General features: G+C 73.9%; 44 protein-coding genes (1 of these 44 running past the window's edge). 24 read left to right on the top strand and 20 right to left on the bottom strand.

Annotation, left to right across the window (positions count from 1 at the left end):
- Window positions 1–105 precede the first annotated feature (105 nt).
- Window positions 106–930: a spermidine synthase gene (locus KBY47_RS06435; RefSeq protein WP_210919967.1), complete on the top strand. Its 825-nt coding sequence runs from the start codon at window positions 106–108 to the stop codon at window positions 928–930.
- A 293-nt stretch (window positions 931–1,223) separates the two neighbouring features.
- Here the strand turns inward: KBY47_RS06435 and KBY47_RS06430 are convergent, their stop codons facing one another.
- A complete protein-coding gene (locus KBY47_RS06430; RefSeq protein WP_308405063.1) occupies window positions 1,224–2,522 on the bottom strand; it encodes an MFS transporter in 1,299 nt (432 codons plus the stop codon).
- Window positions 2,523–2,600: 78 nt separating this feature from the next.
- Window positions 2,601–3,620 carry a hypothetical protein gene (locus KBY47_RS06425; protein WP_210919942.1) on the bottom strand — a complete coding sequence of 340 codons (1,020 nt, stop codon included), beginning with the start codon at window positions 3,618–3,620 and terminating at the stop codon, window positions 2,601–2,603.
- A 176-nt stretch (window positions 3,621–3,796) separates the two neighbouring features.
- Here KBY47_RS06425 and KBY47_RS06420 point away from each other — a divergent pair, with 176 nt between their 5' ends.
- The 3 genes from KBY47_RS06420 (at window position 3,797) to KBY47_RS06410 (ending at window position 7,642) form a co-directional block, all read left to right on the top strand.
- Window positions 3,797–4,234 (top strand): DUF4442 domain-containing protein, encoded by a 438-nt coding sequence (locus KBY47_RS06420; protein ID WP_210919966.1) that lies wholly within the window; start codon window positions 3,797–3,799, stop codon window positions 4,232–4,234.
- A gap of 211 nt (window positions 4,235–4,445) precedes the next feature.
- Window positions 4,446–6,920, top strand: a complete 2,475-nt coding sequence (locus KBY47_RS06415; protein ID WP_210919941.1) for a beta-glucosidase — start codon at window positions 4,446–4,448, stop codon at window positions 6,918–6,920.
- A 77-nt stretch (window positions 6,921–6,997) separates the two neighbouring features.
- Window positions 6,998–7,642: a DedA family protein gene (locus tag KBY47_RS06410; RefSeq protein ID WP_210919940.1), complete on the top strand. Its 645-nt coding sequence runs from the start codon at window positions 6,998–7,000 to the stop codon at window positions 7,640–7,642.
- Window positions 7,643–7,706: 64 nt separating this feature from the next.
- Here the strand turns inward: KBY47_RS06410 and KBY47_RS06405 are convergent, their stop codons facing one another.
- Window positions 7,707–8,222, bottom strand: a complete 516-nt coding sequence (locus KBY47_RS06405) for a gamma carbonic anhydrase family protein (protein ID WP_210919939.1) — start codon at window positions 8,220–8,222, stop codon at window positions 7,707–7,709.
- A gap of 107 nt (window positions 8,223–8,329) precedes the next feature.
- Here KBY47_RS06405 and KBY47_RS36970 point away from each other — a divergent pair, with 107 nt between their 5' ends.
- Window positions 8,330–9,100, top strand: a complete 771-nt coding sequence (locus KBY47_RS36970; protein ID WP_210919938.1) for an acyltransferase — start codon at window positions 8,330–8,332, stop codon at window positions 9,098–9,100.
- 1 nt (window position 9,101) lies between these two features.
- Here the strand turns inward: KBY47_RS36970 and KBY47_RS06395 are convergent, their stop codons facing one another.
- Window positions 9,102–9,959, bottom strand: coding sequence for an EamA family transporter (locus KBY47_RS06395; RefSeq protein WP_210919937.1), 858 nt, complete (start codon window positions 9,957–9,959; stop codon window positions 9,102–9,104).
- Between the two features lie 93 nt (window positions 9,960–10,052).
- On the opposite strand from KBY47_RS06395, the gene KBY47_RS06390 reads away from it, so the two are divergent.
- Together KBY47_RS06390 and KBY47_RS06385 are read left to right on the top strand one after the other, a co-directional pair.
- Window positions 10,053–10,625, top strand: a complete 573-nt coding sequence (locus KBY47_RS06390) for a helix-turn-helix domain-containing protein (protein WP_210919936.1) — start codon at window positions 10,053–10,055, stop codon at window positions 10,623–10,625.
- Between the two features lie 43 nt (window positions 10,626–10,668).
- Window positions 10,669–11,226 carry a YbaK/EbsC family protein gene (locus tag KBY47_RS06385; RefSeq protein ID WP_210919935.1) on the top strand — a complete coding sequence of 186 codons (558 nt, stop codon included), beginning with the start codon at window positions 10,669–10,671 and terminating at the stop codon, window positions 11,224–11,226.
- A gap of 10 nt (window positions 11,227–11,236) precedes the next feature.
- On the opposite strand, the gene KBY47_RS06380 is transcribed toward KBY47_RS06385, so the two are convergent.
- Window positions 11,237–12,343, bottom strand: coding sequence for a cation diffusion facilitator family transporter (locus tag KBY47_RS06380; RefSeq protein WP_210919934.1), 1,107 nt, complete (start codon window positions 12,341–12,343; stop codon window positions 11,237–11,239).
- A gap of 26 nt (window positions 12,344–12,369) precedes the next feature.
- Between KBY47_RS06380 and KBY47_RS06375 the strand changes: the two genes are divergently transcribed.
- A complete protein-coding gene (locus KBY47_RS06375) occupies window positions 12,370–12,729 on the top strand; it encodes a metalloregulator ArsR/SmtB family transcription factor (RefSeq protein WP_210919933.1) in 360 nt (119 codons plus the stop codon).
- A gap of 24 nt (window positions 12,730–12,753) precedes the next feature.
- Here KBY47_RS06375 and KBY47_RS06370 read toward each other — a convergent pair whose 3' ends face one another.
- Window positions 12,754–13,962 (bottom strand): 4-hydroxybenzoate 3-monooxygenase, encoded by a 1,209-nt coding sequence (locus tag KBY47_RS06370; protein ID WP_210919932.1) that lies wholly within the window; start codon window positions 13,960–13,962, stop codon window positions 12,754–12,756.
- A gap of 48 nt (window positions 13,963–14,010) precedes the next feature.
- Entirely contained in the window at window positions 14,011–14,418 is a 408-nt protein-coding gene (locus KBY47_RS06365) for a CoA-binding protein (RefSeq protein WP_210919931.1), read from the bottom strand.
- Between the two features lie 221 nt (window positions 14,419–14,639).
- Between KBY47_RS06365 and KBY47_RS06360 the strand changes: the two genes are divergently transcribed.
- The 5 genes from KBY47_RS06360 to KBY47_RS06340 all read left to right on the top strand — a co-directional run bounded on the left by KBY47_RS06360 (window position 14,640) and on the right by KBY47_RS06340 (window position 20,873).
- Window positions 14,640–15,371: a hypothetical protein gene (locus tag KBY47_RS06360; RefSeq protein ID WP_210919930.1), complete on the top strand. Its 732-nt coding sequence runs from the start codon at window positions 14,640–14,642 to the stop codon at window positions 15,369–15,371.
- On the top strand, window positions 15,368–15,937 hold the full coding sequence (locus KBY47_RS06355) for a histidine phosphatase family protein (protein WP_210919929.1): 570 nt from the start codon (window positions 15,368–15,370) through the stop codon (window positions 15,935–15,937). Before KBY47_RS06360 ends, KBY47_RS06355 begins: the two co-directional genes overlap by 4 nt.
- A 29-nt stretch (window positions 15,938–15,966) precedes the next feature.
- Window positions 15,967–16,593, top strand: a complete 627-nt coding sequence (locus KBY47_RS06350) for a YigZ family protein (RefSeq protein WP_210919928.1) — start codon at window positions 15,967–15,969, stop codon at window positions 16,591–16,593.
- Between the two features lie 126 nt (window positions 16,594–16,719).
- Window positions 16,720–17,883: an exonuclease SbcCD subunit D gene (locus KBY47_RS06345; RefSeq protein WP_210919927.1), complete on the top strand. Its 1,164-nt coding sequence runs from the start codon at window positions 16,720–16,722 to the stop codon at window positions 17,881–17,883.
- Window positions 17,880–20,873 (top strand): AAA family ATPase, encoded by a 2,994-nt coding sequence (locus KBY47_RS06340; RefSeq protein WP_210919926.1) that lies wholly within the window; start codon window positions 17,880–17,882, stop codon window positions 20,871–20,873. Before KBY47_RS06345 ends, KBY47_RS06340 begins: the two co-directional genes overlap by 4 nt.
- Before the next feature lie 3 nt (window positions 20,874–20,876).
- Here the strand turns inward: KBY47_RS06340 and KBY47_RS06335 are convergent, their stop codons facing one another.
- Window positions 20,877–21,323: an Lrp/AsnC family transcriptional regulator gene (locus tag KBY47_RS06335; RefSeq protein ID WP_210919925.1), complete on the bottom strand. Its 447-nt coding sequence runs from the start codon at window positions 21,321–21,323 to the stop codon at window positions 20,877–20,879.
- 93 nt (window positions 21,324–21,416) lie between these two features.
- Here KBY47_RS06335 and KBY47_RS06330 point away from each other — a divergent pair, with 93 nt between their 5' ends.
- On the top strand, window positions 21,417–21,893 hold the full coding sequence (locus KBY47_RS06330; protein ID WP_210919924.1) for a rhodanese-like domain-containing protein: 477 nt from the start codon (window positions 21,417–21,419) through the stop codon (window positions 21,891–21,893).
- A gap of 47 nt (window positions 21,894–21,940) precedes the next feature.
- Here KBY47_RS06330 and KBY47_RS06325 read toward each other — a convergent pair whose 3' ends face one another.
- Together KBY47_RS06325 and KBY47_RS06320 are read right to left on the bottom strand one after the other, a co-directional pair.
- Window positions 21,941–23,668, bottom strand: coding sequence for a DUF885 domain-containing protein (locus KBY47_RS06325; protein ID WP_210919965.1), 1,728 nt, complete (start codon window positions 23,666–23,668; stop codon window positions 21,941–21,943).
- A gap of 48 nt (window positions 23,669–23,716) precedes the next feature.
- Window positions 23,717–24,208, bottom strand: coding sequence for an Lrp/AsnC family transcriptional regulator (locus KBY47_RS06320; protein ID WP_210919923.1), 492 nt, complete (start codon window positions 24,206–24,208; stop codon window positions 23,717–23,719).
- A 60-nt stretch (window positions 24,209–24,268) separates the two neighbouring features.
- Here KBY47_RS06320 and KBY47_RS06315 point away from each other — a divergent pair, with 60 nt between their 5' ends.
- Complete coding sequence (locus tag KBY47_RS06315) at window positions 24,269–25,468, top strand: PLP-dependent aspartate aminotransferase family protein (RefSeq protein WP_210919922.1); 1,200 nt, start codon at window positions 24,269–24,271, stop codon at window positions 25,466–25,468.
- Window positions 25,469–25,567: 99 nt separating this feature from the next.
- Here KBY47_RS06315 and KBY47_RS06310 read toward each other — a convergent pair whose 3' ends face one another.
- The 5 genes from KBY47_RS06310 to KBY47_RS06290 all read right to left on the bottom strand — a co-directional run bounded on the left by KBY47_RS06310 (window position 25,568) and on the right by KBY47_RS06290 (window position 34,456).
- Window positions 25,568–26,986: a GNAT family N-acetyltransferase gene (locus KBY47_RS06310; protein ID WP_210919921.1), complete on the bottom strand. Its 1,419-nt coding sequence runs from the start codon at window positions 26,984–26,986 to the stop codon at window positions 25,568–25,570.
- Between the two features lie 133 nt (window positions 26,987–27,119).
- Window positions 27,120–29,792 carry a DUF6493 family protein gene (locus KBY47_RS06305; protein WP_210919920.1) on the bottom strand — a complete coding sequence of 891 codons (2,673 nt, stop codon included), beginning with the start codon at window positions 29,790–29,792 and terminating at the stop codon, window positions 27,120–27,122.
- Window positions 29,789–31,192 carry an SWIM zinc finger family protein gene (locus KBY47_RS06300; protein ID WP_210919919.1) on the bottom strand — a complete coding sequence of 468 codons (1,404 nt, stop codon included), beginning with the start codon at window positions 31,190–31,192 and terminating at the stop codon, window positions 29,789–29,791. Before KBY47_RS06300 ends, KBY47_RS06305 begins: the two co-directional genes overlap by 4 nt.
- A gap of 146 nt (window positions 31,193–31,338) precedes the next feature.
- Window positions 31,339–32,913, bottom strand: coding sequence for an alkaline phosphatase (locus KBY47_RS06295; RefSeq protein ID WP_210919918.1), 1,575 nt, complete (start codon window positions 32,911–32,913; stop codon window positions 31,339–31,341).
- Between the two features lie 121 nt (window positions 32,914–33,034).
- Window positions 33,035–34,456, bottom strand: a complete 1,422-nt coding sequence (locus tag KBY47_RS06290) for a PLP-dependent aminotransferase family protein (RefSeq protein ID WP_210919917.1) — start codon at window positions 34,454–34,456, stop codon at window positions 33,035–33,037.
- 151 nt (window positions 34,457–34,607) lie between these two features.
- On the opposite strand from KBY47_RS06290, the gene KBY47_RS06285 reads away from it, so the two are divergent.
- From KBY47_RS06285 to KBY47_RS06245, 9 genes are all read left to right on the top strand, one after another.
- Entirely contained in the window at window positions 34,608–35,093 is a 486-nt protein-coding gene (locus tag KBY47_RS06285; RefSeq protein WP_210919916.1) for a hypothetical protein, read from the top strand.
- Window positions 35,077–36,039, top strand: a complete 963-nt coding sequence (locus tag KBY47_RS06280; protein WP_210919915.1) for a bifunctional lysylphosphatidylglycerol flippase/synthetase MprF — start codon at window positions 35,077–35,079, stop codon at window positions 36,037–36,039. Before KBY47_RS06285 ends, KBY47_RS06280 begins: the two co-directional genes overlap by 17 nt.
- 40 nt (window positions 36,040–36,079) lie before the next feature.
- Window positions 36,080–37,213: an acyl-CoA dehydrogenase family protein gene (locus tag KBY47_RS06275; protein WP_210919914.1), complete on the top strand. Its 1,134-nt coding sequence runs from the start codon at window positions 36,080–36,082 to the stop codon at window positions 37,211–37,213.
- A 379-nt stretch (window positions 37,214–37,592) separates the two neighbouring features.
- On the top strand, window positions 37,593–38,732 hold the full coding sequence (locus tag KBY47_RS06270) for an SDR family oxidoreductase (RefSeq protein ID WP_210919913.1): 1,140 nt from the start codon (window positions 37,593–37,595) through the stop codon (window positions 38,730–38,732).
- A complete protein-coding gene (locus tag KBY47_RS06265) occupies window positions 38,729–40,015 on the top strand; it encodes an aspartate aminotransferase family protein (RefSeq protein ID WP_210919912.1) in 1,287 nt (428 codons plus the stop codon). Before KBY47_RS06270 ends, KBY47_RS06265 begins: the two co-directional genes overlap by 4 nt.
- Window positions 40,016–40,057: 42 nt before the next feature.
- Window positions 40,058–40,522, top strand: a complete 465-nt coding sequence (locus KBY47_RS06260; RefSeq protein ID WP_210919911.1) for a type II toxin-antitoxin system RatA family toxin — start codon at window positions 40,058–40,060, stop codon at window positions 40,520–40,522.
- Window positions 40,494–41,069: a flavin reductase family protein gene (locus tag KBY47_RS06255; RefSeq protein WP_210919910.1), complete on the top strand. Its 576-nt coding sequence runs from the start codon at window positions 40,494–40,496 to the stop codon at window positions 41,067–41,069. Before KBY47_RS06260 ends, KBY47_RS06255 begins: the two co-directional genes overlap by 29 nt.
- Window positions 41,066–42,388: an FAD-binding oxidoreductase gene (locus KBY47_RS06250; protein WP_210919909.1), complete on the top strand. Its 1,323-nt coding sequence runs from the start codon at window positions 41,066–41,068 to the stop codon at window positions 42,386–42,388. The genes KBY47_RS06255 and KBY47_RS06250 overlap by 4 nt, the downstream gene beginning before the upstream one ends.
- A 36-nt stretch (window positions 42,389–42,424) precedes the next feature.
- Complete coding sequence (locus KBY47_RS06245; protein ID WP_210919908.1) at window positions 42,425–43,678, top strand: wax ester/triacylglycerol synthase domain-containing protein; 1,254 nt, start codon at window positions 42,425–42,427, stop codon at window positions 43,676–43,678.
- A 64-nt stretch (window positions 43,679–43,742) separates the two neighbouring features.
- Here the strand turns inward: KBY47_RS06245 and KBY47_RS06240 are convergent, their stop codons facing one another.
- From KBY47_RS06240 to KBY47_RS06220, 5 genes are all read right to left on the bottom strand, one after another.
- Window positions 43,743–44,600 carry an SAM-dependent methyltransferase gene (locus KBY47_RS06240; RefSeq protein WP_210919907.1) on the bottom strand — a complete coding sequence of 286 codons (858 nt, stop codon included), beginning with the start codon at window positions 44,598–44,600 and terminating at the stop codon, window positions 43,743–43,745.
- 43 nt (window positions 44,601–44,643) lie between these two features.
- The gene (locus KBY47_RS06235) at window positions 44,644–46,197 is read right to left on the bottom strand and encodes an AarF/ABC1/UbiB kinase family protein (RefSeq protein WP_210919906.1); all 1,554 of its coding nucleotides are present in this window, start codon (window positions 46,195–46,197) and stop codon (window positions 44,644–44,646) included.
- Window positions 46,198–46,305: 108 nt separating this feature from the next.
- A complete protein-coding gene (locus tag KBY47_RS06230) occupies window positions 46,306–47,037 on the bottom strand; it encodes a hypothetical protein (protein WP_210919905.1) in 732 nt (243 codons plus the stop codon).
- A gap of 66 nt (window positions 47,038–47,103) precedes the next feature.
- On the bottom strand, window positions 47,104–47,553 hold the full coding sequence (locus KBY47_RS06225) for an RNA polymerase sigma factor (protein WP_247694271.1): 450 nt from the start codon (window positions 47,551–47,553) through the stop codon (window positions 47,104–47,106).
- A gap of 283 nt (window positions 47,554–47,836) precedes the next feature.
- Window positions 47,837–48,440, bottom strand: the 3' portion of a protein-coding gene (locus tag KBY47_RS06220) for an NAD(P)/FAD-dependent oxidoreductase (protein WP_210919903.1). It continues 1,160 nt past the right edge of the window; only the last 604 of its 1,764 coding nucleotides appear in the window; the start codon falls outside the window, past its right edge — the gene reads right to left on this strand; the stop codon is at window positions 47,837–47,839.

Here is a 48,440-nt window from a genome sequence, read left to right as displayed (position 1 = left end):
TCGGCGAGTCCTCGGGGTCCCCACTTACCGACGCAGTGACTTCGAGGTACAGCCATGTCCAAGACGGCTTACGTCCGCACCAAACCGCATCTCAACATCGGCACGATGGGCCATGTCGACCACGGCACCGCCAAGCTGATGCCGGACGTCGACCGCGGGCGGGCCTGGCTGCTGACGGTCGACGGGGCGCCGCAGTCGTACGTGGACCTGGACGAGCCGACGCACCTGGAGTTCGAGTACGCGCGACGGCTCGGGCACGTCCTGGACACCGTCGCGGAGCCGGGCCGGGCCCTGGACGTGCTGCACCTCGGCGGCGGGGCGCTCACCCTGCCCCGCTATGTGGCGGCGACCCGGCCCGGCTCACGGCAGGACGTCGTGGAGGCCGACCGGGGGCTGCTGGCGCTGGTCGCCGAGGAGCTGCCCGTGCCGGACGGCAGCGGCATCGCCCTGCACGCGGCGGACGCCAGGAGCTGGCTGGAGGAGGCCCGCCCGGACCTGGCCGACGTCCTCGTCGCGGACGTCTTCGGCGGCTCCCGGGTGCCCGCGCACCTGACGTCGGCCGGCTACGCCCGCGAGGCCGAGCGGGTGCTGCGGCCGGCCGGCGTCTATGTGGCCAACCTCGCCGACGGCGCGCCGTTCGCCTTCCTGCGCTCCCAACTCGCCACCTTCGGGGAGGCCTTCGAGGAGCTGGCGCTGATCGCGGAGCCGGGTGTGCTGCGCGGGCGGCGGTTCGGCAACGCGGTCCTGGTGGCCGCGCACCGGCCGCTGGACACGGCCGCGCTGTCCCGCCGCACCGCCGCGGACGCCTTCCCGGCGCGGGTCGAACACGGCACCGCGCTGCGGGACTTCGTCGGCGACGCCCGCCCGGTCCGCGACGAGGACGCGGTGCCGTCCCCGGAGCCGCCTGAGGGGGCGTTCGGGGTGGGGTGAGCCGGGGCCGGGAGCCTGCCCCCCCCCGCGGTGGTGGGCTGGGGTCGGGGCTGTTCGCTCACGGCGCTGGGCTGGGGTCGGGGTTGCCCGTCGGCGGTGGTGGGCGTGGCCGGGGGCCGTCAGCCTGCGGTGGTGGGCTGGGGTGGGGGCTGTTCGCCCGCGGAGGTGGGCTGGGGTCGGAGGGGCGTCCGCCCGCGGTGGTGGGCCGGGGCCGGGGCCGATGGGCCCGCGGCGGGCAGACCGGGGCCGGAGGGCCGTCCGCCCGCCGCGGTGAAGACGGGGGCCGCGGGCCGTCAGCCCACTGTGCGCTCCGCGCCCGCGGGTTCGTCGGCCGGGGTCGCCGAGGTGATCGGCCTGCTGCCCCGGCGGCGCAGGTTCCGTACGTCGGGGACGGTCAGCACCAGCGCCGTGACCAGGACGATCAGCGCCGAGCAGCCCCACAGGGCGGAGGGGCGGCCGAACGCCGTCTCGGCGGGGCCCGCCAGCGCGGTCGCCAGCGGCATCAGGGCGACGGAGCCGAACCAGTCGTACGCCGAGACGCGCGAGAGCTTGTTCTCCGGGATCTCCTGGTGCAGGGCGGTCATCCAGGAGACCCCGAACACCTCGAGCGTCACCCCGGTGAGGAACATCACCGCGCACAGCACCTCGACCGTCACCGGCACCGCGAGCGCGGCGGACGGCAGGGCCAGCGGGAAGACGCACAGCGTGCCCACGAACAGCAGCCTGCGCGGTTTCCAGCGGGTCATCAGCAGCGCGCCCGCCACCGTGCCCGCCCCGAAGAAGCCGAGGGCCAGCCCCCAGGGCCCCGCCCCGCCGAGATGGTCGCGGGCGACGAGGGGGCCGTAGACCGCGTCGGCGGCGCCGACGACCGCGTTGGCGATGGAGAACTGCACGACGACGCCCCACAGCCAGGGCCTCCCGGTGAACTCCCGCCAGCCCTCCCGCAGGTCGGACCAGAGCCCGCCCCCCGGTTCGCGCGGCGCGATGTGGCTGACGTCGAGGAAGGAGCGCAGCGCCCCGGCCACCGCGAAGGCCACCGCGTCGGCGACCAACACCCAGCCGGGACCCACGGCCGCGACCATCGCACCGCCCAGCGCGGCACCCCCGACGGCCGCGCCCTGCATCGCCATGCGGAACATGGCGAAGGCGCGGCCCGCCTGCTCGCCCTGCACGGAGGAGAGCAGCATGCCCTCGGCCGCCGGGCTGAAGAACGCCTGGCCGGTGCCGCCGAGGGCGGTGAGCAGCATCATCTGCCACAGTTGGGGCTCCCCGGCCAGCACCAGCACACCGAACAGGCCCTGGGAGACGCAGTTGAGGGCGTTGGCCGCGACCATCACCCGGTGCCGCGGCAGCCGGTCCGCGACCGCGCCGCCGATCAGCAGGAACACCACCAGCGGCAGGGTGCGGGCGGCGGCCACCAGACCCACGTCGCCGCCGTCGCCGCCCGCCTCCAGCACCGCGAAGGCGGCGGCGATCAGTGCGCCGTGGCTGCCGAGGCTGGTGATGAACGCGGCGCCGGTCAGCAGGCTGTAGTTGCGGCCCGCCCACTCGGGTCGGCGCAGTCGGCGGGGGGAGGCGGTCTCGGTGCTCACCGGCTGACTATCGCCGCCCCGCCCCCGACTTGCCAAACCCTTTCACCACCGTCGACGACGGGATCGGGCCAGCCAGACTCAGCCGCCCGTGGGCTCCCCGTGCAGCCGTACCGTGGAGAGGATCTTCATGATCGTCTCCTTGGGGACCTCGTCCTTGACGCCCTTGGCGCCGTAGAAGTTCCACGACACGAAGTCACCGGCGGAGTTCTTGAAGCCGAACGTGACCGCCTTGCCGTCGCTGGCGCACTTGCCCTTCTGGGGCGTGTCCTTCGACTCGGCCCAGGCGATGCTGCCCTCGACACCCGCCTCGGTGGTGTACGGGGTGGCCTTCTCGTCGAAGGTGAGGCTCTTCTTGTCGGGCTGGGTGTAGCCGCCGTAGACCCACCAGGCGACCGTGTTCACGGCGACCTCGTCGGTGCTCTTGGCGCCGCTGGCGCCCTTGGTGCCCGTCGCGGCGAGGTGGGTGTCGTCGGTGCGGCCGTCCTTGTCGTCGTCCTCGGTGCACCACTTCGACTTGTAGATGGCGGGCGCCGTCATCACGATGATGGGCTTGGCGTCGTCCGACTCGGGGTCCTCGAAGCCGATGGTCAGGCCCGGGGACTGCACCTCCCAGTCGGCCGGTACGTCGAAGGCCGTGCCCCACTTCGGGTTGACGACGACCTTCCAACCGTCGACGGTCGGCTTCAGCGTCTCGGTGCCGCGCGGGTTCTCCTCGGAACCGGACGCCGACTCGCTGGGCCCGGCGGACTGGCTCGGCGACTGACTCGCCTTCTTGTCGTCCTTGCCGCCGTCGGCCTTGTCGTCCTTGTCACCGCCCAGGACCAGGAAGCCGGTGACACCGGCGGCCACCACGACCGCCGTGGCCGCCACGATCGCGACCAGCTTCGTCCGGTTTCCGCCGCCACCGCTGCCGCCGGGCTGCGCCTGCGGGGTCCCGGCGGTCTGCGGAGTGCCCCACTGGGGCTGCTGCCCATACGGGTTGGGCTGCTGGTATCCGGGCTGCTGGTACGGATTCGGCTGCTGGTACCCCGGCTGCTGATAGGGATTGTTCTGTTGCGGGTTCTGCTCGCCCCCGGGCGGCTGCTGTCCTGGCCACATGTGCGGTAACCCTAGTGCCGTCCAGGACACGATTCGGTCACCGGGCCTTGTCAGGGACGTAGCAAATGCGATGAACGGCGATGCCGAGCCCTCGTGAAGGTGACGTACGCGTCCCGGCCGGCGTCTGGTCAGCGGAGGCTACTCGTGGGTAACCTGCGGCCATGAGCGCAGATCAGATGTCGATCGGCGAGTTGCTCGCCGCCACGGTCCCGATGGTTCGCACGCTGAACCTGGAGTACCTGGAGACCACCCCGGAGAAGGCCGTGCTGGCCCTGCCGGACCAGAGCGAGTACCGCAACCACGTCGGCGGACCGCACGCGGGCGCCATGTTCACCCTGGGTGAGTCGGCGAGCGGGGCGATCGTCCTGGCAGCTTTCGGCGACCAGCTGTCCCGCGCCACCCCGCTGCCGGTGCACGCCGAGATCGCGTTCAAGAAGATCGCCCTCGGCCCCGTCACCGCGACCGCCGTCCTGGGCCGCCCGGCCGCCGAGGTGGTCGCCGAACTCGACGCGGGTAAGCGCCCCGAGTTCCCGGTCACCGTCGCCGTCCAGCGCGCGGACGGTGCCGTGACCAGCGAGATGACCGTCGTCTGGACACTGCGTCCCAACGGCTGAACGACACGTTCCGCCCGTTCCGCGAAGGCCCGTACGGTCACCGCCGTACGGGCCTTCGTGCTGGGCGGGTTGAGCGGCGCCCGCCCAACGGGCGGCCCGTACGGTGGGCGCCGCGCCGACCGTGCCCGCCTGATGGTGTGTCAGGACACCCCGGCGCATAGTGCCCGGGAAGGCACTCGCGGCTGCCCGCACACCCAAGGAGTGACGGCCCATGACCGACCCCGTCCCCCGGCGATCCGCACTCTGGCTGCTCGGCGGCGCCGTCACCGTCGCCGTCGCGGCCACCGGCGGTCTCCCGGTCCCGGCGCATGCCCACCGTTCACGCGGCCCCGCCGGCCCCCGCGTCGAACGGCTCGTCGCCCGGCTCACCCTCGACGAGAAGATCTCGCTGCTGCACGGCGCCCCCGACCCCGCCCCGCTCGGCCAGGCGGGCTACGTCCCCGGAGTGAAACGCCTCGGCATCCCCCCGCTCCGCCTCGCCGACGGCCCCGCCGGGGTCCGCGTCACCGCCCGCGCCACCGCACTGCCCGCCCCCGTCCTGCTCGCCGCCGCCTTCGACCCCGAGCTGGCCCGCCGCTACGGCCAGGTCATCGGACGCGAGGGCCGCGCCCTCGGCCAGGACGTGCTGCTCTCCCCGATGGTCAACCTCATCCGCACCCCGTACGCGGGCCGCAACTTCGAGACCTTCGGCGAGGACCCGCTGCTCGCCGCCGACCTGGTCGCCGCCGAGATCGAGGGCATCCAGGGCGAGGGCCTGATCGCCACCGTCAAGCACTACGCCCTCAACAACCAGGAGCAGGACCGCACCTCGATCGACGCCCGCGCCGACGAACGCACCCTGCACGAGACCGAACTGCGCGGCTTCGAGGCCGCCGTCGCCGCCCGCACCGGCTCCGTCATGGGCGCCTACAACAAGGTCAACGGCACCTTCGCCTGCGAGAACCGGACCCTGCTGACCGGCGTCCTCAGGGACCGCTGGGGCTTCGACGGCTGGGTGATGACCGACTGGTTCGCCGCGCACAGCACGGCCCGAGCCCTCACCGCCGGGCTCGACATGGAGATGCCCGACGGCACGTACTTCGGTACGGCGCTCAAGGCGGCCGTCCGCGACGGCAGCGTGCCCGAACGGTACGTCGACCGGGCGGTTGGCCGGATCCTCGCCGTCATGGACCGCTTCGGACTCCTCGACGGCAGCGCGCCGCCCCGCCCGGACCGGGACGCCCGCGCGGGCGCCGCCGTCGCCCGGGAGGTCGCCGAGGCGGGCGCCACCCTGCTCCGCAACGAGTCCGGCACCCTGCCCCTGACCGGCGGCGACAGCATCGCCGTGATCGGCCCGACCGGCTCGCTGCCGTTCGTCGGCGGCGGCGGCAGCGCCCATGTCGTCCCCGACCGGGCCACCAGCCCCCTGACCGAGATCCGCGCCCGCGCCACCGACGGCACCCCGGTCTCGTACGCGCCCGGCGAGGACCTCTTCGGCCGGCCGTTGCCGCCCGACGCCCTCACCCCCGGGCTCGACGCCGAGGACCGGGGCGTCGACGCCGGGCGCACCTGGACCTACGACGGCACGCTCACCGTCCCCGACGCCGACGAGTGGACCTTCGTCCTGCACTTCTCCGGCGATCCCGCGTCCCGCCCCAAGGTCCTCCTGGACGACGAGGACCTCTTCCCGATGGCACCCGGCTTCGGCGAGTACTTCATGGGCGGCCTCGTCACCGCCGCCCCCGACGGCCTGACCGTCCGCCGCCGCACCCTCGACCTCGCCGCGGGCCCGCACCGGCTCCGGATCACCGCCCAGGGCGGCACGGCAGGCCAGCGGTTCCGGCTGCGCCGGATCACCGGGGCCACCCGGGCCGCCGACGTCGCCGAGGCGGTGCGCGCCGCGCGGGCCGCCCGTCAGGTCGTGCTGTTCGCCTACGAGGACGCCACCGAAGGCCAGGACCGCACCACACTCGCGCTGCCCGGCAACCAGGAACGGCTGATCGAGGCGGTCACCGCCGCCAACCCGCGCACCACGGTCGTCCTCAACACCTCGTCCGCGACCTCGATGCCCTGGCTCGGCCGCACCGGCGCGGTCCTCCAGATGTACTACCCGGGCCAGGAGGGGGCGGCCGCCACCGCCGCCGTCCTGTTCGGCGACCGTGATCCGGGCGGCCGTCTCACCCAGACCTTCCCGGCTGACGACGACCACCACCCCACCGCCGCCGACCCGCTCCGCTACCCCGGGGTCGACGGCGTGCAGGAGTACTCGGAGGGCGTGCACATCGGCCACCGCTGGTACGACGCGCGGGGCGTACGGCCGCTGTTCCCCTTCGGCCACGGGCTGTCGTACACCTCCTTCTCCTACGGCGGGCTGACGGCGCGTCGTGACGGGCGTGGTCTCGAGGTGTCCTTCACGGTCCGCAACACCGGGCGCCGCGGCGGGATCGCCGTACCGCAGGTGTACGTCGGGCCGTCGCCGGACCTGGAGCTCGACCAGCCGGTCCGGGTGCTGGGCGGCTACCGGCGGCTGGCGCTGGCGGCGGGGGAGCGGCGCCGGGTGACCGTGCGGGTGACCGAGCGGACGCTGTCCTCGTGGGATGCGGGGCGGCACGACTGGGTGCTGGGCACCGGGCGGCGCACGGTGTGGGTCGGGGCGTCGTCGGCTGACCTGCGGCTGCGCGTCAGCGCGGAGGTGGCGAGCGGGTAGGCTTCCGGGCGCGGTTCGGTACGGCGGCCCGTACGGCGGTTCGGTACGGCGTTCGGTGCAGGGAGAGGAAAGCGGCGTTGCACGTGCAGGAATGGCTCGAAACGGTGCCCCCGCTCGCCATCTATCTGCTGGTGGGCCTGGTCATCGGCCTGGAGAGCCTGGGCATCCCGCTGCCCGGCGAGATCATCCTGGTCTCCTCGGCGCTGCTCGCCTCCCAGCACGGCGAGATCGACCCGGTCGTCCTCGGCGCCTGCGCCACCACCGGCGCCATCATCGGCGACTCCATCGGCTACGCCATCGGACGCAAGGGCGGACGGCCGCTGCTGGCCTGGCTGGGCCGGAAGTTCCCGAGGCACTTCAGCGAGGGGCACATCGCCACCGCCGAGCGGTCCTTCGAGAAGTGGGGCATGTGGGCCGTCTTCTTCGGCCGCTTCGTCGCCCTGCTCCGCATCTTCGCCGGACCGCTGGCGGGCGTCCTGCGGATGCCGTACTGGAAGTTCCTCACCGCCAACGTCCTCGGCGGCATCCTCTGGGCGGGCGGCACCACCGCGGTCATCTACTACGTCGGCGTGGTCGCCGAGGCCTGGCTGAAGCGCTTCTCCTGGCTGGGCCTGGTGGCGGCGGTCCTCGTCGGCCTGACGTCCTTCCTGGTCGTGAGGCGCAAGGCGAAGAGGATCCAGGCGGTACACCAGGAGGCGGAGTTGGTCGGCGCCGGGGACTGAGGCAACCCAGGGACGCGGGGAACCGCGCGGCCAGCCCCCCGAACCCGCGGACCGCGTACGGCGCTCAGGCCCCGTGCTCTTCCCGGTGTGTCTCGGCCAGCGCCGCGTACATCGTGCCGTTGAGCGACACCCCCGCCTTCTCCTCCTCCGTCAGCTCCCGCCGCACCTTCGCCGGGACCCCCGCCACCAGCGACCCCGGCGGCACGACCATCCCCTGCGGCACCAACGCCTGCGCGGCGACCAGCGACCCCGCCCCGATCACCGCACCGTTCAGCACGGTCGCCCCCATCCCGATGAGGCAGTCGTCCTCCACGGTCGCCCCGTGCACCACGGCGTTGTGCCCGATGGAAACACGTTCCCCCACGGTCACCGGAAACCCGGGATCGGCGTGCAGGGTGCAGTTGTCCTGCACATTGCTGCTCGGCCCCACCGAGATCCGCTCGACGTCGCCCCGCAGCACGGCCCCGTACCAGACGCTCGCACCCGCCCGCAGCGTCACGTCGCCGATCACCGAGGCCGTGGGCGCCACGAAGACGCCCTCGTCGACCTTCGGCTCCCGACCGCCGATGCCCTTGATCATCCTTGCCTCCCGATCACGTGGTACACGGCACCGTACGCCACCGGTTGGGGTGAAGATCACAGCCCCATGACCTCATACCGGCGCCGTGCGCTGAGTACCGTGAGCGGGTGCCGAAGCGCAAGAACACGTTCTCATCCTGGCGTCGCCGCCTGGCGCAGCGCGCTGTCCACGCGGGCTGGGCGTGGGTGCAGCGCACCGGTTCGGTCACCGCGGCGCACCCGGGACGCTTCCGCTTCGGCGCCCTGGGCCACGGCACCCGCCTCGCCTTCCCGCTCGGCACGGTCTTCGGGGAGCCGTGGATCCACCTCGGCGCCCACTGCATCGTCGGCGAGCAGGTCACGCTGACGGCCGGTCTGATGCCCGGCCTGGATCTCGGCCCGGAGCCCATCCTGCGCATCGGTGACGGCGTCGTCCTAGGCCGCGGCAGCCATGTCATCGCCGACACGACGGTCACCATCGGCAGCGACTGCTACTTCGGCCCCTACGTCTACGTGACCTCGACGAACCACTCCTACGACGACCCGCACGAGCCGATCGGCAAGCAGTGGCCCCGGATGGAGCCGGTGCGGATCGGCCCGGGCTGCTGGATCGGCACCGGGGCGGTGATCCTGCCGGGGGCGCGGATCGGGCGGAACGTGGTGGTGGCCGCGGGCGCGGTGGTGCGCGGCACGGTGCCCGACCACGCCGTGGTGGCGGGCGCGCCCGCCCGTGTCGTACGGCGTTGGACACCCGCCGACGGCTGGCAGCCGCCGCTGCGGACCCCGGCTCCGGTGCCGATACCCGACGGGGTCACCACGGAGCAGCTGATGGCGCTCGCCGACCTCGACGAGGAGGCGGCGGAACGGCTGGCCAGGCTGGAACTCGACGCCGAGTCCTGACTCAGCCCGCCGCCAGCAGCAGCGTCCCCGCGAGGGCGAGGCCCGCGCCGGTCGCCTGGACGGCGCGCAGCCGCTCCCTGAGGAAGCCGCGCGCGGCCAGGGCCGTCACCACCGGGTAGAGCGAGGCGAGTACGGCGGCCACGGTGACCGGCCCCCGCTGGGCGGCGAGGGAGTAGGTGCCGTTGGCGGCCACGTCGGCGAGGCCGACGAAGGCCAGCGCGGGCAGCGACGCCCAGGGGAAGCCGTCCGCGGGCAGCGCGGGCGCCCCGCGCCGTACGGCGGCGTAGAGCGCGGCGCCGCCCACGGCGACGTTGACGACGCGCTGCACGAACAGGGCGAGGAAGAGACCGGTGAGCGTGGTCGACGCCTCCGCGATCAGCGCGAACACCGTGCCGAAGCCGAGCGCCGCGACCAGCGTGAGCACGACGGTCCGGCGCTGCACCGGTGCGCCCCGCAGCTGCGGCCCGCCCGCCAGGACGACCCCGCCGACGGCGACCGCGATGCCCGCCATCTGGACCAGGCCGGGGCGTTCGCCGAGGAAGAGGCCGACGCCGACCGGGACGGCGACGCTCAGCGTGGCGAGCGGGGAGACCACACCCATCGGGCCCAGCGCGAGCGCCTGGTAGAAGGCGAACAGGGCGATCGGACCGACCAGACCCGCCCCGACGGCGAACCAGAGCCGTGGCCCGGCCTCGCTCCAGCCGCCGGTGAGGACCACGATCGCGCCGAGCACGGCCGCCGCGATCGCCTGCGAGACGACGACCACGGTGAGCGCCGGGGTGCGCCTGGTGAGCAGCCCGCCGCCGAAGTCGGCCAGCCCCCACAGGAGGCTGGTGGTCAGGGCGAAGAATGCTGTCACGGGTCGCCTCGCAGTACAGTTCGGTGCACGATCGGGTGCACCACACCGTAGTGCACTGCATTGAACTACGTCATCCAGAATATTGGACGTGATGTGTCGGACCTCGACCTGCTGACCCAGTCCCTGGCGCGCAACGTCAAACGCTGGCGCACCGAGCGCGGCTTCACCCTGGACACCCTCGCCGCCCGCGCCGGGGTCAGCCGGGGCATGCTCATCCAGATCGAGCAGGCCCGCACCAACCCCAGCCTCGGCACGGTCGTCAAGATCGGCGACGCCCTCGGCGTCAGCATCACCACCCTGCTCGACTACGAACAGGGCCCCAAGGTGCGCATCGTCCCGGCCGGCCAGGTGGTCCGGCTCTGGCACACCGACGCGGGCAGCTACAGCCGTCTGCTCGCGGGCGCCGAGGCACCCGGCCCGCTGGAGATGTGGGACTGGCGGCTGATGCCGGGCGAGGGCAGCTCGTCCGACCCGCACCCCACCGGCACCGTCGAACTGGTCCACGTCACGGCGGGCGAACTCACCCTCACCGTCGACGGCGCCGACCACCGCGTCCCCGCCGGAGCCAGCGCCTCCTTCGAGGGCGACACCCCGCACACCTACGCCAACCAGGGCGACGTCCCGATGGAGATGGTGCTCGCGGTGTCCGTGCCGCCCGTGCACTGAGACACCCGGCCGACCGCGGTCGCGCCGCTGTTACGGTGCGGCCATGCGCGCACCCATCGGAAACTTCGACACGGCCCTCCCCGCCCCCGACGCCCTCGACGATCTGACCGCCCCGGTCGCCACCGCCGTACGGAACTGGAGCGGCAGCGTCCCCGCCGACCAGATCGTCTACGTCGACACCGACCCGCGGTGGGCCGACACCGCCGTGTTCGTCGAGCACTACGGCCAGGAGCTGCTGGAGCAGTCCGCGAACTGCGTGGTGGTGGCGGGCAAGCGGGGCGGCGAGACCACGCTGGCCGCCTGTGTCGTGCTCTCCACCACCCGCGTGGACGTCAACAACGCCGTCCGCCGCCAGCTCGGTGCCCGCAAGGCGTCCTTCGCGCCGATGGACACCGCCACGGGGGAGACCGGCATGGAGTACGGCGGCATCACCCCGATCGGCCTGCCCGACGGCTGGCCGGTGCTCGTCGACTCCGCCGTCGTCGATCTGCCGTACGTCCTGGTCGGCAGCGGACGGCGGCGCGGGAAGCTGCTGGTGCCGGGCAAGGCGTTCGCGGAACTGCCGGGGGCCGTGGTGCTGGAGGGGCTGGGGCTGGCCTGAGCGCCCCCGCTCACGCGGCCTCCCGCACGCGCGCGTGGTGGGCCAGCGCCAGGTGGGGGTCGGTCTCGCCGGGCGCCGGTGCCGGGTCCGCGTGCACGAGCGCCGCGGTGAGACCCGGGACCGAGTGCAGCAACGCGTGCTCGGCGTCGACTGCGACGGCGTGGGCCTGCCGCACCGTCGCCTCGCCGTCCACCACCACCGCGACCTCGGCGCGCAGCCGGTGCCCGATCCAGCGCAGCCGCAGCTCACCCACCCCCCGCACCCCGGGGACCGTGCGCAGCGCCTCCTCGGCCCGGTCCACCAGGGCCGGGTCCACGGCGTCCAGCACCCGCCGGAACACCTCACGCGCCGCGTCCCGCAGCACCAGCGCGATCGCGGCCGTGATCGCCAGGCCCACGACCGGGTCGGCGAGCCGCCAGCCCAGCGCCGAGCCGCCCGCGCCCAGCAGCACGGCGAGCGAGGTGAACCCGTCCGTGCGGGCGTGCAGACCGTCCGCGACCAGCGCCGCCGAACCGATCGAGCGGCCCACCCGGATCCGGTAGCGGGCCACCCACTCGTTCCCGGCGAAGCCCACCAGCGCGGCCACCGCGACCGCCGGGACGTGCTGCACCGGCCGCGGGTCGAGCAGCCGCTCGACCGCCGTCCACCCGGCGAAGGCCGCGGACGCCGCGATCGTCAGCACGATCACCAGGCCCGCCAGGTCCTCGGCCCGGCCGTAGCCGTAGGTGAAGCGGCGGGTCGCCGCCCGTCTGCCGAGGACGAAGGCGATGCCGAGCGGTACGGCGGTCAGCGCGTCCGCGGCGTTGTGCACCGTGTCGCCGAGCAGCGCGACCGACCCCGACACCGCCACCACCACCGCCTGCGCCAGGGCCGTCACCCCGAGCACGGCCAGTGACACCCACAGCGCCCGGATGCCGCGCGCCGAGGACTCCAGGGCGGGGTCGACCTTGTCGGCGGTCTGGTGGGAGTGCGGGGTGAGGAGATGCGTGAGGCGGTGGGAGACGCGGTGGCGGCGAGTGCGGTGGTGGTCATGGCCGTGGTCGGGCTGGTGCTTGTGGTGGTGCGGGTGGTCGTTCACGGGGTGTCCCTTCCGACGCGGTGCGGGCGCTGGACGCATGACGCCGTCGGAGCCATTATGTGCGTATGAGCGCACGCATGCACCTATCACCTGCGACCGATGCGCATCCGCGCACCCCCGGCGAGGAGCAGTTCGCGCTCGCCGCCGAACTGCTCGCCCTGCTCGGCGACCGCACCCGGCTCACCCTGCTGCACGCCCTGACGGCGGGCGAGGCCGATGTCACCACGCTCACCGAGGCGTGTGGCGCGGCCCGGCCCGCGGTCAGCCAGCATCTGGCGCGGCTACGGCTGGCGGGGCTGGTCGCCACCCGCAAGGAGGGCAGGCGGGTCGTCTACTCGCTGCGGGACGGGCACCTGCGCCGACTGGTGGACGAGGCACTCAAGGTGGCGGACCACCGGATCGCGGACCGGCCCGTGCACGACTGAGAGGCCCCGTGTCCCCACGCGGCGTCAGTAGCGCTCGGCCGTCCCCAGGTACTGCTCCGCGAAGGCGGCTGCCGCGACCGGCGAGGTGAACAGCCGGCGCAGCCGGGCCACCGCCGTGCCCGCGCGGAACGCGTCCCCCGCGGCGGCGCCGTGGTACACCTCCGACAGCCACTGCGAGAACTCCTGGTAGTCCCACACCCGCCGCAGACTCGCCGCCGAGTACCCGTCCAGAGCGCGGCCGTCGCCCCGCACCAGGCACCCGATCAGGGCATCGGCGAGGAGGAACGCGTCGTGCAGGGCGAGGTTCATGCCCTTGGCCGCGATGGGGGCGACGAGGTGCGCGGCGTCACCGGCGAGGTACAGCCGCCCGGACGCCATCGGCTCCACGACGTAGTCGTGCATGTCCAGCACCCGCTTCTCGATCAGCGGGCCCTCAGTCAGGGGTGCCGCCCCGGCCGCGCCGAGGCGTGAGCGGAGTTCCTTCCAGACGCGGTCGTGCGGCCAGTTCTCCGGGTCGTCGCCCGGCGGGCACTGGAGGTAGTAGCGGGTCACCTCGGGGCTGCGCGGCATCTGCCCGGCGAAACCGCGCGGATGGCAGCCGAACAGCACGCAGTCGGCGGACGGCGGCGCCTCGGCGAGCAGCGCGAGCCAGCCGATGCCGTAGTCGTGCCGCGAGATCCGGGCCGAGCCGGGCGGCAGCGCGGCCCGGGTCACCCCGCGAGCCCCGTCGCAGCCCGCGACGAACTCGCAGGCCAGCACCTGTCGTTCGCCGGTCTCCGGGCTGGTGTACGACACCGAGGGCCGGTCCGTGTCCACGTCGTGCAGCCGTACGTCCCGCACCCCGAACCGGATGTCACCGCCGCGCACGTCGGCGTACTCCCGCACCAGGTCCGTCACCAGCAACGGCTGCGGATACACGAAGTGATGGCGGCCCGTCAGCTCTCCGTAGGGGAAGCGGTAGCGCTCCCCGGCGAAGCGGAACTCGCACGCCGTGTGCCGCTCGGCCCGCTCCAGCAGGTTCCCCGCGAGCCCGTGCCGCTCCAGCGCGCGTACCGCCCACTCCTCCAGCACCCCCGCCCGGGGCCGCCGTTCGATGAACTCCCGGCTCTCCGTCTCCAGCACCACACACTCCACCGACGCGGCACGCAGCAGATTGCCGAGGGCGAGACCGGCCGGTCCGGCACCCACGATCACGACCGGAAAACGGTGCGGGGAAAGAGAGTTGGAGGTCACCCGAGCATTATGGAGGTGACAGGCTCCGAGGGGGCGCCGTTCGCCGGCTCAGCCGAGCTGGGGTATCTCGATCGCCGGGCAGCGGTCCATCACCATGTCGAGGCCCGCCGCCCGCGTGCGCTCGAACGCGGCCTCGTCGACGACGCCGAGCTGGAACCACACCGCCTTGGCGCCCTTGGCGACCGCCTCGTCCGCCACGGCGCCCGCGAGATCGCTGTTGACGAAGACGTCCACGACGTCCACGTCGAAGGGAATGTCCGCCAGGGACGCGTACCCCTGCTCGCCGTGCACCGTCTCCGCCTTGGGGTGCACCGGCACCACGCGCTTGCCGAAGCGCTGGAGCACGGCGGCGACGCCGTAGGCCGCGCGCGCCTGATGGGAGGACAGGCCCACCACCGCCCATGTGTCACCGGACTCGGTGAGGATCCTGCGGACCGTCTCTGCGTCGCCGTACACCCTCTGGGCCCCTTTCGGCCTTGTCCTGCCTTGCCCTGCCGTGCCCGCTCGTGCGGCGTCGTGCCCTGTCGGGGTTCGTCGTCGCTTCGGTGGGCGGAAACCGCCACCCAGTCTCGCAACGGCCGACGGCACGCGAAGATTCCCGGGCGGAAAGCGCGTCGCCGTGTCCCGAACCTCCGGGACGTGCTGCGCCCGGCCGCCCGCCCGCCTACGCTCGCCACGTGTTGCGCATCACCGACGCCCGAACCGGCGAACCCGTCGAAGCCGCGCCCGCCCGCCGCGGCCTGACCCGCGTCGAGGCCCATGCCCCCGGCTTCGACACCACCGCCCTGCGCGTGCTGCTCGTCGCCGACCTGCTCGTACGCGCCCTGGAACTCGGCGGCACCCCCGTGTGGGCCCTCCTGAGCGGCGGACGGGACCAGGCCGAGCTGCGCGCGGGCGCCGCCGCGCTCGGCATCCGCCCGTTCGAGGACACCCGCGACGTGGGCGGCCCCGGTCTGGGCGAGACCCAGGTCCTCCATGTCACCGCCGGGAGCGGCGGCGCCGCACCCGGCAGCGGTGTCCGGGTCGCCGTGGCGCCCGTCGATTCGGTCGCCCCGGCGGCGGCCGGTGACGACCCCGCCGTGCTGCGGTTCGCCCTGCTGTCCCAGCGTCGGGACGCGCCGGTGCGGCTGGACCCGGCCGCCCTCGACGAGGCCCGGGACACCCTCGCCGACTGGCGCCGGGCCGTCGCCGCCTGGGCGCACGAGCCGTCCCGGCCGATCCCCGACGAGGTGCGCGCCGAACTCCGCGCCGCCTGGGAGGACGACCTGGACGTGCCCGGAGTGCTCCGGGTGCTGCGCCGGGTGCGCTCCGGACCGGACCTGCCTGACGGCGCCCGCTTCGAGACCTTCGCCTACGCCGACCGGCTGCTCGGCGTCGACCTCACCCGTGACCTGGGATCCCCGGCATGACCGAGCGGGCGGGAGAGGGCCCGCCGCGCCGTCTGGTGGTCCTCAGGCACGCCAAGTCGGCGTGGCCGGAAGGCGTCGCCGACCACGAACGCCCCCTCGCTCCGCGCGGCCGACGGGACGCGCCCGCCGCGGGCCGCGTGCTGGCCGGGGCCGACCGCCTGCCCGACCTCGTCCTGTGCTCCACCGCCGTGCGCGCCCGCCGGACCTGGGAGCTGGCCGCCGCGCAGTGGGGCCCACCCCCGCCGGTCCGGCACGACCCCCGGCTGTACGCCGCCGACGTGCCCACCCTGCTGACCGCGGTGCGCGAGGTGCCGCCGGAGGTCGGGACCCTGCTGCTTGTCGGCCACAACCCCGGCCTCGAGGACCTGGTCGACACGCTGGCCGGGGACGGCCTCGACGACACCCTCGACCGGCTCCGGGTGAAGTTCCCCACCTCGGCCCTGGCCTTCCTGACCTGGCACGGCACCACCTGGCAGGCCCTCGCCCCGGGCGCGGCCCTGCTGACGCGCCTTGAGGTGCCCCGGGGCGGCAAGCGGGGCGCACAGGGCTCCGGCCCTCCGACCTGAGGAGGAGCCGCACCGCATAGGCTGGCCCGATGCAGGACGAGTACCGCACGGTCGCCCGCGCGGGTGTGCACGAGACCGAGATCAACCGCTCCCGCTTCCTGTGCGCCCTCGCCCCCGTGGCCGGCGAGCGCGAAGCGCAGGAGTTCATCGCCGCCGTGCGCAAGGAGCACGCGGACGCCACCCACAACTGCTGGGCCTACGTCATCGGTGCCGACGCCTCCGTGCAGAAGGCCAGCGACGACGGCGAGCCCGGCGGCACCGCGGGCGTCCCCATGCTCCAGATGCTGCTGCGCCGCGACATGCGGTACGTCGTCGCCGTCGTCACCCGCTACTACGGCGGGGTCAAGCTCGGCGCGGGCGGGCTCATCCGCGCGTACGGCGGAGCGGTCGGCGAGGCGCTGGACGCCGTCGGCACCCGCACCCGCCGCCGCTTCCGGCTGGCCACCGTGACCGTCGACCACCAGCGCGCCGGGAAGCTCCAGAACGACCTGCGCGCCACCGGACGCGAGGTCCGCGCCGTGCGCTACGACGAGGCGGTCACCATCGACATCGGCCTGCCCGACGCCGAGGTGGACGCCTTCCGGTCCTGGCTCGCCGACACCACCGCCGGGACGGCCGGGCTCGAACTGGGCGGGGAGGCGTACGGAGACGTGTGACAGAGGTCCGGCAAAGCGGACGTAAGGCGGCAAAACACGCAACTGGCGTGCCGGGCACCGTTCGTGACGGGGCGATACGGCTGTGACCGCCCGTGATGTCCGACCCTGCCGTTAGTCTCGGGGATCATGCGACTGCTGCACACCTCCGACTGGCATCTCGGCCGGGCGTTCCACCGGGTGAACATGCTCGGGGCCCAGGCCGGGTTCATCGGCCACCTCGTCGCCACCGTCCGGGAGCGGGACGTGGACGCGGTGGTCGTGGCGGGGGACGTGTACGACCGCGCGGTGCCGCCGCTGGCCGCGGTCGAGCTGTTCGACGACGCGCTGCACCGGCTCGCCGACGCCGGGGTGCCCACGGTGATGATCTCCGGGAACCACGACTCCGCACGCCGTCTGGGAGTCGGCGCCGGGCTGATCGGGCGGGCCGGGATCCATCTGCGGACCGCGCCGTCGGAGGTCGGCACCCCCGTGGTGCTCCAGGACGCGCACGGCGACGTCGCCTTCTACGGCCTTCCCTATCTCGAACCCGCCCTCGTCAAGGACGAGTTCGGCACCGAGAAGGCCGGACACGAGCAGGTGCTGGGCGCCGCCATGGACCGCGTCCGCGCCGACCTCGCCGCACGCGCCCGTGGCACGCGCTCCGTCGTCCTCGCGCACGCCTTCGTCACCGGCGGCGAGGCCAGCGACAGCGAGCGGGACATCACCGTCGGCGGTGTGGCCTCCGTGCCCGCCGGGGTCTTCGACGGCGTCGACTACACCGCGCTCGGGCATCTGCACGGCTGCCAGACCATCACCGACCGCGTGCGCTACTCCGGCTCCCCGCTGCCGTACTCCTTCTCGGAGGCGGACCACCGCAAGAGCATGTGGCTGGTCGACCTCGGCGGTGACGGATCCGTCACCGCCGAGCGCGTGGACTGCCCGGTACCCCGGCGGCTGGCCCGCCTCCGCGGCACCCTGGAGGAACTGCTCGCCGACCCCGCGCTCGCCCGGCACGAGGACGCCTGGATCGAGGCCACGCTCACCGACCCGGTGCGCCCGGCCGAGCCCATGGCCCGGCTCAGCGAGCGCTTCCCGCACACCCTCAGCCTCGTCTTCGACCCCGACCGGGCCCCGGACGACCCCGACGTGACCTACGCCAGACGGCTCGCGGGCCGCAGCGACCAGCAGATCGCCGAGGACTTCGTCGCCCATGTGCGCGGCGCCGGACCCGACGCCCATGAGCGGGCCGTGCTGCGGGACGCGTTCGACGCCGTGCGCGCCGACCGGACCGTGCGGGAGGCCGCCGGATGAGGCTGCACCGACTCGACGTCACCGCCTTCGGACCGTTCGGCGGCTCCCAGAGCGTCGACTTCGACACCCTGTCGACCGCGGGGCTCTTCCTGCTGCACGGCCCGACCGGCGCGGGCAAGACCTCCGTCCTGGACGCGGTCTGCTACGCCCTCTACGGCTCCGTCCCGGGCGCCCGGCAGAGCGGACAGGGCCTCACCCTGCGCAGCGACCACGCCCCACCGGGCACCCGTACGACGGTGACGCTCGACCTGACCGTCGCGGGCCGCAGGCTGGAGATCACCCGGCAGCCGCCCTGGGAGCGCCCCAAGAAGCGCGGCACCGGCACCACGGTGGACAAGGCCCAGAGCTGGCTGCGCGAGTACGACGCCGTCACCGGCGCCTGGAAGGACCTCAGCCGCTCCCACCAGGAGATCGGCGAGGAGGTCACCCAGCTGCTCGGGATGAGCCGGGAGCAGTTCTGCCAGGTCGTGCTGCTGCCCCAGGGCGACTTCGCGGCGTTCCTGCGCGCCGACGCCGAGAAACGCGGCAAGCTGCTCGGGCGGCTCTTCGAGACCCACCGGTTCGCCGAGGTGGAGAAGCGACTCGCCGAACGCCGCCGCGCCACCGAGGCCGACGTCCGCGAGGGCGACGCGGCGCTGCTCGCCGACGCCCACCGCATGCAGCAGGCCGCGGGCGACGCCATGGAGCTGCCCGAGCTGCGACCGGGCGACCCCGGCCTGGCCGAGGCCGTGCTGAGCGCCGCCGCCGTCGCCCGCGCTACCGCGCGCGAGCAGCTCACCGTCGCCGGGTGCCGCCTGGCCGCCGCCGAGTCCGTCCAGGCCGCCGCCGACCGCGCCCTGGACGGCGTACGCGAACTGGCCCGCTTGCAGCGGCGGTTCGCCGAGGCGCGGGAGCGGGCGCGGCGGCTGGAGGAGCGGGCCGGGGCGCACCAGGAGGCGCAGGCGCGCATGGAGCGCTCCCGCAAGGCCGAGGCGGTCGCCCCCGCGCTGGAACTGCGGGACGAGGCCGACGCCGAGCACCGGCGGGCGGCCACCGTCGAGGCACACGCGCGTGCCGCGCTGCCGGACACCCTCGCGGACGCCTCAGCGGCCGGGCTGGCGGCCGCCGCGCGCCGGGCCACCGAGGAACTCGGCGGTCTGGAGTCCGCGCGCCGGGCCGAGCAGCGGCTCGCCGGACTCGCCGCGGAACGCGCCGACCTGGACCGTCAGGAGCGCGCCGACGACGACGTCCTCGGGGAGACGGAGGCCTGGCTCGCCGACTGGGACACCGCCCGCTCGGTGCTCCAGGCCCGGATCGACGCCGCCCAGGAGGCCGCGGGCCGCGCCGAGCAGCTCGACGCCCGCCGCGAACCCGCCCGGCAGCGCCTGGCCGCCGCCCGGATGCGCGACCGGCTCGCCCGCGACACCGAGGCCGCCCAGCGGCAGGCCCTCGCCTCCCGCGAAGCCGCCCTCGCGGCCCGCGCCCACTGGCTGGAGCTGAAGGAACAGCGGCTCAACGGCATCGCCGCCGAACTCGCCGCGAACCTCCGGGAGGGCGAGCCCTGCGCCGTCTGCGGCGCCACCGAGCACCCGGCGCCCGCACGGAAGGTCGCCGGACATGTCGACCGCGCGGCCGAGGAACGGGCGCTGGCGGACCACCAGCGCGCCGAGGAACGGCACACAGAGGACGAACGGCGGCTGGGCACCGTACGGGAGGCGCTGGCCGCCGCCACCGCCGAGGCGGGTGACGCGCCGACGGACCGGCTCGCCGCCGAGGCGGAGCAACTGGAGGACGAGTACGCGCGTGCGCGCCGGGACGCCTCCGCCCTGCACGCCGTACGGGAGGAGCTGCGGGCCGCCGAGGAGGAGCACGCGCGACGCACCGACGCACGGCAGCAGGCCGCCCTGAGGGCCGCCTCCCGGGTGGCGCGCCGTGACGCCCTCGACCGGGAAAGGGTCACTCTCGAAGAGGAGTTGACGCAGGCCCGGGGCGGTTTCGGCAGCGTCGCCGCGCGGGCCGCCCAGCTGGAGAGGCAGGCGGCACGGCTCACCGAGGCGGCCGAGGCCGCGCGCACCGCCGAGGACACCGCCCAGCGGCTCAAGGACGCCGACGCCCGGCTCGCGGACGCCGCCTACCGCGCGGGCTTCGAGACCCCGGGGGCCGCTGCCGCCGCCCTCCTCGACGACGGCGCCCACCGCGAGCTGCAACGACGGCTGGACGACTGGGCGACCGAACAGGCCGCCGTCCGCGCGGTCCTCGCCGAGGCCGACACCGCGGCCGCCGCCGAGCGGCCCCCCGTCGACGTCGCCGCCGCCGAGGACGCCGCCGCCACGGCCGGGCGGCGGGTACGGGACGCGGCCTCCGCGCGGGACGCCGCCGTCCGCCGCTGCGCCGAACTCGACCGGCTCTCCGCCCGCGCCGCCACGGGAGTACGGCGGCTCGCGCCGCTGCGTGAGGAGCACGACCGGGTGGCCCGGCTGGCCGCCCTCACCGCGGGCACCTCGGCGGACAACGAACGCCGGATGCGCCTGGAGTCGTACGTGCTGGCCGCCCGTCTGGAGCAGGTGGCCGCCGCCGCGACCGTACGGCTGAAGCGGATGTCGTCCGGCCGCTACACCCTCGTCCACTCCGACGACCGCACCGGACGGGGCCGCAGCGGGCTCGGACTGCATGTCGTGGACGCCTGGACCGGGCGGGAGCGGGACACGGCGACCCTGTCGGGCGGGGAGACCTTCTTCGCGTCGCTGGCGCTCGCCCTGGGGCTCGCGGACGTCGTCACCGACGAGGCGGGCGGGGTGCGCCTGGACACCCTCTTCATCGACGAGGGCTTCGGCAGCCTCGACGACCAGACCCTCGACGAGGTCCTCGACGTCCTCGACTCCCTGCGCGAACGGGACCGCAGCGTCGGCATCGTCAGCCATGTCGCCGATCTGCGGCGCCGGGTCCACGCGCAGCTGGAGGTGGTCAAGGGACGCTCGGGGTCGACGCTGCGGCTCTCGGGCGCGGGCTGAGCGTCAGCGGCCCAGCGGGCGGCGGGGCAGCGGTGAGGAGTAGACGACGCTGGTGGTCACCGAACCGAGCGCGGCGATCCGCCCGGACACCTCCTCCAAGTGACGCATGGACCGGGCGGCGACCTTGATCACGAAACAGTCGTCGCCGGTGACGTGGTGCGCCTCCAGGACCTCCGGCGTCACGGCCACCAGGTCGTGGAACGGCTTGTAGTTCGCGACGGGATAGCGCAGCCGTACGAAGGCCAGGATCGGCAGGCCGAGCCGCTCGGGGTCGACGACCGCCGCGTACCCCTCAATCACCCCGGCCTCCTCCAGCCGGCGCACCCGCTCGGTGACCGCGCTGGCGGACATGGAGACGGCGCGGGCCAACTCGGCGAAGGACGCCCGGCCGTCGCGCTGGAGGACTTCGAGGATGCGCCAGTCGGTGGCGTCGGGGGAATACGCGGTCATCCCCGATGGATAGCAGGCGAATCCCCGGCCGATCAAGCGGAACGCCGTCGATCCTCGGTTCTGCGGCCGTGTCCATGATCGTAGATTTCTGGCATGACCACCACCGCCGTGAACCCCGTCCTGCGGGTCGCCCCCGCCGCCCCCGCCGAGGCCGCCGCCCACTTCCGGGCGAGCCTCGCCTTCCACGCCGACGTCTCCGACGTGGCCGCCGCGCTCGCGGCCGACGGCGATCCGGGCTTCGTCGTCCTGGACTCCCGCTCCACCGAGTCCTGGGACCAGGGCCACGTCCCGGGCGCGGTCCACCTGCCCACCGCGCTCATTCCCGAGCAGGCCGAGCGGCTCCTCGACCGGTCGGTGCCGGTCGTGACGTACTGCTGGGGGCCCGCCTGCAACGGCGCCACCCGGGCCGCGCTCGCCCTCGCCGAACTCGGCTACCAGGTCAAGGAGATGCTCGGCGGCTTCGAGTACTGGGTGCGGGAGGGCTTCGAGTTCGAGACCTGGCAGGGCACCGAGCGCCGCCCGGCCGACCCGCTGACCGCGCCGTGGGCCGGGGACGACTGCGGGTGCTGACGCCCTGACCGGTGGCGGGACCGGGGAGTCCCGCCACCGGCACCGGGTCACAGCCGGGACAGCTCGTCCACCAGGTCGTCCAGGCCCAGGGAACCCTGGGAGAGGGCGGCCATGTGCCACGCCTTGAGGTCGAAGCCGTCGCCGTGCCGCTCGCGGGCCCGGTCACGGCCCAGCAGCCAGGCACGCTCGCCCAGCTTGTAGCCGATCGCCTGGCCCGGGATCGTCAGATAGCGGGTCAGCTCGCTCTCCACGAAGTCCGCCGGACGGCTGCTGTGCGAGCCGAAGAACTCCTGCGCCAGCTCCGGAGTCCAGCGCTCGCCCGGACGGAACGGGGAGTCCGCCGGGATCTCCAGCTCCAGGTGCATCCCGATGTCCACGATCACCCGCGCCGCCCGCATCATCTGCGCGTCCAGGTAACCCAGCCGCCGCTCCGCGTCGGTGAGGAAGCCCAGCTCGTCCATCAGCCGCTCCGCGTACAGCGCCCAGCCCTCGCAGTTGGCGCTGACCTGGCCGAGCGTCGCCTGGTAGCGGGAGAGCTTCCCGGCCACGTACGTCCACTGCGCGAGCTGGAGGTGATGGCCCGGCACGCCCTCGTGGTACCAGGTCGAGACCAGGTCGTAGACCGGGAAGCGGGTGTGGCCCATCGTCGGCAGCCAGGTGCGGCCCGGGCGGCTGAAGTCCTCCGACGGGGCCGTGTAGTACGGGGCCGCCGCACCGCCGGGCGGCGCGATCCGCGACTCCACCGCCCGCACCGGCCCGGCCAGCTCGAAGTGCGTGCCGTCCAGCGCCTCGATCGCCTCGTCCATGAGGCCCTGGAGCCACTCACGGACCTCGTCGACGCCCTCGATGTGCCGCCCGTGCTCGTCGAGGTGCGCGAGCGCGACCCATGGCGTGGCGGCGCCCGGCAGGATCCTCTCCGCCTCCTGTTTCATCTCGCCCAGCAGCCGGTGGTACTCGGACCAGCCGTACGCGTACGCCTCGTCCAGGTCCAGGTCGGTGCCGTTGAAGTAGCGCGCCCAGCGGGCGTACCGCTCCCGGCCCACCGTGTCCGGGGCGCCCTCGATCGTCGGCGCGTACACATCGCGCATCCAGTCCCGCAGCTCCAGCACGGCGGCGGTCGCCGACCGGGCGGCCTCGTCCAGCTCGGCGCGCAGGGCCTTGGGGCCGGCCGAGGCGAAGTCCTCGAACCAGCCCCGGCCCCCGGTGTCCGCGCCGGACCACTCGGTGAGCTGCTCGACGAAGGTGGCGGTCGGCCGCGGCGGCCCGTACAGCTTGCGGTCCAGACCGAGGGCGAGGGACTCGCGGTAACCCGCCAGCGCCGCCGGAACCGCGCGCAGCCGCTCGGCGATCGCCGCCCAGTCCTCGTCCGTGTCGGCCGGGGTCACGGTGAACACCTCACGCACCGAGTGCGGCGGCATGCCCAGATTGCCGACCGCGCGCAGGCCCTCCTCCGCCTCGTGCACGGCGAGTTCGGCGGTCAGCCGCTCGCGCAGCAGGCGCGCGCACCGGCGCTCGATGTCACTGTCCGCGCCGGGCTGCCGCTCCGCCTCGTCCAGCTTCGCCAGCGTCGTCCGGGCCAGCTCGGCCATCGCCTCCTGACCGGCCGGGGAGAGATCGGGCAGTCGGCTGGAGCACTCCCGCACACCGAGATACGTACCGGTGATCGGGTCGAGCGCGATGAACTCGTCGACATAGGCGTCGGCGACCGCGCGGGGCAGCGGGCTCGGGCTGTCGGTCTCCGGGTGGCTGGTCTCCGGCTGGCTCTTTCCTGGCATGCTCGTCTCTGACATGCGGACCATCCTCGTACGATGATCCGCCGCGCGTCAGCCCGATTGCGCCGAGGGCGTAGGCGGCAGCAAGGGGCCGCAGTCCCACTGCTGGAAGATCAGCCGGGTCTCGACCCGGGCCACTTCCTTCCGGGACGTGAACTCGTCCAGGACCAGGCGCTGCAAGTCGGCCATGTCCGCGACCGCGACATGGACGAGATAGTCGTCGGGGCCCGTGAGATGGAAGACGGTCCGGGACTCCGGCAGCGCCCGGATACGCTCCACGAACGGTCCCACCAGCTCCCGGCGATGCGGTCTGACCTGCACGGACAGCAGCGCCTGCAAGCCGCGGCCGAGCTTCGCCGGGTCCAGCCGCAGCTGATGGCCGAGAATCACCCCGGCCCGCCGCAGCCGGGTCACCCGGTCGAGACAGGTCGACGGCGCGACCCCGACCTGCGCCGCGAGGTCCCGGTACGTCGTCCGGGCGTCGTTCTGCAACAAGCGCAGAAGCTCCAGGTCCACCGGATCCAGTTCGACGGAGTCAGCCACCCGCCGAACGTAGCACGGGGTCTCGCCCCTCCCGCCCGTTCGACGTTCATCCTGCCGTGCATGGACACCCCCATGGACATACCTGCCGCCCGCCGGGCCCTGGCCACCGAGGCCGTGCACGCCGGACGCGACGACCTCGCCCGGCAGGGGCTGCACGCCGCGCCCATCGACCTGTCGACCACCTACCCGTCGTACGACAGCCGTGGCGAGGCCGCCCGGATCGACGCGTTCGCCGCCACCGGCGCCGAACCGGACGGTCCGCCCGTCTACGCCCGCCTGGGCAATCCGACCGTCGCACGCTTCGAGACCGCGCTGGCCCGGCTGGAGGGCACCGAGGCCGCCGTCGCGTTCGCCAGCGGCATGGCCGCGCTGAGCGCGGTCCTGCTGGTCCGGGCCTCCCTCGGGCTGCGGCACGTGGTCGCCGTACGGCCGCTGTACGGGTGCAGCGACCATCTGCTGACCGCGGGGCTGCTGGGCTCGGAGGTCACCTGGACCGACCCGGCCGGGGTCGCCGACGCGCTGCGCCCCGACACGGGCCTGGTGATGGTCGAGTCCCCGGCCAACCCGACCCTCGCCGAGACCGATCTGCGGGCCCTGGCACACGCCTGTGGGTCGGTGCCGCTGCTGGTGGACAACACCTTCGCCACTCCCGTGCTGCAAAGGCCCCTCGAGCAGGGCGCGCGTCTGGTGCTGCACAGCGCCACGAAGTACCTCGGCGGGCACGGGGACGTCATGGCGGGCGTGGTGGCCTGCGACGAGGAGTTCGCCGGACGGCTGCGGCAGGTGCGCTTCGCCACCGGGGGAGTGCTCCACCCGCTGGCCGGATACCTGCTGCTGCGCGGTCTGTCGACGCTGCCGGTGCGGGTGCGCGCCGCCTCGGAGAACGCCGCCGAACTCGCGCGCCGTCTCGCCGCCGACCCGCGCGTGGCCGCCGTGCACTATCCGCGCATCGGCGGCGCCATGGTCGCCTTCGAGACGCACGGCGACCCGCACGAGGTCATCGGCGGCGTCCGCCTCATCACCCCGGCCGTCAGCCTCGGCAGCGTCGACACCCTCATCCAGCACCCGGCCTCCATCAGCCACCGCATCGTCGACGCCGACGACCGCCGCGGCGCCGGGGTCAGCGACCGGCTGCTGCGCATGTCGGTCGGCCTGGAGGACGTGGACGACCTGTGGGCCGACCTGGACGGTGCCCTCGGCCAGGGTCCCGCGGAGCACGCCGCGGCGGGCGCCGGGCACCGGACGGGGCCGGGCGTGTGAGCAGGCCGTGAACTGGCACCCCGCGCCCCTCTCGGGGCGCGGGGACCCGCGTGCCCAGCCACGACGGCGCGGCGGTAGCCACCCTCCCGGGACAGCCCTCTAACTGAGGCTCCGCTCCTGCCAAGCCGGCGCAGCGACTGCCGTCGCGTCCAGTCGCGCGGTGATCACCAACGTCCCCTCCTCGATCTGGTAGTCGAGAGGGAGCCCGAGTCCGCGCATCGCGGCGACCATGCCCGTGTTGGACGCCTGCGTCACGGCGTACACGCTCTCGCAGCCCGCCTCGACGGCCATCGCGACCAGTCGGCCGAGCAGTTCCCCGCCGATGCCGCGGCGCTGCCACTCGTCCTCCACCAGCAGCGCGACCTCCGTCTCGTCGCCGTCCCACAGCAGATGACCGAGCCCGACGATCCGCCCGGAGGTGGTCTGCATCGCGAGCGTCCGCCCGAACCGCGGGCTGAGCAGGTGGTTCAGATAGCGGTCGGCGTCCTTGACCGGCCCGTGGTACCGCAGCTGGAGCGTCCTCGTCGAGCACCGCTCGTGCATCGCCTTCGCGGCGTCGAGATCACGCTCGTCGGCGCGGCGGACGGTGATCGCGTTGCCCTCGGGCAGGGTGAGCACGTCCTGCCCGTGCGGGATGCGCGGGCCGAGCCGGGTGTCCAGCTCCACCAGGGCGCGCGCCCGGGCGAACTCCGTCGGGGTGAACGGCAGATACGGCCGCTCCACGGTGATCACGCCGCCTTCCCGTGAACGCAGCCGCATCACCGTGTCCTCCGGCATCCCGTCCTCGGGGCCGTCTTCCGTCGCCCCCTGCCCGCCCGGGGCCGGGGGGAGCGACCGGATGGTGCACCGGCCCAGCAACTGCCGCAGCGCCAGCGGGAGTTCTGCCGCGTCCAGGGCGGTGCGGGTGGCCAGGCCGAGGACCCGGGTCGGCGCGTCCACCAGGTCGTGGGCGTCGGCCCGCTCGATCCAGGTGCCGGAGCCTTTGGCCCGGGCGACCGCACGGGTGATCTCGGCGGGCGCCAGGGCCGCAGGGCTGCGCAGCAGGAACTCGTCCACGGTGCCGTGGCCCAGCGGATGCGTCTGGAGGCTCAGGATGTCGACCCGGTGCCCGGCGAGTGCCGTGCACAGCGCGGCCAGTGAGCCCGGCTCGTCCTGCACCGTGGTGCGCATCCGCCACAGCACGCTCTTGCCGGTCGCGTCCTCGGTGGCGGGGGAGGAAGCCTCGGACGGCCCGGTCTGTTCCGCGGTGGGGCGCGGCCGGGCACGGGTATCGCTCGTCGGCGGAGCGTGCCCGTGGCGGCGTGACCACCAGGTGTGGAAGGCGGCGGTGGCCAGCAGCACCACCGCGGAGATCACCAGCAGCGCCGGACCGTCCGGGCCGTGCCCGATCAGGTTGGCCACGGCGTCCGCCACCGCCACCGCGGTGAAGAGCGCGGCCAGTTCGACCACGTCGCGTCGCCAGTGGTGCACGGGACGTCCGTCTTTCGCTCGTGTCACATCAGACATGTTCGGAGTCATGAGACCACTGTGAAGGAAGGGTGTTGCGTGATCACGAACGCTCTGTGACTGATCGGTAAAGTGTGGATCTGTACCTTTTGCAGATTTTATTGCGGTTGTGTTGCGGCGCCCGTGGGGAGCGGTGCCCGGAATCTCATGCGGCCACCTCCTCGGCCAGCGCGGCGCGCAGCCGCCGGGCCTGGGACACGAGCCGCGAGGAACCGCGCCGGTCCGCCGCCCCCGCCAGATGCGGCAGCTCGCCCCGCGCCCCGGACCGCTCCGCGCACTCCGCGGCCACCGCCAGCAGCTCGCCCAGACCGCGCGCCGGAGCGGGCCCGCCGCCCGTCGCCAGCTCGGCCAGCAGGACGGGCAGGGTGTGCCGGAGCATCCCCCACACCGTGCCGTGCGCCCCGGTGGACGCCGCCGTCCGCGCCGACTCGGCGAGCCGCAGCGGCTTCACCGCGCCCCGCCGCACCAGCTCCCCGAGGTCGGCGCCCAGCCCGGCGGCGTCGAGCTGCCCACGGGCGGCCAGCACCAGCAGCGCGTCCACCGAGGCCAGCCGGTCCTCGGGATGGCGTGCGCCCAGACCGTAGGCCAGGCCCAGCCGCAGCGCGTCGCCCGCCTCGCCGCCGGACTCGGCCAGCGCGGGAAGTATCGCGGCGGTGCCCCGGTCGTCATTGACGGCCAGATCGGAGAGGTCGCCCAGCAGCCGCGCCGCCACCAGCTCCCGCCGCTCGGGGAGCAGGGTCAGCCAGTGCGCGTATATGGCCGCGTCCCAGTGCGGGCAGCCCCGTGACCTCTTCAGGTCGTCCACCGGACGGGCGAGGGGCTGGAAGTCCGCCGGGAAGTCCTCCCCGACATCGCACAGTTCGGGGACGTCGCCGTACTCGACCAGGATCCGGCTGCCCGCGGTCACCCGCCCGTGCGTGGGCGGGACGGCCTCCGGGGCGGTCAGCCAGCGCGCCAGCCGGGCGCCTTCCGCGGTGCCGAGGGCGGCCGCCCGCTCGGCCGCCGCCGAGGCAGCCGCACGGTCGGAGCGGCGCACCCGCAGCAGGGCCTGGGCGAAGTCGGCCGCCGCCACCTCTGCCCCCAGCCGCCGGTAGGTGTCGAGGCGGTCCACCAGCTCGTCCGGCTCCAGCAGGCCCGTGCTCCAGGTCGGCGTGGACAGCAGCAGCGGCAGCGGCTTGGTGGCCAGTCGGTACGCCACCTCCCACAGGCGGGCCTCGAAGGCACCGGCCAGGGCGCCGTGCACACACGCGCGGCGACCGGTCTCCTGGGTCACCGCCCGGCGCAGTGTGGAGGTGCGGACCCGGCCCCGTACGGTGGCCAGCAGCAGGTCAAGTCCGTGCGACGGGAAGAAGAAGCCCAGGTGGGACGGGCTGAAGTAGTCGTCCGTGCGGTGCGCGAAGGCGGTGTCACCGCCGCCCCACCACTGCCGTGAGACGACCGGTTCCAGTGCCTCGGCCAATGCCGCCCAGTCGTCGTGGGCGTGGCGCACCAGCCCGTCCAGCACCCGCTCGAACGCCCCCACGTCGTCCCCCGACGCCAGTACGGCGCCCACCTCCTCGGCGACCTCCACCGCCGTCCGGGGGGCGGGCGAGAGCCGCACCGGCTCCGGCACGGGCGGCAGCACCTCGGCGTACACCGTCGCCGCCGCGGGCATCGGGTCCACGCCCAGCGTCCGCGCCGCCCGGGCCCGCAGGGCGGGGATCAACTGCTCGGCGTCCGACCCCAGCCGGGCCCGCAGCTCCTGCGAGTCGGCCTTCCTCAGATGCCGCTCCACGAGCTTGAGCGCCCGCTCCTGCACATCGGAGTCCTCGTGCCCGAACGCCTCCGCCACCGCGGGCAGCAGCTCACCGGCCGCGTCGGCGTTGCGCGCCAGCACCTTGCCGAGCAGCACCAACTGCGCCCGCACGAGCTTCTTCTCGCTGCGGAAGAGCACCGCGCCCGACATCTCCGCCAGTCGCCCCGGGGCCAGCTCACCGTCGAGCGCCAGCGCCGCCAGCACCGACTGGGCGTGCGCGGCCACCGGCGACGCCGCGTCCGCGGCCAGCGCCAGCCAGTCGGCGATCCGCTCCCGCTCCTCGTCCCGGCTCAGCTCCAGCGCCTTCAACAGCCGCAGGAACAGGCGGAGATCGACGGCCGGGCCGCCTCGCAGCAGCCGGGCCACGCACGCGTCCACCGTCCTACGGCGGTCCAGCACGCCCTCCGCGGTGAGCCCGGCGAGGGCGCCGGTCCAGCTGTCCGGCCCGTCGTGGTCCGGCCAGCCGAGCCGACCGCCGATGTCGTCCGTCTCGAAGAGCGCGCCGACCAGCGGCACCAGATGCGGGTCCTTGCGCAGCCGGTCCAGCAGCGTGCCCCCGCACTGCCAGGAGCCGTGGACGTGCTCCGCCCACCCCCGCACATAGGCGTCGGTCGTCGGCGCCGCACAGCCGGCCAGCCGCACCAGTCCCGCCATCAGCTCGTACGGCACCCAGGCCGTCGCCGGACGCTGGGCGAGCCGGTGCGCCACATCGGCCAGCCAGTCCGCCTCCCGGTCCCCGAGTACATGCAGCAACACCGCGGGCGACGCCCCCGACCAGCGCATGTCGGCCGCCGCGAGCCAGCTCGCCGCCCCCGCGGCCCCCGTCTGGCAGGCCGCCCCCGCGGCATGCAGCGCAGGGTAGGCGCGCCGCGCCTGTGAGTTCCAGGGCTCCTTGCGCAGTTCCTTGCGCAGCTCCTTCAGCTCGGCGACATGACCGCGCCGTTCGGCGTCCGTCAGACCGTCCAGCAGCCCCACGACCTCCGCCGTACGGCCCGCCCGCACCAGCTCCAGCAGCGAACTCATCGCGCACCCCCGTCAACCGTCGTCATCGACCCGACCCGCTCCCCGGCGCCCCGCCGGACCATCCGCACCGCCAGCGCGTGCTTGCAGGGACCGCGCCCGCCCCGGTACCTGGCCCACCACAGACAGCTGCAACTGAGCACCCCGTCCTCGTCCCGCACCCGGTGCGCATGGCCGTCCTCGGCCGTCACCGTAGCGAGTCCACCGTCCATGGTGACCGCGCCCGCCGCCACCAGCGCCCGGGCCGACCGCAGCCGCGGGTTGTGCCGCTCGAGGCGCTCGGCGTCGTAGGGCAGCTCCCGGTGGAAGTAGGCGGCCTCCGCCGGGTCGTACCCCACCCTGCCGGAGGTGCCGAGGCGGATCAGCGCCGCCCGCACGCGCGCCTCCGGCAGCCCCGAGGCGGCGGCCAGGTCGGTGACGTCGATGCGCGGCTCCCAGGCCAGCAGCACCGAGATCAGCTCGGCGTCCTCGGCCGCCTCGTCGGTGGCGAGCGCGTCCAGCACGCCGCCCTCGCCGGAGAACCCGCGCGAGGCGTCCGGCGACAGTGTCAGGGTGAGCCGCATGCCCGGCAGGACCACCTCCCAGGCGCTGGCCACGGCGGCGGCCGTCGCGGCGGGGCCGTACACCCGCAGGGCCGTCGCGTGCCGCAGCACCCGCTGGAGGGCGATCAGCCGCTCCGGGCCCGGCAGACACACCGCGCCGGGCACCGCCCAGGTGGTCGGCCGCAGCCCCCGCCCGGCGGGCACCACCCACCGGGCACCGCCGGACGCGCCCCGTGCCCCGCCGCGCGGCAGCGACCGCAGGAACCGCACGGCCTCCGCCGCCGGCAGCTCGGCCCGCAGCTCGAAGTCGGCCGCTATCACCTGCGCCTCGGCGAAGCCCCGCAGCCAGCGGTCGGGCAGCGGCACCTTCTTCTCCACCACCGGCCCGTCCAGCGTGGTCACGGCCAGCTCCTGCGGGCCGACCCGCAGGTGCAGCGGATCGTCCGTGCCGATCCTCGACAACGCCTCGCGCAGTGGGTTGTTGACGTCGACGTTGGTGGTGCCGTGCCCCACCTCGCCGCCGTCGAGGCCCGCCGACAGCACGTCCAGGCGGGCGTACACCCCGCCGCAGCCGGAGAAGGACTCGAAGCGCAGCCGGTCGCCGTTGCCCGTCACCACCGGGTCCAGCGAGGCCCGCAGCTGCTGCTGGTAGTACCGGGCGGCGGCCACGTCCGCGACCGCCAGCAGGCCCGCCGACGCCACCTGAGGCGACGTCAGGAAGCCCGCGAAGAACTGTGGATGGTCCTGCACACCGGAGGACGTCGCGCCCCGGGAGGTCTCCAGCCCGAGGCGCCGTCCGCCCACCGCGGGCTCCAGCACGGAGGGTCGCCGATAGGTCACGGCCTGCATCGATCGCGTCATGGGAAAACCGTAGAGGCGGCCACTGACAATCGACCTGACCTGCGAAAACGCCAACCCGGCAGGTGAGTTCGGCGCACTGGGACCCGCGCCGCGCACCGGGGGATGACGCCGGTGCGCGGCACGCGATCGAGGGTACGGGACGCGCCCTACTGGCCGACCCGGCCCGGCTGGAGCACCTTGGTGAACAGCACCGTGCCGTCCTGTTCGCGCAGCCGGACCGTCAGTTCCGCGCTGTCGCCGTCGATGCCGACCTCGCCGAAGAACTGGTAGCCACCGGCCGGGGACACGTTCGACGCCGTCGGCGCCTTCACGAACACCCGCTCCGGACCGAAGGTGCCGTCGAGGGCGTTGGCGGGGAACGCCCCGGCGTTGAGCGGCCCCGACACGAACTCCCAGAACGGCTCGAAGTCGGTGAACGCGGCCCGCGACGGCTGGTAGTGCTGCGCCGAGGTGTAGTGCACGTCGGCCGTCAGCCACACCGTGCCGGTGATCCTCCGGTGCTTGATGTACCGCAGCAGCTCGGCGATCTGGAGTTCGCGGCCGAGCGGAGCGCCCGGGTCGCCCTGCGCGACCGCCTCGATGTGCGGCCTGCCGTCCCCGGTGTCCGGCACGACCAGGCCGAGCGGCATGTCGGAGGCGATCACCTTCCAGACGGCCCGGGAGCGGGACAGCTCACGCTTGAGCCACGACAGCTGCTCGCGGCCGAGGATGCCCTGCTCGTCGGTGGTCTGGTCGTCCGTCGAGTTGGCGTTGCGGTAGGTGCGCATGTCCAGGACGAAGACGTCCAGCAGCGGGCCGTAGTGCTGGACCCGGTGCACCCGGCCGCCGGGGCGGCGCAGCGTCGAGATCGGGAAGTACTCCGAGAACGCCTGCCGGGCGCGGGCGGCGAGCACGTCGACGCTCTTCTCGGTGTACCGGGCGTCGGTGAGGATCTCACCCGGGTACCAGTTGTTGGTGACCTCGTGGTCGTCCCACTGGACGATCGACGGGACCTGGGCGTTGAACCGCCGCAGGTTGTCGTCGAGCAGGTTGTAGCGGAAGTTGCCGCGGAACTCCGCCAGGGTCTCGGCGACCTTGGACTTCTCCTCGGTGGTGATGTTCCGCCAGGTGCCGCCGTCGGGCAGCGCCGCGGTCGCCGCTATCGGGCCGTCCGCGTACACGGTGTCGCCGCTGAACAGGAAGAAGTCCGGGTCGAGCGCGGCCATCGCGTCGAAGATCCGGTAGCCGCCGAAGTCGGGGTTGATGCCCCAGCCCTGGCCCGCCAGGTCGCCGGACCACACGAAACGCACGTCGTCGCGGCGGCGCACCGACGCCGTGCGGAAGGTGCCGGTGACCGGCTCACCGGTGCGGCGCGGGTCGTCCGGGTCGGCGAGCAGTACCCGGTAGTGGATCTGCTCGCCGGGCGGCAGTCCGTGCAGCCGGGTGGTGCCGGTGAAGTCGCTGCCGGAGCCCAGCAGCGGGCCGTGCCAGCTGCGCGGGTTGCGGAACGACTCGGTCGCGGACGTCTCCACGATCATCCGGGCCGGGCGGTCCGAACGCACCCACACCAGGCCGGAGTTCGCGGTCACGTCACCGGTCTGCACGCCCCAGCCCGCCCGGGGACGGCCGGACAGGGCGAGCGCCGGGGCGGCGCCGAGGGCGCCGGGCAGGGACAGCGCGGCCGACGCCGCGAGGGAGCCGCGCAGTACGCTGCGGCGGCCCGGGGACGGACGGTGGGACATGGGTGGACCTCCAGGGCGGAATCCGGCCGGTGTGACCTGCCACAACTACTGGGGCGCCGCAGCGCCCACGCAAACCGGAAGTGAACAACTGGCCGACCCGGCCACGACACCGGCCCCAGGGTCAGATCACCGCTTCCGCCATCAGCCGCACCCCTTCCCGGATCCGCGACGGCGGCAGCTGGGCGTACCCCAGGACCAGCCGCACCACCGGTCCGTCGTCGTGCTCGGTGCCCGCGTGCCGGTACGCCGCCACCGTCCGCACCGCCACCCCGGCCTCGGCCGCGCGCGCCACGAACCGCTCCCCTGGGCCGTACCCCCATGGCAGCGTGGCGATGACGTGCAGCCCGGCCGCGATGCCGGTCACCTCCGTGCCGGGGAAGTGCTCGGCCAGGGACGCGACCAGCGTGTCGCGCCGCTCCCGGTAGGCCTGGCGGGCGCGGCGCAACTGCCGGTCGTAGTCGCCGCGTTCCAGGAAGCGGGCGAAGATCTCCTGGTCGAGGGTGGGATGCCCGAGGTCCATGGCCCGTTTGCGCGTCACGACCTCCTCCGCCAGCGCCTGGGGCACCAGCAGCCAGCCCAGCCGCAGTCCGGGGGCGAGGGACTTGCTGACCGACCCGGCGTAGGCCACGTGGTCCGGGTCGAGTCCCTGGAGGGCGCCCACGGGCGCGCGGTCGTAGCGGAAGTCGCCGTCGTAGTCGTCCTCCAGGACGATCCCGTCGACGGACCGCGCCCAGTCGAGGAGTGCGACGCGGCGCCGCGCGGAGTAGGCGATCCCGGTGGGGAACTGGTGCGACGGCGTGGTCAGCACGGCCCGGACGCCGGACGACCGCAGCGGGCCGAGCGCGATCCCCTCGTCGTCCACGGGCAGCGGGACGACGCCGACCCCGGTGGTTGGGTAGAGGGCGTCGAGGTGCGGACTGCCCGGGTCCTCCACCCCGACGGCCCGCAGCCCGCGCGCGTGCAGGACGTGCCCGAGCAGGGTCGTCGCCTGGGTCACCCCGGAGACGATCACCAGCAGCTCCGGGTCCGCGACCACACCCCGGCGGCGGGCGAGCAGCCCGGCCAGCGCCGTGCGCAGCCGGGGCAGACCGCGCGGGTCGGGGTAGCCGAGGTCCTGGTGCGGCAGTTCGGCCAGCACGCCGCGCTGGGCGGCCGTCCAGGCGGCACGCGGGAACAGCGACAGGTCCGGGGTGCCGGGCACGAACCCGACCTTGGCGCCGGGGGAGCGGGGGGCGAGGTCACGCGCGCGTGGGCGGGCGGCCCGCACCGCCTCGCTCACCCACGTCCCGGCGCCCCGCCCGGAGCGCAGGTACCCCTCCGCCGTCAGCTGCTCGTACGTCTCCGTCACCAGCCCGCGCGACACCCCGAGGTCGGCGGCGAGGTCCCGGCTCGACGGCAGCCGGGTGCCCGGCGCCAGCCGCCCCGAGCGGACCGCCGCACGCAGCGCGGCCTGGAGCGTGCGGCCACGCGCGCGTGCGGGTGCGGCGGCGGCTGCGAGGAGGAGTTCCCGGGCGGCGGGCGGCCCGGACGGCGACGACGTCATGCCTGTGGACCTTAGACGGCGATGCCCGTGTTCCGCGCCCGTGTTCCGCGAGGGGTTGCGTCAACTCCCGCGTAAACAGAGTGAATGACCGCAGCGAGGGGGCAGGCTGATGTCGCGCCCCGGTACCGTACGCGCAATTCCTGGAGCGCCTGTGGATGCCAAGAACCGTTTCGAGACGAAGACCACCTTCGCGCTTTCCCGGCTCGAATGGCTGGCCGCTTTCGTCGTCTCGCTCGTGCTCGCCTTCCAGCACCATTCCGAAATCCGTTGGTGGGTTTTCGTGCTGTTCTTCGCGGTGATCGACGTCATCGGCTACGTTCCCGGCGCCATCGCGTTCCGGCGCAGCCGGGACAAGAGCGTCCCGCGCGGCTACTACGTGGCCTACAACACCATGCACAGCCTGGTCACGGCGGGTGTGCTGGCCGGCGCGTGGGCGCTGTTCGTCAGGCCGGAATGGGCGCTCCTCGCGCTTCCCATCCACCTCATGGGCGACCGGGCGCTCTTCGGGAACTCCCTGAAACCCTTCGGTGTCGCCTTCGAACCGGAGACCGACCCGGCCTACCGGGAATTCGAGCAGCGGTACGGAAAGAAGAACGCGCGGGTCCCGATGGAGGGCAAGAATGCAGTCGGTGTTTGACACGCTCGCCGCACACAGTGACAACCCCAGTTCCTTTCTCGCCCTGAACAGCGGCAACGACTATTTCCGCGACGAACGCTTCGACGGCGCCTGTGCATATCGCCGCTCCGGTCGGTACGTACTGCAATTCGGCGGCCCGTTCACCGCGCCGGAACACCGCGCGCGGCTGCTCACGTCCTTCGCCGAGCACGCCGGAAGGCGCCTGGTCGCCGTACAACTCCAGCGTGAGGACGCCGAGTTGTACGCGCGCCATGGGTTCACGGTCAACCAGATCGGGGCGTCGTACGCCGTCGACCTGGCCCGATTCACCCTGCGCGGCTCGAAGTTCGTGCGGCTGCGCAACAAGATCTCGCGGGCCCGGCGCGCGGGTCTCGAGGTCGTCGAGCTGCGGCCCGACGACGACCTGGGCGAGCTGGACCGGCTGGACGACCGCTGGCTGCGCGACAAGGGCCGCCACGTCAAGGAGCTGCGGTTCCTCGTCGGCCAGCGCACCGGCCCCCTCCAGGAGCACCGCAGGCTGTTCGTCGGCCGCGTCGACGGCCAGGCCGTCGGGTACATCAACTACTCGCCCGTCTACGGCAGCCGCCCCGGCTGGCTGCACGACCTCAGCCGCCGCCTGCCCGACGCGCCCCCCGGAGTCATGGAGGCGCTCAACGCCACCGTCATCGAGCGCTTCACCGAGGACGGCGCCGGGTGGCTGCACTTCGGGTTCACGCCGTTCACCGGGCTCGCCGACGAGCACGAACTGCCCGGCGCCAGCCGGACGTTCACCCGGTTCGCCCGGCTGCTCGCCGAGCACGGCACGGCGATCTACCCGGCCGCCTCCCAGCTCGAGTACAAGGAGAAGTGGGCCCCGCACGCGGTCCTCCCCGAGTACCTCGCCTTCAAGGGCAGGCCCCGCCTCGGCGCCGTGTGGCAGCTGCTGCGCGCCACCAACGCCGTATGACCACCGGTGTTCCGAACCGACCCTGGAGGACTGGACGTCCATGAGATTCCTCGAGCGTGAACGCACCACCCTGGCCAAGCTGCTGCCGGACCTCGACGCGGGGCTGTGTGAGATCCCGCTGATGGAGCTGGAGCGGCCGGGCAGCCCCGGCATCGCGCTGTTCCGCGACAGCGGCGGGCCCGGGCTGCTGGTCCCGGAGTCCCACCAGGGCCGGGGCGCCACCGCGCTGGACGCGCTGCGGGTGCAGCGGGCCATCGGCAGCCGCTCGCCGTCGCTGGCGGTGGGGACCACCATGCACCACTTCTCCATGGCCACCCTGGTCGGCCTGGGCGCCCTCGGCGACGGCATGGAGTGGATGCTCATCGAGGGGGTCGCCGCGTCCAACCGGATCATCGCCTCCGGGTTCGCCGAGGGCCGCAGCGGCAGTGGCATCCTGGAGCCGTCGATGACCGCCGAGGTCACCGCCGACGGGGTGCGGATCAACGGCGTCAAGCGGCCGTGCAGCCTGGCGAGGTCCATGGACGTGCTGACCGCAAGCGTGCTGGTGCCCCGCGAGGACGGGCAGGGCGAGGAACTCGCGGTGGCGCTGGTGCCCGCGGACAGCGACGGCCTGACCGTCAGCGGCTTCTGGTCCAGCGCGTTCCTGGCGGGCGCCGAGAGCGAGCAGGTCACGCTCACCGACGTCCTCGTACCGCCCGAGCTGCTGCTGCGCACCACCGCGACCACCGGACAGGGCCTCGACGAACTCCAGACGCTCGGGCTGATCTGGTTCCAGGTCCTGATGACCGGCAGCTACCTCGGCGCCGCCGGCGCCCTGGTGGAGCGGGTGCTGCTCAACGACCGCATCCCCGAGCACGAACGCGTCCGGCTGTTCCTGGAGACGGAGTCCGCGATGGCCACCGCGGAGGGCGTGGCCCGCCGGGTGGACGCCGGTGACCTCGGTGAATCGGCGCTCGCCCAGGCGCTGTACGTCCGCTACGGCGTCCAGGACGCCCTCGGCCGGATCGTCCCGCGCGCGGTCGAACTGCTCGGCGGCCTCAACTTCATGACGTCCGACGAGATCGGCCATCTCGCCGCCAGCGCCAACGGCCTCTCCCTGCACCCGCCGTCCCGCTCCCGGATGACCGGCCCGTTCTCCGACTACCTCTCCGACCAGCCGCTCGCCATCGCGTGACGACACCACCGCCACGGACCGGCCGAGCGCCGCCGACTGACGACACCACCGTCACCGACCGGCCGCGGGCCACCGTCCGACGGCGCGACCGTCAGCGATCGGCAGCGCGCCACCGTCCAACGGCGTCACCGTCACTGACCGGCAGTCCACCGCCGATTGCCGCGTCACCGTCACCGTCACCGACCGACCGTCCCCCCCGTCGCCCGACGGCGTCACCGTCACTGACCGGCAGTCCACCGCCGATTGCCGCGTCACCGTCACCACCCGACCGGCCCGCCCCCACCGCCCGACGGCGTCACCGTCACCGACCGGCCGCCCGTCACCGCCCGACGGCGTCACCGTCCCACGTCAGCCGCCACCCGTCCGAGGGAGCACCGCCATGCCGTCACCTCATCCGTGCCCCATCGATTCCCGTGGGCCCCGCCCGCCCGCGGCCGACCGTCCCACCCTGCTGCTCACCGGCGGCTCCGGCGTGCTCGGGCGCGCCCTCATCGACGAGCTGTCCGAGGACTACGACCTCATCTGCCTGCGCCGCAACCGCCCGCTGGGCGACCCGCGCGTGCGCGAGCTGAGCGGCGACCTCGTGGCGCCCCGGCTGGGCCTGTCCCCCCTGACCTGGCACGAGCTGGCCCTGGAGGTCGACGTCGTGCTGCACTCCGCCGCCGCGACCAACTGGCGCATCCCGCCGGAGGAGATCGTGCGGACCAACACGGTCGGCACCGAGAACATGATCGACCTGGCCGCCCGCGCCGACGCGCCCCTCTACCTGGTCAGCACCGCCTTCGTGGTGAACACGCCCACCGAGGAGGACCACCGCCGCTTCCCGGGCGCCGCCGCCTACCTCGCCTCCAAGGCCACCGCCGAGCGGCTGATGCGCGAGTCGGACCTGCCCGGCGCCATCGTGCGTCCCTCGGTCGTCATGGGCGACTCCGTCACCGGCCGTATCGCGGGGGAGCAGGGCCTGACCCGGACCATCGGCTCCATGGTCCTCGGCCAGGTGCCGGTGCTGCCCGGCGCCCCCGACGCCAAGGTCGACATGGTCCCGCAGGACTACGTCACCCGCGCCATCGCCGACCTCATCCGCGGCGGGGTGGGCAGCGGCGAGTACTGGCTGACGGCGGGCAAGGAGTCCATCGAGCTGCGGGAGATCGCCGACGTCTGCGGCGAGTTCGCCGTACGCAACGGACTGCCCGAGCCGCACCGGCCCCGCCTGATCCCCGTCGAGGCCGTGCACCGGCTGCTGTTGCCGATGCTGGAGGGCACCGCGCTGCCCGGCAAGATGCGCCAGCGTTTCCAGCACTACGCCGAACTGCTGCTCTGCTTCCAGACCGAGCTGCCGTTCGACACCTCCCTCGGCGAATCCTTCGGGGAATTCCACTGCGGCACCCGTCTGACCCATGCCGACATCCGGGCCGCGCTCGTTCGCAACCTGGAGAGCTGGGCCGAGGGCAGGCCCGGACTCCTGCGCAAGCACCGCGCCCGCCCGGTCCCCCCGATGCCCACGGAGGTGGCGTCATGACGTTCTCCCCACCGGCGCCCCGCACCGCCCCCGACGGCTCCGCGCCCGGTGAGCCGAGCGTCGTCGAGCTGTACCAGCGGCACATCGGCTCCGGCCGGGCGGTCATGGGCCGAGTGATGGGCGGCATGGCCGAGACACGGTCCGAGGGCCCCTGGATCCACACCGACGACGGCCGCCGCTTCCTGAACTTCGGCGGCTACGGCGTCTTCCTCCTCGGCCACCGCCACCCGGCCGTCGTCGAGGCGGTGCACCGGCAGCTCGACGCCCACCCGCTGGCCAGCCGCGTCTTCCTGGAGCCGGTCGCCGCCCACGCCGCCCGCGCGCTGGCCGCGCACACCCCGCCGGGCCTGGACCACATCCACTTCGTCAACTCCGGCGCCGAGGCCACCGAGGCCGCCCTGAAGCTGGCCCGCGCGCACGGCCGCAACGCGGTGATCACCACCCGCAAGGGCTTCCACGGCAAGACCCTGGGCGCCCTCAGCGCCACCGCCAACGCCACCTACCAGTCGCCGTTCCGGCCGCTGCTGCCCGATGTCACCCAGGTCGACTTCGGGGACGCGGCCGACCTCAAGCGGGCCCTGGCCGACCGCCGCGACCGGGCCTGCGTGATCCTGGAACCGGTGCAGGGCGAGGGCGGCGTCCGCATCCCCGAGCCCGGCTATCTGCGCGAAGTGGCGGCGCTGTGCCGGGAGTTCGGCGCGCTGCTGGTCGTCGACGAGATCCAGACCGGCATGGGCAGGCTCGGCACCTGGTGGGGCGTGGACGCCGAGGACGTCAGCCCCGACATCCTGCTGATCGGCAAGGGGCTCAGCGGCGGCGTCGTACCGATCGCCGCGATGGCCGCCACCGCGGACGCCTACCGCCCCTTCAGCCAGGACCCCTACCTGCACACCTCCACCTTCGGCGCCTCCCCGATCGCCTGCGCCGCCGCCCTGGCCACCGTACGGACCATGGAGCGGGAGGAGATCGTCGCCCGCGCGGCCGCCCTCGGCACCCGCCTTCTGGCCGGGGTGCGCGAGGTGTGCGCCCCCTACGGAGGCGGCCTGGTGCGCGACGTCCGCGGCCAGGGGCTGCTGATCGGCATCGAGTTCGGTGCCGAACGGGCCGTCGGGGAACTCCTGCTGGAGCTGATCGCCCGGGACGTCCTCGTCAACCACTCCCTCAACTCCACCCATGTCCTCCGGCTGACCCCGCCCGCCGTGGCCGACGACGCCGCGCTCGGCCTGTTCCTCACCACCCTCGCCGACGCGCTGGCCGCCACCGCCGCCCGCATGGCCGTCTGAGACGGCGCCCGCAGACGACACCCAGGAAAGGAACCGAGCGCCATGCGCCATGTGGTCCTGCACGCGATCGCCGACGGCCGGGAACCGGCCGCCGTCTACCGCGGCATCAGCGACTTTTGCCGCTACCCCGAACTCACCGACACCGTCCACGAGGTCCACGTCGACACCCTGCCGGACGGCTCGGCCGTGTCGGACTGGACCGTCGAGTTCCGCGGCGGCCTGATGCGCTGGCGGGAACGCGACACCTTCGCACCGGAGACCCACACCCTCACCTTCGAACAGCTCAGCGGAGACTTCCTGATCTTCGAGGGGAGCTGGCGGTGCGTCCCGCACGAACGCGGCACCCTCATCGTCTTCTCGGCCTCCTTCGACCTCGGCATCCCCACCCTCGCCGACATCCTCGACCCGGTGGCCGAATCCACGCTGCGGACGATCATCGCCCGGATCGTCGAGGGACTCGTCGGCGCGGAGGTGACCGATGAGTGCGCCGCCGCGGCCCGCAACTGACCTGCTCACCGCCGACCGGACGCACGCCGACCCGCTGCGCGAGGAACCCGGACCCGGCGCCGCCCGCTGCCTCGGCCTGTACGCCAAGCTGGCCGCCGGGGTGAGCGTGGTGACCGCGCGCGGCCCGGACGGCCCGCTCGGCATGACCGTCTCCGCCGTCACCTCCCTGTCGGCCCGCCCGCCCCTGCTGCTGGCCTGCCTGCGCGACGGCTCGCGCACGCTCGCCGCGCTCACCGCCCACCGGACGTTCGCCGTGCATCTGCTGCGCGAGGAACAGCACGCCCTGGCCGGCCGGTTCGCGAACCCCACCACGACCGCCGCCGACCGGTTCGCCGGAACGGACACCCGGCACGTCCTCGGCGTCCCCGTGCTGGCCGGATCGCTCGCCTGGTCGGTCTGCCTCGTGGAGGACGTCCGCCGGTACGGCGACCACCACCTGGTCGTCGGCCGGGTCGCCGCCGTGCATGTCGGCGGCGGGCGCCCGCTGCTCTGGCACGACCGCGGGTTCCGGTCGCTGACCGAACTCGCCCCGGACGGCCCCGGATGACCGAACGGCCGGCCGGTACCCCGCACTGGGACCCGGCCGAACTGCCCCCACAGGTCCCGCTGCACGGCGTGGTCACCGCCGACGTCGCCGTGGTCGGGGCCGGACTCGCCGGGCTGGCCTGCGCCTACCACCTGGCGGAACGGGCCCCCGGCCTGGACATCGCCGTGGTCGACGCGGCCCGCCCGGCCGCCGGGGCCAGCGGTCGCGGCACCGGCCTGCTCGGACCCCGCGCGGGACCGTCGATCGACCGCGCGGTCCACCGCTTCGGCCCCCACACGGCACGCCGGATGCACCAGGCCAGCGTGCGGGCGGTGCGGGACGTGCTCGACCTGTGCGCCCGGCTCGACGTGTCCTGCGGACTGCGGCCCGGCGCGCAGCTCATGGCCACGCGCTCCCGCGCGGGCCTCGCGGCGCTCGCCCGGCAGGCCCGCGCCTACCGGGCGCTCGGCCTCGACGTGCCCGTGCTGTCCGGCGCCGGCATCCTGGCCCGGGTCGGAGTGCCGTACAACGCGGGACTGCTGTACCGGACCGCCGCCACCCTCGACCCCGCCGCGCTCACCAGCGCCCTCGCCCGCGCCTGCGCCGCCAAGAGCGTGCGCTTCTACGGCGAGAGCCCCCTGCGCGCCGTACGCGCCGGAGACCTCGTCGGCTCCGAACTGGTCTTCCCGCACGGCCGCCTGTACGCCGGACAGACCGTCGTCGCCGTCAACTCCGCGGCACCGGCGCTCGGGCTGCCGGTCGGCACGGTCCTGCCGCTCGAAGTGCACGCCGTGGCCACCCCACCGGTCAGCCGGACGGCGTACGAGGCACTGGGCGGGCGCCACGGGTACGCCGTCGTCGACGCCGTGCCCATGGCGCCCTACTTCCGGACCCTCCCGGACGGCGGGCTGGTCGCGGGCGGCGGCACCGTCACCGTCCCCACCGGACTCGCCCCCGAACGGCTCCGGGCCGCCCGCGAACGGGCCTGGAACTGGCTGGGCCGCTGGCTGCGCGGCCTGCACCCGGAGCTGCACGACGTGCCCGTCGTGCACCGCTGGTCGGGCCGGATCGGGATGACCGGCGACGGACTGCCCGTCGTCGGGCCGGTCCGCGGCCTGCCCGACGTCTGGTACATCGGCGGCTGCGGCGGCCACGGCCTGGCGATGTCCGTGGCGCACGGCGCCCATGTCGCCGCCGCCCTGCTCGGCGAACCGGAACCCGGCGACCCGCTGCCCTGGCACCGCCCGGCGGCCCCGTGGATGCCCGTCCAGGGCCCCGGCCGCCCCCTGCTGCGGGCCGCGCTGGACACCCTCGGCCGCTACACCAGGCGCACCTGCTGAGGCGGCGCCCCTTTCCCCCACCCCTGAGGAGGTCCCATGACCCGAGCCCACCCCGGCACCCGCGGCGGGCTGCCGCCGTCGCTGCCCATGGCGACCGCGGACGTCGCCTACCACGTGGCCACACGCGGCAGACCGCTGCCGGTCGTCTTCGTGTTCTGGTTCCCCGGGCGGCCCCCCACCCTGGACGCCGTACGCGCGCGCGTGGCCGAACGCGCCCACCGCATCCCCTCCCTGCGTTACGGCATCGTCCGCGACCGCAAGGTGTTCCGCCGCGCCGACCGGCTCCCCGTCGAGCAGTACGTGCACGAGGCCGAGCTGCCCGGGGACGACGACGGCTCCGCCGCCGCGCGGATGATGCTGGCCCACCCCATGGCCGGTGGCGGGCGCCCGCCGTGGGACGTCTGGCTGCTGCACGGCCCCGGGGACGACGGCTACGCCCTGTGCTACCGCACCGACCACGCCCTCCAGGACGGTGTCGGCGCGTGCCACGCGGTCCGCGCCCTCCTCGACGACCACCCCGTGGGCGGCCCGGCACCCGCCCGCCTCGCCCGGCCCACCGCGCGCGGCGTCCTCGGCGCCCTCGGCGACGTCGTGACCTCGCTGCGCACCGGCCACCACCCGATGCCCGCCCTCGACGCGGCGGGCGGCGGCGGCGCCCCCGGGGTCAGCCACACCCGGACCCCGCTGGCCCGGCTGCGGTCGATCGGCCGCGCCCACGGCGGCACGGTCAACGACGTGTACCTCGCCGCCCTCGCCCACGCCGTGCACACCTGGCACCTGAAGGACACCGGCGCCGTCCACCCGCCGCTGCCGGTGGTGATCCCGATCTCGGTGCGCGCCGCCGGCGAGGAGTGCGCCCCCGGCAACCGGATGGTCGTGGCCCGGCTGCTGCTGCCGAGCGACGAGCCGTCACCGCAGCGGGCCCTCACCCGGGTCATGGCGGCCACCGGTCGGCTGCGCGGCAGCAGGCAGCGCGACGCGATGCGGCTGCTGCTGTCGGCGTCCCCGCGGGCCGTCGGCGCCCGGATCGGCACCCGCATGGTCAACGGCGCGGTCGTCGCCGGCCCGGCGAGCAGCGTGAACTTCGGCCAGGCCCTCGTCCACCAGGGGGCCACCTCCCGCGCCGCCACGGTCTTCTCCACGCTGGCCTCCGCAGTCCCCTGGGTGGTGACGCTGACCAGCCAGCACGACACCGCCTGCCTGACCGTCGTACACGACGCGGCCCTGACGACCGCGCACGAACTCACCGATCTGTGGCAGGCGGCGCTGCTGGAGCTGGAGCGGCCGTAGCCGCGACGGCGAGGACGGCGCGAGGGCCCCCGACGATCTGTCGTCCGGGGCCCTCGCGCATGTCTCAGGGGGCGGCTTCGCGCAGTGTCCCGGTGGTCAGGAACACCGACTTCGCGGCGGCCTCCGACAGCAGCGGCAGATAGGGCGAGAGCCGCTCGATCACATACGGCAGCGTGAACGGGTCGGCCACGCGCGCGTGCCAGCCGTGCTCGGCCCACCACGCCTCCGGCTCGGCGAGCTGCCACCGCCAGGAGATCCCGGTGGAGTGCAGGGCGTCCAGGAAGGGCGCGACAAAGGAGGACGAGGCGGTGGCCGCGTTGACGCACTCGGCGGAGAAGACGCTGCCCGGGGCGGACAGTTCCGTCATGGCGTCGACGATCCGCTCCACCTCCTCCGGACGGCGGAAGTACAGCGGCGCCTCGCAGTGCCACGCGGTCGGCCGCCCCGGGTCGAACCCCGCGGCGAGCAGCTCCTCGCGCCAGGGACCGGCCGGATCGGCGGCCACCACACCGCGCCGCCCGCACGACGGCGTGCTCCAGTCCAGCACCCGCTCCTTGAAGGCGACGACCGGGCCCTCCTCGATCTCCAGGACACGCACCCCGGTCGGCCAGTCCAGCCGGTACGCGCGGGTGTCCAGACCGGCGCCGATCAGCACCACCTGACGACAGCCCGCGCGGGCCGCGTCCACCAGGTGCTCGTCGAAGAAGCGGCTGCGCACCACGAACCAGTCGGGCAGCAGTTGTTGCAGCAGGCCCTCGCCGGGCGGGCCGCCCTGGAACCCGGCGGCGTGCAGGAAGTCGGCGGCCCAGGGGTCACGGACGTACGGCGCCGGGCGGCGGCACTCCGCGGCGTGCGCCGCCGCCGTCCAGAACGCGGCACGGGACAACCCGTCCCGGTGCGGGGTTCTCGCGGTGTCCGGCATGGTGAACCTCCAGCGGTGAGTCGAGGGGGCATGTCGTCGGCGGTCAGCCGGAGCGGCGGCGGCCGATGAGCAGCGCCAGGGCGCCCAGCGCCAGCAGGCTCCCGGAGGGCCGGGTGGGACGGTGGCCGCCCATGGCGGACGGGGTCCGCGGCTCGTGCACATTGATGGCGAACTGCCGGTTGGCGATGTCGCTGAGGGTCCCGCGCAGCTGCTCGGGACTGTTGACGGCGGTCACCAGCAGCTCCATGGAGTTACGGGCGAACTGGGTCTTGCCGAGGAACTCCTTGCCCAGCGCGAACAGGATTTTGGGCACCTCGCCCTGGAACACCTCGGGCAGGGTGATCTCCGGCGCCAGACAGCGCACCGAGCCGTCCAGGTTGGCGAACGACTTGCCGAGCAGGGACACCGCGGGCGGCGAGCCGATGCCCCGCTTGGTCGCCTTGCCGAGCACCGTGGTCAGGGAGACCCCGAAGTTCATCTCGTCCAGGGACAGATGGGAGACCTTGGGCACGAACGCCGCCATGTCGGCGGCGAACGCGGGCATGTTGGACCAGGGCGTGATCCGTCCGAGCCCCGCCCAGTGGTGGGCGAGCCCCGCGCCGTCGTTCTGCGCCAGCGTCATGAACAACGGCAGCAGCTGGAGGCTGGTACGGCGGTCCAGACGCCCGACCATGCCCCAGTCGATCAGCGTCGCCGGGCCGCCGGGCTGGGCGAAGACGTTGCCCGCGTGGGGGTCGGCGTGGAAGAAGCGGTGCACGAAGTAGCCGTGGTACATGAAACGCAGCAGGTCGCGGCCGATCTCGATGCGCTCGTCGTCGGTGAAGTGGGCACGGTCGACATGGCGCACCGAGTCGCCCTGGGCCAGTGACTGGACCAGCACCCGGGGGCTGGCGTGCAGCACCTTGGGGACCTCCAGGGTGCGGAAGGCGCGGACGTGGTCACGGGCCTCGTCCATGTTGCGGGCCTCGCCGGTGAAGTTCAGCTCCGGCTCCATCGCGTCGAAGACGGCGCCGAGCATCGCCTCGATGTCGATGACCTCGTTGAACCGGGGCGCGACCCGGGCCACGATCCGGGCGGCGCGGCGCATCAGGGCCATGTCGGCGAGCACGCCCTCGCGGATGCCGGGTCGCTGCACCTTGACGACGGCGGGACGGCCGCCGGGCAGGGTGACCTTGTAGACCTGGGCGAGGGAGGCCGCGCCGAGCGGTCTGACGGTCTCGATGTCGTCGAACCGCAGTTTCCAGTCGGGGCCCAGGTCGCCCGCCAGCACCGGTTCGAAGACCGAGAAGGGCTGGACGTCGACCTGGTCGTGCAGGTTCTGCAGCTCGTCGCGGATCGACTCGGGCACCATGTCGGGGCGGGTCGACAGGATCTGGCCGAGCTTCACGTAGAAGGGGCCGAGGCTCTCCAGGGCGTGGCGCACGGCCTTGGCGCGCCGCTGTTCGGCCCCGGCGGGGGCCTCGTCGGCCTCCGCCGGGGACGCTCCGTCCCGTTTCGCGCTCCTGCGCAGCCGGGTGGCCTGGCCGACCTCGTCGGCGACGAGGCTTCCCAGGACCTTGACCACGAGGCGCAACCGGTCGCCGACAACGGATGCCATGGTGCGGGTTCCTCCTCAGTCGGAATCTGCGTCGGGGATGCCGCCGGGAGGCGGGTTCGGCCGCGGGGCAGGCGCGAGGGGCGGGGAACGGAGTGAGGGGGCGGAAGGTCAGGCGCGGCCTTCGCCGCGCTCGTTGTCACCGGAGCGCCGGTCGCCCGTGAGCCCGCCGGTGAGCCCGGAGGCGAGGCCCTCGGCCGCCTTCGCGGCCTGCTGCACCCCGGCCTGGGCCTGGTTGGCCATCTGGCCCGCCATCTGCGCGGGCGCGGTGGCCGCCTGACCGGCCATCTGGCCCAGCTGTCCGGCCATCTGGCCGCCCTGCGCGGGCAGCGCCGCGGCGGCGTTGAGGAGGTTCCCGAGGCCGCCCGCGGCACCGCCGAGGCCGCCCGCCAGCTGTCCCGCACCGCCGGCCAGCTGACCGACCCCGCCGAGCAGTTGGAGCGCGGCGAGCGGGTTGGCGCCGCCTCCGCCCCCGCCTCCACCCAGCGCGTTGAGGGCGGCCAGCGGGTTGCCCCCGCCGCCTCCGCCGAGCGCGCCCAGCAGCTGGAGGGCGGCGAGCGGGTTGGCGGCGGCCGCTGGGCCGGTGAGCATGTTGAGGGCGGCCAGCGGGTTGCCCGCCCCGCCCCCGAGGAGTTGGGCGGCGACGGCCGGGTTGAGGGCCCCGGAGAGGAGGCCGAGGGCGTCCCCCGGCACCCCGCCCAGGGCACCGAGGGGATTGTTGGAGGAACTGGACCTGTTGTCGTCGTTCCGGTTGATGAGGTCGTCGATCAGGTCCTTCCAGTTGTCGGTCACACCGCCGACGAAGTCCTTCATGATGTCCTGGAGGTTTTTGTTCCTGCCCATTGGATGAATTCCTCTCGGTTCACTGTGCGTTGGATTCCGCTTGCCTTGCTCGGGATTCCGGCCGATTTAGCTGGTGCGGTCTCCCATGGCCTTCAGGCAGGCCGTCTTCAGGCGTGCCCGGCCTCGTGTGAAAGCGGCCTCGGCAGCCTTGATCGAGATGTTGTGCATTCGCGCGAATTCCGCCGTGGAAATTCCGGCGGCACGGGCGAGTATGACTTCCTGCTCCCGGCCGCGCAGTTGCCGTACCTGACCGAGGAGCCAGCGTCCGAAGTCCTCGTCGCAGACGTCCTCCTCCGTGGTGCCCGGAGCGTCCAGCAGGGCCGCGCGCTGCACGAGGCGTCGGCGGCGCTCCACATCCCGGTAGAAGTCGATGCAGAGACGGATGGCGACGGAGGTCAGGAAGGGGCCGAGGCGATTTCGGTCCAGGTCGGCGTGGGCGGCTGCGCGTGCCAGGGTTTCCTGTACGCAGTCTTCGGCGTCCTGCTGGCTCGGGAGTCTGCGGCGAACCAGTCGCATAAGGCGATCCTGGTGTTGGGAGATCTCTTCCCAGGAGCATGCGGTGGGGGGTGGGCAGGTTGCGTTTTGCGCCATGGAGATTGCAGCCCATTGTCTCTGGAGTGGGCAGGGGAAATGGCGGCCGAATTATGATTTGGCGGCCATATTGTTTTCCTACCCGAGGTGCTGGGGTGGCAAACTCCGTTCTTCCGGTTCAGATGGCAGTAATGATTTTTCGACTGCCGTGCCGTTGCCGCCCTGTTTCAGTTGTCGCTATTTCCCGTCGACCGTCATTCAGGCGCGATCATTTCTGCATACGAATCCCCTGACGGGTCCAGTCGCGGTTCCAGTTGAGCCACATGTCCCGGAGCGTCCGGCGGACCTGGGAGGTGCCGCCGCGCAGCTCGGTGGTCGCGGCCTGGACGGCCTCCTTGCCCACCAGCCGGGCCCCGCCGGTGAAGTAGGCGCCCCGGACGTGCGCCGGTGAGCGGAACTTGCCCCAGAGCAGGATGCGCATCAGCGGCCAGAGCGTGTACACGCCCGCCGGACACCGGTCCTTCGGGTCCAGCGTGCCCCACATCGAGGGCGCGAGTTCGCTCTCCCGCAGCACCTCGAAGATCCGGGTCACCGCCTGATCCTTCGTCAGGTCACCCTTGCGGTAGGCGAGTACGGCGTCCCGGGAGCGGTTGAACATCTGCTCGACCCAGGGGTTGTCGATGCCCTGGAGCCCTCGGTAGGGCGGCGACTCAAGCGCGTCGAAACACGCCTTGTCCTGGGTCTTCTCGAACTTCACGGCGACCTGGTTCTGGGCGTTGGTGCCGTACAGCGTGGTGAGGGTCCACACCCGGTTCCAGGCGTTCCACAGCTCGAAGTCGTCGAACGCCACATAGCTGCACGACACCAGGTCG

Source organism: Streptomyces sp. B93, assembly GCF_018070565.1.
In the GTDB taxonomy this organism is placed as follows: domain Bacteria; phylum Actinomycetota; class Actinomycetes; order Streptomycetales; family Streptomycetaceae; genus Streptomyces.
This window is presented reverse-complemented; position numbering and strand designations above follow the sequence as displayed.

Bases quoted from the DNA above. Each gene is read 5' to 3' on its own strand.
- KBY47_RS06435 (WP_210919967.1), top strand. From the start codon at position 106: ATGGGCCATGTCGACCACGGCACCGCCAAGCTGATGCCGGACGTCGAC.
- KBY47_RS06425 (WP_210919942.1), bottom strand. From the start codon at position 3,620: ATGTGGCCAGGACAGCAGCCGCCCGGGGGCGAGCAGAACCCGCAACAG.
- KBY47_RS06420 (WP_210919966.1), top strand. From the start codon at position 3,797: ATGTCGATCGGCGAGTTGCTCGCCGCCACGGTCCCGATGGTTCGCACG.
- KBY47_RS06415 (WP_210919941.1), top strand. From the start codon at position 4,446: ATGACCGACCCCGTCCCCCGGCGATCCGCACTCTGGCTGCTCGGCGGC.
- KBY47_RS06405 (WP_210919939.1), bottom strand. From the start codon at position 8,222: ATGATCAAGGGCATCGGCGGTCGGGAGCCGAAGGTCGACGAGGGCGTC.
- KBY47_RS06385 (WP_210919935.1), top strand. From the start codon at position 10,669: ATGCGCGCACCCATCGGAAACTTCGACACGGCCCTCCCCGCCCCCGAC.
- KBY47_RS06380 (WP_210919934.1), bottom strand. From the start codon at position 12,343: ATGCGTCCAGCGCCCGCACCGCGTCGGAAGGGACACCCCGTGAACGAC.
- KBY47_RS06375 (WP_210919933.1), top strand. From the start codon at position 12,370: ATGAGCGCACGCATGCACCTATCACCTGCGACCGATGCGCATCCGCGC.
- KBY47_RS06355 (WP_210919929.1), top strand. From the start codon at position 15,368: ATGACCGAGCGGGCGGGAGAGGGCCCGCCGCGCCGTCTGGTGGTCCTC.
- KBY47_RS06350 (WP_210919928.1), top strand. From the start codon at position 15,967: ATGCAGGACGAGTACCGCACGGTCGCCCGCGCGGGTGTGCACGAGACC.
- KBY47_RS06345 (WP_210919927.1), top strand. From the start codon at position 16,720: ATGCGACTGCTGCACACCTCCGACTGGCATCTCGGCCGGGCGTTCCAC.
- KBY47_RS06340 (WP_210919926.1), top strand. From the start codon at position 17,880: ATGAGGCTGCACCGACTCGACGTCACCGCCTTCGGACCGTTCGGCGGC.
- KBY47_RS06335 (WP_210919925.1), bottom strand. From the start codon at position 21,323: ATGACCGCGTATTCCCCCGACGCCACCGACTGGCGCATCCTCGAAGTC.
- KBY47_RS06330 (WP_210919924.1), top strand. From the start codon at position 21,417: ATGACCACCACCGCCGTGAACCCCGTCCTGCGGGTCGCCCCCGCCGCC.
- KBY47_RS06325 (WP_210919965.1), bottom strand. From the start codon at position 23,668: ATGCCAGGAAAGAGCCAGCCGGAGACCAGCCACCCGGAGACCGACAGC.
- KBY47_RS06315 (WP_210919922.1), top strand. From the start codon at position 24,269: ATGGACACCCCCATGGACATACCTGCCGCCCGCCGGGCCCTGGCCACC.
- KBY47_RS06310 (WP_210919921.1), bottom strand. From the start codon at position 26,986: ATGACTCCGAACATGTCTGATGTGACACGAGCGAAAGACGGACGTCCC.
- KBY47_RS06305 (WP_210919920.1), bottom strand. From the start codon at position 29,792: ATGAGTTCGCTGCTGGAGCTGGTGCGGGCGGGCCGTACGGCGGAGGTC.
- KBY47_RS06300 (WP_210919919.1), bottom strand. From the start codon at position 31,192: ATGACGCGATCGATGCAGGCCGTGACCTATCGGCGACCCTCCGTGCTG.
- KBY47_RS06295 (WP_210919918.1), bottom strand. From the start codon at position 32,913: ATGTCCCACCGTCCGTCCCCGGGCCGCCGCAGCGTACTGCGCGGCTCC.
- KBY47_RS06290 (WP_210919917.1), bottom strand. From the start codon at position 34,456: ATGACGTCGTCGCCGTCCGGGCCGCCCGCCGCCCGGGAACTCCTCCTC.
- KBY47_RS06280 (WP_210919915.1), top strand. From the start codon at position 35,077: ATGCAGTCGGTGTTTGACACGCTCGCCGCACACAGTGACAACCCCAGT.
- KBY47_RS06275 (WP_210919914.1), top strand. From the start codon at position 36,080: ATGAGATTCCTCGAGCGTGAACGCACCACCCTGGCCAAGCTGCTGCCG.
- KBY47_RS06270 (WP_210919913.1), top strand. From the start codon at position 37,593: ATGCCGTCACCTCATCCGTGCCCCATCGATTCCCGTGGGCCCCGCCCG.
- KBY47_RS06265 (WP_210919912.1), top strand. From the start codon at position 38,729: ATGACGTTCTCCCCACCGGCGCCCCGCACCGCCCCCGACGGCTCCGCG.
- KBY47_RS06260 (WP_210919911.1), top strand. From the start codon at position 40,058: ATGCGCCATGTGGTCCTGCACGCGATCGCCGACGGCCGGGAACCGGCC.
- KBY47_RS06255 (WP_210919910.1), top strand. From the start codon at position 40,494: ATGAGTGCGCCGCCGCGGCCCGCAACTGACCTGCTCACCGCCGACCGG.
- KBY47_RS06250 (WP_210919909.1), top strand. From the start codon at position 41,066: ATGACCGAACGGCCGGCCGGTACCCCGCACTGGGACCCGGCCGAACTG.
- KBY47_RS06245 (WP_210919908.1), top strand. From the start codon at position 42,425: ATGACCCGAGCCCACCCCGGCACCCGCGGCGGGCTGCCGCCGTCGCTG.
- KBY47_RS06240 (WP_210919907.1), bottom strand. From the start codon at position 44,600: ATGCCGGACACCGCGAGAACCCCGCACCGGGACGGGTTGTCCCGTGCC.
- KBY47_RS06235 (WP_210919906.1), bottom strand. From the start codon at position 46,197: ATGGCATCCGTTGTCGGCGACCGGTTGCGCCTCGTGGTCAAGGTCCTG.
- KBY47_RS06230 (WP_210919905.1), bottom strand. From the start codon at position 47,037: ATGGGCAGGAACAAAAACCTCCAGGACATCATGAAGGACTTCGTCGGC.
- KBY47_RS06225 (WP_247694271.1), bottom strand. From the start codon at position 47,553: ATGCGACTGGTTCGCCGCAGACTCCCGAGCCAGCAGGACGCCGAAGAC.